The organism is Pseudomonas sp. 3JA (assembly GCF_036961705.1).
In the GTDB taxonomy this organism is placed as follows: domain Bacteria; phylum Pseudomonadota; class Gammaproteobacteria; order Pseudomonadales; family Pseudomonadaceae; genus Aquipseudomonas; species Aquipseudomonas fluorescens_Q.
In genome coordinates this window covers 1-55,951 of the sequence record NZ_JBAMDJ010000025.1, presented here as the reverse complement: position 1 = coordinate 55,951, position 55,951 = coordinate 1, and the positions used below count along the sequence as shown (strand labels likewise).

The 55,951-nt window shown below is 61.8% G+C and carries 53 protein-coding genes and 1 other RNA gene (1 of these 54 cut by a window edge); 31 read left to right on the top strand and 23 right to left on the bottom strand.

Translation table 11 applies throughout. The features are described from left to right. The 4 genes from V7773_RS19505 to V7773_RS19490 form a co-directional block, all read left to right on the top strand. Positions 1-1,113 carry the 3' portion of a uroporphyrinogen-III C-methyltransferase gene (locus V7773_RS19505; RefSeq protein ID WP_336074633.1) on the top strand. It extends 21 nt beyond the left edge of the window, so the window shows 1,113 of its 1,134 coding nt (coding positions 22-1,134); the start codon falls outside the window, past its left edge; its stop codon occupies positions 1,111-1,113. After that, entirely contained in the window at positions 1,110-2,357 is a 1,248-nt protein-coding gene (locus V7773_RS19500; RefSeq protein ID WP_072343040.1) for a heme biosynthesis protein HemY, read from the top strand. The genes V7773_RS19505 and V7773_RS19500 overlap by 4 nt, the downstream gene beginning before the upstream one ends. Positions 2,358-2,753: 396 nt before the next feature. Next, positions 2,754-3,296, top strand: coding sequence for a disulfide bond formation protein B (locus tag V7773_RS19495; protein ID WP_092148226.1), 543 nt, complete (start codon positions 2,754-2,756; stop codon positions 3,294-3,296). Positions 3,297-3,470: 174 nt separating this feature from the next. Then, on the top strand, positions 3,471-3,929 hold the full coding sequence (locus tag V7773_RS19490; protein WP_003206770.1) for an Rsd/AlgQ family anti-sigma factor: 459 nt from the start codon (positions 3,471-3,473) through the stop codon (positions 3,927-3,929). Between the two features lie 59 nt (positions 3,930-3,988). Here the strand turns inward: V7773_RS19490 and V7773_RS19485 are convergent, their stop codons facing one another. Continuing rightward, positions 3,989-4,654 carry an FKBP-type peptidyl-prolyl cis-trans isomerase gene (locus V7773_RS19485; protein WP_092148223.1) on the bottom strand — a complete coding sequence of 222 codons (666 nt, stop codon included), beginning with the start codon at positions 4,652-4,654 and terminating at the stop codon, positions 3,989-3,991. Positions 4,655-4,845: 191 nt separating this feature from the next. Here V7773_RS19485 and V7773_RS19480 point away from each other — a divergent pair, with 191 nt between their 5' ends. Then, a complete protein-coding gene (locus V7773_RS19480; protein ID WP_336074605.1) occupies positions 4,846-6,045 on the top strand; it encodes an AlgP family protein in 1,200 nt (399 codons plus the stop codon). Here V7773_RS19480 and V7773_RS19475 read toward each other — a convergent pair. Further along, the gene (locus V7773_RS19475; RefSeq protein WP_336074603.1) at positions 6,042-6,506 is read right to left on the bottom strand and encodes a TIGR02444 family protein; all 465 of its coding nucleotides are present in this window, start codon (positions 6,504-6,506) and stop codon (positions 6,042-6,044) included. The genes V7773_RS19480 and V7773_RS19475 overlap by 4 nt on opposite strands. Positions 6,507-6,556: 50 nt before the next feature. Here V7773_RS19475 and V7773_RS19470 point away from each other — a divergent pair, with 50 nt between their 5' ends. The 3 genes from V7773_RS19470 to rhtB all read left to right on the top strand — a co-directional run bounded on the left by V7773_RS19470 (position 6,557) and on the right by rhtB (position 9,783). Next, the gene (locus V7773_RS19470; RefSeq protein ID WP_057449456.1) at positions 6,557-8,467 is read left to right on the top strand and encodes an ATP-binding cassette domain-containing protein; all 1,911 of its coding nucleotides are present in this window, start codon (positions 6,557-6,559) and stop codon (positions 8,465-8,467) included. Continuing rightward, positions 8,467-9,048 (top strand): mechanosensitive ion channel family protein, encoded by a 582-nt coding sequence (locus tag V7773_RS19465; protein ID WP_092148214.1) that lies wholly within the window; start codon positions 8,467-8,469, stop codon positions 9,046-9,048. Before V7773_RS19470 ends, V7773_RS19465 begins: the two co-directional genes overlap by 1 nt. A gap of 102 nt (positions 9,049-9,150) precedes the next feature. Continuing rightward, a complete protein-coding gene (gene rhtB / locus V7773_RS19460) occupies positions 9,151-9,783 on the top strand; it encodes a homoserine/homoserine lactone efflux protein (RefSeq protein WP_092148211.1) in 633 nt (210 codons plus the stop codon). Positions 9,784-9,925: 142 nt separating this feature from the next. Here rhtB and V7773_RS19455 read toward each other — a convergent pair whose 3' ends face one another. The 4 genes from V7773_RS19455 to V7773_RS19440 all read right to left on the bottom strand — a co-directional run bounded on the left by V7773_RS19455 (position 9,926) and on the right by V7773_RS19440 (position 13,251). Then, on the bottom strand, positions 9,926-10,669 hold the full coding sequence (locus V7773_RS19455) for a penicillin-binding protein activator LpoB (protein ID WP_336074602.1): 744 nt from the start codon (positions 10,667-10,669) through the stop codon (positions 9,926-9,928). 3 nt (positions 10,670-10,672) lie between these two features. Beyond that, complete coding sequence (gene lpoB / locus V7773_RS19450; protein WP_072343012.1) at positions 10,673-11,260, bottom strand: penicillin-binding protein activator LpoB; 588 nt, start codon at positions 11,258-11,260, stop codon at positions 10,673-10,675. Positions 11,261-11,466: 206 nt separating this feature from the next. Next, positions 11,467-11,838 carry a YcfL family protein gene (locus V7773_RS19445; protein ID WP_336074600.1) on the bottom strand — a complete coding sequence of 124 codons (372 nt, stop codon included), beginning with the start codon at positions 11,836-11,838 and terminating at the stop codon, positions 11,467-11,469. A gap of 18 nt (positions 11,839-11,856) precedes the next feature. Continuing rightward, a complete protein-coding gene (locus tag V7773_RS19440) occupies positions 11,857-13,251 on the bottom strand; it encodes a COG3014 family protein (protein WP_336074599.1) in 1,395 nt (464 codons plus the stop codon). A 315-nt stretch (positions 13,252-13,566) separates the two neighbouring features. Between V7773_RS19440 and V7773_RS19435 the strand changes: the two genes are divergently transcribed. Together V7773_RS19435 and V7773_RS19430 are read left to right on the top strand one after the other, a co-directional pair. Continuing rightward, a complete protein-coding gene (locus V7773_RS19435) occupies positions 13,567-15,465 on the top strand; it encodes a cytochrome c/FTR1 family iron permease (protein WP_336074598.1) in 1,899 nt (632 codons plus the stop codon). Positions 15,466-15,574: 109 nt separating this feature from the next. Then, the gene (locus V7773_RS19430) at positions 15,575-16,030 is read left to right on the top strand and encodes a YaiI/YqxD family protein (protein ID WP_063323852.1); all 456 of its coding nucleotides are present in this window, start codon (positions 15,575-15,577) and stop codon (positions 16,028-16,030) included. 54 nt (positions 16,031-16,084) lie between these two features. Here the strand turns inward: V7773_RS19430 and elbB are convergent, their stop codons facing one another. Next, positions 16,085-16,753, bottom strand: a complete 669-nt coding sequence (gene elbB, locus V7773_RS19425; protein WP_063323853.1) for an isoprenoid biosynthesis glyoxalase ElbB — start codon at positions 16,751-16,753, stop codon at positions 16,085-16,087. 123 nt (positions 16,754-16,876) lie between these two features. Between elbB and V7773_RS19420 the strand changes: the two genes are divergently transcribed. Then, positions 16,877-18,112, top strand: coding sequence for a sterol desaturase family protein (locus V7773_RS19420; protein ID WP_336074596.1), 1,236 nt, complete (start codon positions 16,877-16,879; stop codon positions 18,110-18,112). On the opposite strand, the gene V7773_RS19415 is transcribed toward V7773_RS19420, so the two are convergent. Next, positions 18,093-18,716, bottom strand: coding sequence for a DedA family protein (locus V7773_RS19415; protein WP_003206742.1), 624 nt, complete (start codon positions 18,714-18,716; stop codon positions 18,093-18,095). The two genes, V7773_RS19420 and V7773_RS19415, sit on opposite strands and share 20 nt — an antisense overlap. A 205-nt stretch (positions 18,717-18,921) precedes the next feature. Between V7773_RS19415 and hemB the strand changes: the two genes are divergently transcribed. Next, complete coding sequence (gene hemB, locus V7773_RS19410; RefSeq protein ID WP_336074594.1) at positions 18,922-19,935, top strand: porphobilinogen synthase; 1,014 nt, start codon at positions 18,922-18,924, stop codon at positions 19,933-19,935. A gap of 17 nt (positions 19,936-19,952) precedes the next feature. Further along, on the top strand, positions 19,953-22,169 hold the full coding sequence (ppk1, locus tag V7773_RS19405; RefSeq protein ID WP_063323856.1) for a polyphosphate kinase 1: 2,217 nt from the start codon (positions 19,953-19,955) through the stop codon (positions 22,167-22,169). 147 nt (positions 22,170-22,316) lie between these two features. Here ppk1 and ppx read toward each other — a convergent pair whose 3' ends face one another. From ppx to V7773_RS19380, 5 genes are all read right to left on the bottom strand, one after another. Then, positions 22,317-23,819 (bottom strand): exopolyphosphatase, encoded by a 1,503-nt coding sequence (gene ppx / locus V7773_RS19400; protein ID WP_336074592.1) that lies wholly within the window; start codon positions 23,817-23,819, stop codon positions 22,317-22,319. Positions 23,820-24,068: 249 nt separating this feature from the next. Beyond that, positions 24,069-24,803 (bottom strand): amino acid ABC transporter ATP-binding protein, encoded by a 735-nt coding sequence (locus tag V7773_RS19395; protein ID WP_253470315.1) that lies wholly within the window; start codon positions 24,801-24,803, stop codon positions 24,069-24,071. Beyond that, the gene (locus tag V7773_RS19390) at positions 24,790-25,440 is read right to left on the bottom strand and encodes an amino acid ABC transporter permease (RefSeq protein ID WP_003206735.1); all 651 of its coding nucleotides are present in this window, start codon (positions 25,438-25,440) and stop codon (positions 24,790-24,792) included. The genes V7773_RS19395 and V7773_RS19390 overlap by 14 nt, the downstream gene beginning before the upstream one ends. Further along, positions 25,437-26,117: an amino acid ABC transporter permease gene (locus V7773_RS19385; RefSeq protein ID WP_336074588.1), complete on the bottom strand. Its 681-nt coding sequence runs from the start codon at positions 26,115-26,117 to the stop codon at positions 25,437-25,439. The genes V7773_RS19390 and V7773_RS19385 overlap by 4 nt, the downstream gene beginning before the upstream one ends. A gap of 21 nt (positions 26,118-26,138) precedes the next feature. Further along, positions 26,139-26,924: a transporter substrate-binding domain-containing protein gene (locus V7773_RS19380; RefSeq protein WP_014340791.1), complete on the bottom strand. Its 786-nt coding sequence runs from the start codon at positions 26,922-26,924 to the stop codon at positions 26,139-26,141. A 254-nt stretch (positions 26,925-27,178) separates the two neighbouring features. Here V7773_RS19380 and V7773_RS19375 point away from each other — a divergent pair, with 254 nt between their 5' ends. The 7 genes from V7773_RS19375 (at position 27,179) to V7773_RS19345 (ending at position 35,404) form a co-directional block, all read left to right on the top strand. Continuing rightward, positions 27,179-27,886 carry a FadR/GntR family transcriptional regulator gene (locus V7773_RS19375; RefSeq protein WP_092149182.1) on the top strand — a complete coding sequence of 236 codons (708 nt, stop codon included), beginning with the start codon at positions 27,179-27,181 and terminating at the stop codon, positions 27,884-27,886. A gap of 121 nt (positions 27,887-28,007) precedes the next feature. After that, positions 28,008-28,337: a thioredoxin TrxA gene (gene trxA / locus V7773_RS19370; RefSeq protein WP_092221303.1), complete on the top strand. Its 330-nt coding sequence runs from the start codon at positions 28,008-28,010 to the stop codon at positions 28,335-28,337. A gap of 241 nt (positions 28,338-28,578) precedes the next feature. Continuing rightward, the gene (gene rho, locus V7773_RS19365) at positions 28,579-29,838 is read left to right on the top strand and encodes a transcription termination factor Rho (protein ID WP_003206716.1); all 1,260 of its coding nucleotides are present in this window, start codon (positions 28,579-28,581) and stop codon (positions 29,836-29,838) included. A gap of 136 nt (positions 29,839-29,974) precedes the next feature. Beyond that, positions 29,975-31,930: an acyltransferase family protein gene (locus tag V7773_RS19360; protein ID WP_336074582.1), complete on the top strand. Its 1,956-nt coding sequence runs from the start codon at positions 29,975-29,977 to the stop codon at positions 31,928-31,930. Positions 31,931-32,009: 79 nt separating this feature from the next. Then, positions 32,010-33,476, top strand: coding sequence for a 4-hydroxy-3-polyprenylbenzoate decarboxylase (gene ubiD, locus V7773_RS19355; RefSeq protein ID WP_336074580.1), 1,467 nt, complete (start codon positions 32,010-32,012; stop codon positions 33,474-33,476). Continuing rightward, positions 33,476-34,444, top strand: a complete 969-nt coding sequence (locus tag V7773_RS19350; RefSeq protein ID WP_092149175.1) for a CDP-6-deoxy-delta-3,4-glucoseen reductase — start codon at positions 33,476-33,478, stop codon at positions 34,442-34,444. Before ubiD ends, V7773_RS19350 begins: the two co-directional genes overlap by 1 nt. 291 nt (positions 34,445-34,735) lie before the next feature. After that, positions 34,736-35,404, top strand: a complete 669-nt coding sequence (locus V7773_RS19345) for a gamma-glutamylcyclotransferase (protein WP_063323863.1) — start codon at positions 34,736-34,738, stop codon at positions 35,402-35,404. On the opposite strand, the gene glpT is transcribed toward V7773_RS19345, so the two are convergent. After that, the gene (gene glpT / locus V7773_RS19340; RefSeq protein ID WP_336074576.1) at positions 35,380-36,729 is read right to left on the bottom strand and encodes a glycerol-3-phosphate transporter; all 1,350 of its coding nucleotides are present in this window, start codon (positions 36,727-36,729) and stop codon (positions 35,380-35,382) included. The genes V7773_RS19345 and glpT overlap by 25 nt on opposite strands. 340 nt (positions 36,730-37,069) lie before the next feature. On the opposite strand from glpT, the gene V7773_RS19335 reads away from it, so the two are divergent. Next, positions 37,070-37,657: an energy transducer TonB gene (locus V7773_RS19335; RefSeq protein ID WP_336074631.1), complete on the top strand. Its 588-nt coding sequence runs from the start codon at positions 37,070-37,072 to the stop codon at positions 37,655-37,657. Positions 37,658-37,707: 50 nt separating this feature from the next. On the opposite strand, the gene V7773_RS19330 is transcribed toward V7773_RS19335, so the two are convergent. Continuing rightward, the gene (locus V7773_RS19330; protein ID WP_336074575.1) at positions 37,708-38,685 is read right to left on the bottom strand and encodes an NADPH:quinone oxidoreductase family protein; all 978 of its coding nucleotides are present in this window, start codon (positions 38,683-38,685) and stop codon (positions 37,708-37,710) included. A 150-nt stretch (positions 38,686-38,835) separates the two neighbouring features. On the opposite strand from V7773_RS19330, the gene V7773_RS19325 reads away from it, so the two are divergent. Then, positions 38,836-39,252, top strand: a complete 417-nt coding sequence (locus V7773_RS19325) for a flagellar basal body-associated protein FliL (RefSeq protein ID WP_063325204.1) — start codon at positions 38,836-38,838, stop codon at positions 39,250-39,252. 67 nt (positions 39,253-39,319) lie between these two features. Here the strand turns inward: V7773_RS19325 and V7773_RS19320 are convergent, their stop codons facing one another. The 4 genes from V7773_RS19320 to V7773_RS19305 form a co-directional block, all read right to left on the bottom strand. Continuing rightward, a complete protein-coding gene (locus tag V7773_RS19320; protein ID WP_063323867.1) occupies positions 39,320-40,438 on the bottom strand; it encodes an ABC transporter permease in 1,119 nt (372 codons plus the stop codon). Then, a complete protein-coding gene (rbbA, locus tag V7773_RS19315; RefSeq protein ID WP_336074571.1) occupies positions 40,438-43,161 on the bottom strand; it encodes a ribosome-associated ATPase/putative transporter RbbA in 2,724 nt (907 codons plus the stop codon). Before rbbA ends, V7773_RS19320 begins: the two co-directional genes overlap by 1 nt. Beyond that, positions 43,158-44,123, bottom strand: coding sequence for an HlyD family secretion protein (locus V7773_RS19310; protein WP_063323869.1), 966 nt, complete (start codon positions 44,121-44,123; stop codon positions 43,158-43,160). Before V7773_RS19310 ends, rbbA begins: the two co-directional genes overlap by 4 nt. 81 nt (positions 44,124-44,204) lie before the next feature. Then, the gene (locus V7773_RS19305; protein ID WP_063323870.1) at positions 44,205-44,654 is read right to left on the bottom strand and encodes an EVE domain-containing protein; all 450 of its coding nucleotides are present in this window, start codon (positions 44,652-44,654) and stop codon (positions 44,205-44,207) included. A 194-nt stretch (positions 44,655-44,848) separates the two neighbouring features. Here V7773_RS19305 and V7773_RS19300 point away from each other — a divergent pair, with 194 nt between their 5' ends. Next, on the top strand, positions 44,849-44,995 hold the full coding sequence (locus V7773_RS19300; protein ID WP_336074566.1) for a hypothetical protein: 147 nt from the start codon (positions 44,849-44,851) through the stop codon (positions 44,993-44,995). Between the two features lie 35 nt (positions 44,996-45,030). On the opposite strand, the gene V7773_RS19295 is transcribed toward V7773_RS19300, so the two are convergent. The 4 genes from V7773_RS19295 to V7773_RS19280 all read right to left on the bottom strand — a co-directional run bounded on the left by V7773_RS19295 (position 45,031) and on the right by V7773_RS19280 (position 46,484). Then, complete coding sequence (locus V7773_RS19295; protein WP_336074564.1) at positions 45,031-45,636, bottom strand: 5-formyltetrahydrofolate cyclo-ligase; 606 nt, start codon at positions 45,634-45,636, stop codon at positions 45,031-45,033. Between the two features lie 114 nt (positions 45,637-45,750). Continuing rightward, positions 45,751-45,930, bottom strand: a non-coding RNA gene (gene ssrS, locus V7773_RS19290) — 6S RNA. Positions 45,931-45,960: 30 nt separating this feature from the next. Beyond that, positions 45,961-46,278, bottom strand: a complete 318-nt coding sequence (locus tag V7773_RS19285) for a cell division protein ZapA (RefSeq protein ID WP_003177364.1) — start codon at positions 46,276-46,278, stop codon at positions 45,961-45,963. Beyond that, complete coding sequence (locus V7773_RS19280; protein WP_003177365.1) at positions 46,275-46,484, bottom strand: TIGR02449 family protein; 210 nt, start codon at positions 46,482-46,484, stop codon at positions 46,275-46,277. The genes V7773_RS19285 and V7773_RS19280 overlap by 4 nt, the downstream gene beginning before the upstream one ends. Before the next feature lie 129 nt (positions 46,485-46,613). Between V7773_RS19280 and V7773_RS19275 the strand changes: the two genes are divergently transcribed. The 8 genes from V7773_RS19275 (at position 46,614) to gcvH (ending at position 55,744) form a co-directional block, all read left to right on the top strand. Beyond that, the gene (locus V7773_RS19275; protein ID WP_072342955.1) at positions 46,614-47,168 is read left to right on the top strand and encodes a YecA/YgfB family protein; all 555 of its coding nucleotides are present in this window, start codon (positions 46,614-46,616) and stop codon (positions 47,166-47,168) included. Between the two features lie 25 nt (positions 47,169-47,193). Next, positions 47,194-48,528, top strand: coding sequence for a Xaa-Pro aminopeptidase (pepP, locus tag V7773_RS19270; RefSeq protein ID WP_336074563.1), 1,335 nt, complete (start codon positions 47,194-47,196; stop codon positions 48,526-48,528). Further along, positions 48,525-49,712, top strand: a complete 1,188-nt coding sequence (gene ubiH, locus V7773_RS19265) for a 2-octaprenyl-6-methoxyphenyl hydroxylase (RefSeq protein WP_336074562.1) — start codon at positions 48,525-48,527, stop codon at positions 49,710-49,712. Before pepP ends, ubiH begins: the two co-directional genes overlap by 4 nt. Before the next feature lie 67 nt (positions 49,713-49,779). Next, entirely contained in the window at positions 49,780-50,997 is a 1,218-nt protein-coding gene (locus tag V7773_RS19260; RefSeq protein WP_172898772.1) for a 2-octaprenyl-3-methyl-6-methoxy-1,4-benzoquinol hydroxylase, read from the top strand. Positions 50,998-51,223: 226 nt separating this feature from the next. Further along, entirely contained in the window at positions 51,224-52,228 is a 1,005-nt protein-coding gene (locus tag V7773_RS19255) for an extracellular solute-binding protein (RefSeq protein ID WP_336074559.1), read from the top strand. A gap of 224 nt (positions 52,229-52,452) precedes the next feature. Beyond that, entirely contained in the window at positions 52,453-54,069 is a 1,617-nt protein-coding gene (locus tag V7773_RS19250; RefSeq protein WP_063323877.1) for an ABC transporter permease, read from the top strand. Between the two features lie 155 nt (positions 54,070-54,224). Then, positions 54,225-55,307 carry a glycine cleavage system aminomethyltransferase GcvT gene (gcvT, locus tag V7773_RS19245; RefSeq protein ID WP_063323878.1) on the top strand — a complete coding sequence of 361 codons (1,083 nt, stop codon included), beginning with the start codon at positions 54,225-54,227 and terminating at the stop codon, positions 55,305-55,307. A gap of 53 nt (positions 55,308-55,360) precedes the next feature. Further along, a complete protein-coding gene (gene gcvH / locus V7773_RS19240; RefSeq protein WP_336074556.1) occupies positions 55,361-55,744 on the top strand; it encodes a glycine cleavage system protein GcvH in 384 nt (127 codons plus the stop codon). Positions 55,745-55,951: the final 207 nt, after the last annotated feature.

Here is a 55,951-nt window from a genome sequence, read left to right as displayed (position 1 = left end):
AAAGAAGATCTAGACCAGCCAGCGATCGATGCGCCGGTTGAAACTCCGCCCCCGGTGGCGCCGCGTCGCGGCAACGGGTTGGCCATAGTTGCATTGCTGCTCGGGGCCGCTGGCGTGGCCGTGGGCGGTTGGGGCGTGTGGCAGGTGCGTCACCTGCAAACCAATAACCAGCAGCAGTCTGCCCAGGTCCAGGCGCTGAATGACCAGGCCCAGAGCCTCAAGCTCAACGAGCAACGCCTGAGCGAGCGCCTGGCGCAATTGCCTCCGGCCGAAGAGCTGGAGGGGCGGCGGCGCCTGGTGGCCCAGTTGCAAAGTGACCAGCAGCACCTGAACCAGCGCCTGGAAACCGTGCTCGGTGCCAGCCGCAAGGATTGGCGCCTGGCGGAGGCCGAGCACTTGTTGCGCCTGGCCAGCCTGCGTCTTTCCGCCCTGCAGGACATCAACAGTGCCCAGGCGCTGGTCCAGGGGGCTGACGAAATCCTGTGCGAGCAGAACGACCCCGGTTCGTTCGCCGCCCGCGAGCAACTGGCCAAGACCCTCGCCGCGTTGCGCAGCACCGAGCAACCGGATCGCACCGGGCTGTTCCTGCAACTGGGCGCCTTGCGTGACCAGGTCCTGGAGCTGACCGAATTGGCGCCCGAGTACAAGGACCGCGGTGAATCCCTGCTGGGCCTGACCGCCGACGGCGATGGTGCCAGTCGTTGGGCGCAGTGGTGGGACCAGATCTCGCGCTATATCCGTATCGACTTCAACGCCGATGAAAATGTTCGTCCGCTGCTGGCCGGGCAAAGCCTCGTGCAAGTGCGCCTGGCCTTGAGCCTGGCGCTGGAGCAGGCGCAATGGGCCGCCCTCAATGGTCAGGCGCCGGTCTACACCCAGGCGCTGACCGAGGCTCGGGACGTGTTGAAGAACAACTTCAACCAGGACAACCCGCAAAGCAAGATCATGCTCGAGCGCGTGGTCGAGCTGTCCAAGCAGCCGGTGACGGTGGTCACCCCGGACCTGACGGGCACGCTGAGCAGCGTCCAGGCTTACCTTGAGCGCCGCAACCTCAATGCCCAGGAATCGGTCAAGCCGCTGCCCGCGCCTGGCGCGCAGGAGGCCACGCCATGAAGCGTCTCTACGTGATTCTGTTCGTGGTCATCGCTGCCGCTGCCTTGCTGGGCGTGGCGATTGCCGAGCATTCGGGTTACGTGCTGGTGGCGTACAAGAACTTCCGTTATGAAGCTGGCCTTTGGGTCACCCTGGCGCTGGTGGCGGTGCTCTGGCTGGTGTGGCGAGGCCTGAGGGCACTGATCGGGCTGGTGACTACGTCGAGCGGCGTGGTCAACCCGTGGTCGCGGCGCAACCGCAGCCGGCGGGTGCAAGTGGCGATCGAGCACGGCCAGTTGGACCTGGCCGAAGGTCGCTGGGCCAGTGCCCAACGACATCTGCATCGTGCTGCCGAAGCCGAGCGCCAGCCGCTGCTGTATTACCTCGGCGCCGCCCGTGCGGCCAACGAACAAGGCCTCTACGAACAGAGCGACAGTTTGCTCGAGCGCGCCCTGGAGCGTCAGCCCCAGGCGGAACTGGCCATTGCCCTTACGCACGCGCAACTGCAGACGGACCGAGGCGACACCGACGGCGCGTTGACCACGCTCCAGGCCATGCATGAGCGGCATCCCCATAACGTCCAGGTCCTGCGCCAACTGCAACGACTGCATCAGCAGCGCGGCGACTGGTCGGCATTGATCCGGCTGTTGCCGGAGCTGCGCAAGGACAAGGTCCTGCCACCCGCTGAACTGGCGGAACTGGAACGTCGTGCCTGGGGTGAAAACCTCACCCTGGCAGCCCACCGTGAGGAGGACGGCAGCGTCGGTTTGCAGTCGCTCAATCGCGCCTGGCAACAACTGACCTCCGCGCAGCGCCAGGAGTCGGCGCTGGTGCTGGCCTATGCCGAGCAGTTGCGTCAGTTGGGAGCCCAGGTCGAGGCCGAAGAGGTACTGCGAAGTGCGCTCAAGCGTCACTATGACAGCCATCTGGCGCGCCTGTACGGGTTGGTTCGAGGCAATGATCCGATCCGCCAGTTGCAAACGGCCGAAGGCTGGCTCAAGGATCATCCGGCGGATCCAAGCCTGCTGCTGACCCTGGGGCGCCTATGCCTGCAGAACAGTTTGTGGGGCAAGGCGCGGGACTATCTGGAAAGCAGCTTGCGCGTCCAACGCAACCCCGAAGCCTGTGCTGAACTGGCGCGATTGCTGGCGCAACTGGGCGATGCCGAGCGCAGCAACCAGTTGTTCCAGGAGGGATTGGGGCTGCTGGACGAGCGCCTGCTGGCCGCACCGTTGCCGGTTCCGGCTCAGGTGTTGTCCACTTGAGAGGGGCATGACTCATTCTTGAAAATGGTATGAACCCTTGTGGCGAGGGGATTTATCCCCGTTGGGCTGCGAAGCGGCCCTTTGAAGCTTGGGCTCGATGAAAATCTGATACAGCACGCACGGCGCCAGGCTTTAGGGCTGCCTCGCAGCCCAGCGGGGATAAATCCCCTCGCCACAGGTTCAGTGTCGGCCGTGAGCGAAGGGTTGCGAATACCGCCCTGGTTTTGGGGCTTTGCTCATGCCGTCAGTAAAGTCCTACAGCCCATCGCGCTGTATCCTCTTTGGCCTGTCGGGAATTCCCTACATCCCTGGTGAAGTGTCTGCGCGGGCCTGCCTTGAAAGGCCCGAGGGCTTTCCTCTACCGTAACTGCTTGTCTCTTCTGTTACGGATCCGCCATGTCTTTGGCCAGCTCACGCTTCTTGTTTTTCATGGCTTCCATCGCCGCAGCCCTGGCTTTGGGCATTGCCACTTATCTGGAGTATTCGGTCGGCCTGACGCCTTGCAGCCTGTGTGTCTTGCAGCGGTTGTGCCTGACGCTGTTCCTGGTGAACAGCCTTGTGGCATGCGTACACGGTCCAGGCCAAAGAGGCAGTCTCTTCTATGGTGCGGCAGGGTTGGTTTTTGCGACGGGGGGAATGACCCTGGCATGGCGTCAGGTCTTGATGCAAAGCCATTCGTTCGAGCCGTTTCCTGATTGTGTTGCCCAGCCCAAGCTGATGGATTCGTGGTGGTGCGCGTTGCATCGCGTCCTCGACGGCGCGGTCGATTGCGCGAATATCACCTGGACGCTGTTCGACCTGAGTATCCCCGAATGGAGCCTGTTGTTTTTTCTCGCGGTGTCCAGCGCGATGGCCTATCTACTGCTGCGCCTTGCCTGGAGTGCTCTGGTACGACCGCTCAGCGGCGATACGTCGCAGATGCTCCGGGCCGTGGATTAAACACTTGTATGAACTTTATCTCCTGCGTACCTTGAAGCCATTGTCGTGCGGGCATAATCTGGCCCGCACGTGTTATTGGAATTGTGCCGCTCGATCATGTTGTGTCTGGCTTGTCCCTGATCATCAGGCGTGCACAGGCTGCGAGTGGCATGACTCACAAGGGAAGAAATCACCATGCTCGAAAGTTGTCAGAATGCTCAGGAACGCTGGGGTGGGGTGCATCTGCTGATCGATCGCTGGTTGCAGGAGCGTCACGAACTGGTTCGGGCCTACGATGCCCTCGGCGATAAGCCTGAAGCGCTGAGCGAAAGCCGCAAACCCTTGCAGGAGTTCTGCGGTGTGCTGGTCGACTATGTGTCTGCCGGTCATTTCGAGATATACGAACAACTGACGGGCGAGGCCAAGGCCTTCAACGACAAGCGCGGCCTGGAACTGGCCGAGCAGATCTACCCGCGTATCGACGTCATCACCGAAAAGCTGCTGGCGTTCAACGACCTGTGCGATGAAGGCAAGTGCGTAGCGGAAAAATTCAAGGAGCTGGGCGGCTTGCTGCACGAACGTTTCGAACTGGAAGACTGCCTGATCGAAGTGCTGCACAACGCTCACAAGGAAGAAGCCGCGGTCCAGGCCTGAGGGTTTCGCGGTCATGAAAAAACGGTGCGCATTGCGCACCGTTTTTTATTGAGTCGGCGTCAGGTCGTCGCGCCCAGCAATTCGATTTCAAACACCAGTGGCGTGAATGGCGGGATCACATCTCCCGCCCCTTCGGCGCCATAGGCCAGGGTCGACGGAATCACCAACCGCCATTTTGCGCCTACCGGCATTTGCGGCAATGCACTGCGCCAGCCGTCAATCACGCTGTCGAGGTTGAACCATTGTGCCTGGTGGTTGGAATCGAATACGGTGCCGTCCGGCAATCGACCGGTATACAGCACCTGGACCTTGCCGTGAGGGCCGGCCTTCGCGCCGTGGCCTGGCTTGATCTCGGTCAGCAGGATGCCGTCTGCGAGTTGCTGGACGCCTGGACGGTTCTTTTCTTCATTGAGAAATTTCTGCTCCGTTTTCAACGCGGCTTCGATCTGTGGCGTTGTCGATTGCGAATTCAGTCGTGCCTGGTGCTCGGCCAGGATCTGTTCGATGCGTTCATCCTTGAGGGCCAGCGGCTTGCCCAGGTAGGCCTGTTGCAAGCCTTCGACCAAGGCTTTGATCTGCAGGTCCGGCACGTCCTGGCGCAGGCGTTCGCCGAGGCTTGCGCCCAGGCTATAAGCCAAATCGTGGGCATCGTTTGCGCTGGTTTTTTCAACGGCCTGGACCGTGGAGCAAACCATGCACAGGAATAAAAACAGGTGACGCGACATGTGTGCTCTCCGGCCTCGAATCGAGGAATTATGCCAGTGCCGACATCTATAGAGGTGGATTGCCAAGGCACTGGCGCAGAAGATTTTTCGTCCCTTGCAACGCAACGTCTTGTGTACTGTCAACATGCCCTAGCGGCGGTTGAAGCAGAGGTCTAGTATGAGCCGCACTCACGTCAGTCAGGAGGTAAACCATGTCGGCCACCAAGAAGCCTGTAAACACTCCGTTGCACTTGCTCCAACAACTCTCGGGCAGCCTGCTCGAACATCTGGAAAATGCCTGCTCCCAAGCCCTGGCTGATGCTGAAAAACTGCTCGCCAAACTTGAGAAACAACGCGGCAAAGCGCAGGAAAAACTGCACAAGTCGCGCACCAAGTTGCAAGACGCAGCCACCGCTGGCAAGGCCAAGGCGCAAGCCAAGGCCAAAGATGTCGTGAAAGAACTCGAAGACCTGCTCGATGCCTTGAAGGATCGTCAGTCCGAGACCCGCACCTACATTCTGCAACTCAAGCGTGATGCCCAGGAAAGCCTGAAATTGGCCCAGGGTGTCGGTCGCGTGCAGGAAGCCGCAGGCAAGGCGCTGACGCTTCGTGCTGCCAAGCCTGCCGCTGTATCGGCCAAGAAGCCGGCGGCTAAACCCGTCGCGGCAAAAGCTCCGGCCAAAGTCGCTGCCAAGCCTGCCGCCAAAGCACCGGCCAAGGCGGCCAGCAAGCCGGCTGCCAAACCCGTCGCTGCCAGCGCTGCAAAACCTGCGGCAAAAAAACCAGTCGCCAAGGCTGCTGCTGCCAAGCCTGCCGCAAAAACGGCGGCCGCTAAACCTGCCGCTGCCAAGCCTGCTGTAAAAGCCGCTGCTAAGCCTGCCGCTAAGCCTGCAACAAAAGTTGTAGCCAAGCCTGCCGCTAAAACCGCCGCCGCAAAACCTGCCGCGACGAAAACCGCTGCTGCTAAACCGGCTGCCAAAGCGGCGGTAAAAGCCACTGCCAAACCTGCTGCCGCCAAACCTGCTGCCAAGCCTGCGGCAACCAAAACGGCCGCGGCCAAGCCTGTTGCGAAAACGGCTGCCAAGCCCGTCGCTGCCAAAGCGCCTACCAAAGTGGCGGCTAAACCCGCTGCCAAACCAGCCGCTGCCAAGCCTGCTGCCGCGAAGCCTGCTGCAGCGAAGCCAACGGCTGCCAAACCCGCCGCTACGGCCAAGCCAGCTGCCGCCAAGCCCGCCGCTAAACCGGCCGTGAAAAAGCCAGCCGCTGCAAAACCTGCGACTGCGCCAGCCGCCAAGCCAGCGACACCGGCTCCGACCGCGACGCCTGCGCCTACCGCCAGCACTCCGGCCTCGGCGACCAGCCCAGCCGCCGTTGCGCCGACCACTAGCAGCACCCCAACCAGCGCTTCCTAAGTGCCGGACACCGCGACGCGTAGCTGATGCAGCGCGTCGCGGTTCGCTGGGTCGGCACTCGCCACCAGCCCTTGCAGCCATAGCGCTGAATCATTCCATTGTTCCTCAGGCCAATCCTCGGCCGCCGCCTGCAATCGTTCCAGCAATCGTCGTTCGGCTTCCAATTCCAGTCGCTTGACCTGTTCGCGCAGGCTATCGAGTGCCGTGTCTTGCCGGGCACCGGTCTTCCACTGGCTGCGAAGTACGCGCAAGGGCCTTACCACCTCTGCCTCCCAAGGCTCGGTCAATTGTCGAAGCTGTTGCAGCCGTTGTTCATTGCAGGCCACGCCGCGTCGTTCCAGCCACAGTCCACAAAGCAGCAGGCAGACATTGACACCGGCGCTCTGCAGCGTCAGGCACGCAGGCTCTACGCCAGGCTTGGCATAGAGGTCGAGGGAAAAGCTCCACAGGTCTGGGGACATCGTGCTACTCGCGCCAGTTGCGAGCGAAGCTGGTAGACTCCGCCGCCATTATGATCCGACTTCAGAACCTGACTTTACAGCGTGGCCCGCAACGTCTGCTAGAAGACGCCGAGCTGACCCTGCACGCCGGCCACAAAGCCGGCCTCATCGGTGCCAACGGCGCCGGCAAATCGAGCCTGTTCGCCTTGCTGCGAGGCGAGCTGCACCCGGACTCGGGTGATTGCCTGTTGCCGGCTGATTGGCGCATCGCCCACATGCGCCAGGAGGTCGACACCCTCGAGCGTCTGGCGGTGGACTACGTGCTCGATGGCGACCTGCGCCTACGCCAGGTGCAACGCGACCTGGCTGCGGCCGAAGCGGCCCACGACGGTGCCGCACAGGCCCGTCTGCACGCGGAACTCGACAGTGCCGACGGCTACACCGCCGATGCCCGTGCGCGCAAATTGCTCGCCGGCCTGGGCTTTACCAATGAGCAGATGGATCGTCAGGTCGGGGACTTCTCCGGTGGCTGGCGGATGCGCCTGAACTTGGCCCAGGCCTTGATGTGTCCTTCGGACCTGCTGTTGCTCGATGAGCCGACCAACCACTTGGACCTCGACGCCATCATCTGGCTCGAAGACTGGCTCAAGAGTTACCCGGGCACGCTGCTGCTGATTTCTCACGACCGTGATTTCCTCGACGCGGTGGTGGATCACGTGGCCCATGTCGATCAGCGCAAGCTCACCTTGTACCGTGGCGGTTACAGCGCCTTCGAACGCGCGCGTGCCGAACGCCTGGCCCAGCAACAGCAGGCCTACGAGAAGCAGCAGGCGCAACGTGCGCACATGGAAAGCTACATCGCCCGCTTCAAGGCCCAGGCCACCAAGGCCCGCCAGGCCCAGAGCCGGATCAAGGCATTGGAGCGGATGGAAGAGCTGTCGGCGGCCCACGTCGATTCACCGTTCGATTTTGTCTTCCGCGAATCGACCAAGATTTCCAGCCCGTTGATCGACCTGTCCGACGCGCGCCTGGGGTATGGCGACAAGACCGTGCTGGAGAAGGTCAAGCTGCAACTGACCCCGGGTGCGCGGATTGGTCTGCTGGGCCCCAACGGTGCCGGTAAGTCGACCCTGATCAAGAACCTTTCCGGTGAACTCGAGCCTCTGGCCGGGCGCCTGACCCGGGGCGAGAACACGGTGGTCGGCTACTTCGCCCAGCATCAGCTCGATTCCCTGGACTCCAAGGCCAGCCCGCTGTTGCACCTGCAACGCCTGGCACCGACCGAGCGCGAGCAGACCCTGCGGGATTTCCTCGGCGGTTTCGATTTCCGCGGGGCGCGCATCGACGAGCCGGTGCTGAATTTCTCCGGTGGCGAAAAGGCACGCCTGGCGTTGGCACTGATCGCCTGGGGGCGGCCGAACCTGTTGCTGCTCGACGAACCGACCAACCACCTGGACCTGGAAATGCGCCTGGCCCTGACCATGGCCTTGCAGGAATTCAGTGGCGCGGTGCTGGTGGTGTCCCACGATCGGCATTTGCTCAAGAGCACCACGGATAATTTCTTCCTGGTGGCCGACGGCAAAGTCGAGGAGTTCGATGGCGACCTGGAAGACTACGCCCGTTGGCTGGTGGAATACCGCCAGCGCAACGCGCCGGTCAGCAGCACGCCGGTCAACCCGGACAAGACCGACAAGAAAGCCCAGCGCCAGGCCGCCGCCGCATTGCGCCAGCAACTGGCACCGCACAAGCGTGAGGCCGACAAACTCGAAGCCGAGTTGGGCAAGCTGCATGAAAAACTGCAAAAGATCGAAACCAGCCTTGGCGACAGTGGTCTCTACGAGGCGGCGCGCAAAGATGAGTTGCGCGACCTGCTGGCCGAGCAGGCCAAGCTGAAAGTTCGGGAAGCGGAACTCGAGGAGGCTTGGATGCAAGCGCTGGAACTGCTGGAAAACCTGCAAGCGGAGCTGGAGGCGTTGTCCTGATGGAAGCGTTGGCGTTGCCTATACCCGTCATGTGGATCGAGCCGATCTGGCTGGGTGTGCAAATCCTGCTGATCCTGTTGGTGGGATATGTCGCCCAACGGTTCGTTGCGCGTGCGCTCACGGGCCTCGGCGAGCGCTACCCACTGCCGACGCAATTGGTGATCATCCTGCGCGGTGTGCTGCGCTGGCTGATCATGGGCAGCGCCGTACTGGTGGCGCTGGAGCGCCTGGGTGTCTCGGCCACGGTACTCTGGACGGCAATCTCGGGTTTCGTGGCGGTGGCGGCGGTGGCGTTCTTCGCCATCTGGAGCGTGCTGTCCAACCTGTTCTGCGCCGTGTTGATCTACACCGTCGGACCGTTTCGCCTGGGCGATGTGGTCGAGCTGGTGGACACCACCGATAAGCCCGGCATCAAGGGACGTGTGGTGGCGATCAATCTGCTGTACACCACGCTGATCGAACCCGAGGAACTCGGCACCGGCAGTGCCATGGTGCAAGTACCCAACAGCCTGTTCTTCCAGCGTTCGGTACGGCGCTGGCGTGGCAGCGAAGCGTTTCCGGTGGGTGGGTTCGTCGAATAATCCGGCCTCGCCGATTGGCTTTTTTTTGCAAAAAAGCGATGGTCAATCCTTCAGCGGCGCATTAGCTTAGTCGTTTTCGACGAATCCGAGCCGAGGTGTGCAATGGTGCTGGAAACATGGCTGGCGTTTTTCGCCGCCTGTTGGGTGATCAGTCTTTCCCCGGGCGCCGGTGCCATTGCATCGATGTCCAGTGGCTTGCGCTACGGGTTTTGGCGCGGTTACTGGAATGCCCTGGGCCTGCAACTGGGCCTGGCGCTGCAAATCGTGATCGTCGCCGCCGGTGTTGGCGCTATCCTCACGGCCTCGGCCACCGCGTTCTATGCGATCAAGTGGTTCGGCGTGGCCTATCTGGTTTACTTGGGTATCAAACAGTGGCGAGCCATCCCTGGCGATATCAGCGATGACTCCGTCGTGCGGCCTATCGGTAACCCTTTGGCGCTGGTGTTTCGTGGCTTCCTGGTCAACATCAGCAACCCCAAGGCGCTGGTGTTCATGCTGGCGGTGTTGCCACAGTTCATCAATCCCCATGCACCATTGATCCAGCAATACCTGATCCTGGGCGTCACCATGATCGTCGTCGATCTCATCGTCATGGCCGGGTACACCGGGTTGGCGTCCAAAGTCCTGCGCCTGTTGCGTACACCGAAGCAGCAACGGCGCATGAACCGCACGTTTGCTGGCCTGTTCATCGGGGCGGCGGGCTTGCTCGCGACGATTCGCAAGGCTGCGGTGTAACCGGCTTATACACAACACCTGTGGCGAGGGAGCTTGCTCCCGCTGGGCTGCGAAGCAGCCCTGGTTTTTGGCGGTTGCTGCGCAACCGAGCGGGAGCAAGCTCCCTCGCCACAAAAAGCACCTACCATCCCTGCGGCGTGGCTCAGCGCAAGATCACCGGCGCGGTATCCCGGGGCAGATTATTGCGCTGCATCGGCTCGCCGGGCTGTTGATAGCTCGGGCCGCCGAGCTGTTCGCTCAGTTGCCGCGCCACGTCTTCCCCCAGGGCCTTGGACACATCGCGCACCACCCGCGGCCGGTTGAGGCTGATGCGCACGTCCCGGTGGTTCAACAACTTGGTGTCCTGGCCTTCGCCCATGGCCGTAAAGGCCGAGGTGATTTCGTAGGTCTTGGTGTTGATCAGGCTGAAGTCTGCCACCAAGGTCAGCGCCAGTACGGCCGAATAGCTGTCGGTATTGGCCAGCTCGTTGATGTCGCGGGTGAAGTCGATGTCCGACACCGTGCCGAACAGCACGTAGTCGGCACCCTTGAAGTTCCCGGCCTTGATGCGCTTGATCACGTCATAGACGTCGCCCTTGGACGCCGCCGTGTAGGGCGTGCCCTGGGTCAGCTGGAACATCCCGCTGCGCAGGATCTCGCCCTTGATGTCACCCGTGAACTTGCGCAGTTCGCCCTGCTCGATATAGCTGCTGGTGGCTTCCATCTCGTCGTAGCTCGAGGAAGCGCTGGCGCTGTAAGGGTTCGCCTGGAAGTTGCTCTGCGCTGAGACGGTGTGGATGTATTCCTCCACCCGCTCCTGGTATGCAAGGTCGGTCACTGCGACTTTCGGGGCCGCCTGCGCGCCAAATGCGCAGGCCAGGGCCATGATACCTATCCATGTGCGCATGGCTTAACGCTCCGTGGTCTTGCGGATTTCTTTTTCGTCCATCCACTCGGCCAGACCGCTTTCGACGTCGATCAATTGCAGGCTGAATTTGTAGAAGACGTCCTTGTAGTCGCTGCTGCGCTTGACGATCGAGCTGATGGAGCCTTCGAGGCGGTACTTGGCAGCGATCATGTTGCCGGTCTTGGCCACGGTGCTTTTCTTGTACAGGCCGCTCTGGTTCTGCAGCTTGAGCTGATCGACCTGGCTGTCCATGGCGGTGTTGTCGCTGGCGAAGCGAGCAGCGCCGGTCTTCATCAGCTGGGTCTTGATGCTGGTGGTGATTTCACGGGTGTCGATGTATTCGCTGGTCTTGTTCTTCACGTCATAGACCTGGACCACCGGGCGACCCTGCAGGATGCCGGACTGGGCCAGGGAGCGGGTCATGGACTCGGCGATCATTTGCAGGTCGGTGGAACCGAACTCGTTGGTCACGGTTTCCACGGCCTTGGTGTCGCCGTAGCTGATGTTCTTGTTGCCCAGGACCGGCGAGTTGTTGGCGCAACCGCTGACCAGCAGGGCGGCGAGGGCGATGGAGGAAATGCGTACGAACATGTGGGTGCTCTCGAAAACTGAATGAAATGGGGCTAAGGCTTGATGCCGATCAGTAAAGGAACTTGTGCCGGCGATCCCCGTGGCGAGGGAGCTTGCTCCCGCTGGGTCGCGAAGCGGCCCCAAGATCTTGCGGTCGCTGCGCAACCGAGCGGGAGCAAGCTCCCTCGCCACAGGTCTGGTGTTGGCTTGACCGACCGGGATCAGGCTCAAGGAGTATTGATTTCCAAACGGAAATCCACCGCCTTGGGGGTCGGTGCGATGGCTGGCAGGAAACCGGTCTGTTCGCCATACAGCGTCAGGCTTTTCCAGGTTTCTTCCTCGGCGATCGGAAAGCCTTCCGGTCCGAGCCAGGCAAAGCGGTAATACATCGTCTTGTTGTTGTAGCTGGTATTGCTCAACTGGACATTGACGGTCATGTAGCCGTTTTCCCGGGCCACGCGCATGGCGCCGACCACGATGTTCTTGGTCTTGCCCATCGCCACGACCTTGCTGGCGGCGCTGCCCGGTTCCGGAGGCGGCGGGGTGGCGCAACCGGCCAGCAGGGCCAGGGCGCCAACGGCGATCAGTTTTAAACGCATGTGAACAAGACTCCGTTCTTAAGGTTGCTTGAGGGCAATGGCGGTCGGGTTGGCGCTTGGCATCACCTGGGCCGCCAGGCCACCGGCGAACACCTGATTACCCACCGCACGCAGGCTGATGACCTGGTAGCGCTGGTCGACGGTGACCTTGACCACCGAGCCGCCCACCGCGCTTGGCAAGGTGACCTGGTGCTCGCCTTTCTTCAGGCGCAGGCGCACCACCTGGGTGTAGTCGGGCAGGGTGCGCCAGGTTCGGGTATCGGCACCTTCGAGTACGGCCGACGTGAGGCCGACGGCCAGGCCGGCCAGGGGATTGGTGTCGTTGATCTGCTTTTGCGCCACGCCACGGGTGACGGCGCGCACGGTGGTGCGCAGGATGATGCCCGGCATGTCGTCGCGCAGGGCCCGACGGGACATGGCGGTGGTGCTGTTGAGTTGGGTCAGGTCCAGCTGGCGGCCGTCGACACCGATCTGGCCGAAGGTGGCCGTGGAAGTGTCGGGCTTGATCAGTGGGAACGACAACGGCGTGATGACCAGGTTGCCGCTGATTGGCAAAGGCAAGGGAATGCGGATCGAGTCCCTGGACGGCGCCAGGCCACTCTGCACCACGATCAGGATGTCGCTGTCGTCGCTCTTGGCGGCGGGCTTGTCGAGGTCACGCAGGGCCTGCTCCAGCAGCGGTGTGTTGGGGCGCAGTTCGGCGGCCTTGCGATAACCCGGTGCGGCCAGGTCCTTTTCACCCAGGGCTTCGTAGACGAAACCGGCCAGGTAATGGCTGAACGCGCTCTGGTAACTGTTCTTGAGGCTGACCACTTCCGGGGCGTCGAGGCTGGCCACCGGGTAACCCTGAAGGTCCTTGTATTCGGTCTTGACCCCTTGTTTCTCGGCTTCTTCCTCGCGCTTGAGGTATTCCTTGTCCCGCAGGTCGGCGATCACCGCTTCGCGTTCGTGGGTCTTCTTGATCTGGGTCCGTGCGCCGTCGAAGTCATTCACCGCCAGCAGGTTCAGGGCCATCTGCGTGGTCAGCATGACCTTTTCGTAATCGTAGCCTTCGTAGCGGCGGACTTTATCGTTGACCAGGAAGCTGCCGAACTGGGCCAGGTACTTGGCCGTGTCGAGCTTGACCGCATCTTCCCATTGGCCAACCTGTTGGTCGGCGCTGGTCCAGGCCGTCTGGCTGCCGGACAGGTCGCCCTTGGCGCGCAGCAGCTCACCTTTCTCGAAGTAATACAGCAGGTCCTTGTCCTGGCTGGTGTTGTTCTTTTCCAGCAGCGTCAATGCGGCGTCGACGTTGCCGGAAGCCAGTTGCTGGTTGGTCTGGGCCAATTCGCTGTCGTAGTTGCGAAAGGCCGAACAGCCGGACAACAAGGTGATCGCACCGAGGGCGATCGAAAAAACGGCACGGGATGCCATGAACATTTCTTCCCTGAGAAACAGCCGGGGTGTGCGGGTCGGGCTGGGGCGATCCCACGGACAAGCGTTGGTACGCTGTCGGTTCCTCATAAAAAGAGGAGCTTTTATGCCATCGAATGATAAGAAGGCGGCGGGATTATAAACATGGCGCTTGGCTATGTAATGGCTTTTCAATGTCTAAATGCGGTTTTTGTGACATCACCTCCAAAGCATGAAAATCCGATGAAAATCGGCTCCCAAGTCACATCCGCCCTTGAGCCGAAGCCATTGGAAGTGAACAATGTGTTACTTCTTATTACCAACTGAGAGTCATTCATGACTGTGCCGTTCCGTTTCCTGGCCTGGCTTGTACTGCCATTGCTTGCTTTGTGCAGCACTGCGCTGCAGGCCGAGCCCCTCGAGAGTGCCCCCCAGGCGCTGCATTTGTTGGATTACATCGGGGCGGATTACCCGGCGACGGTCGAGGCGGGCAAGGTCATCGACGAGGCGGAGTACCGCGAGCAGCTGGAATTTACCCAAGCGCTGGAAGGGTTGGTTGCCGGGTGGCCGGCCAAGCCAGAAAAGACTGAGCTGGTCCAAGGCATCGGCACCCTGCGCACGGCGATCACCCAGCGCCAGGACGGCGGTGATGTTGCGCGCCTGGCGCGGCAACTGGGGGCCAAGCTGGCGGTGGCATATGAAGTCAGCCAGGCACCGGTCATCACGCCCGACCCCACCCGCGGCGCGCCGCTGTATGCGCAAAATTGCTCGGTGTGCCACGGAGCCAACGGTGCCGGCGACGGTCCTGCCGGTGTCGGCTTGGAACCGCCGCCCGCCAACATGCGGGACGCCCAGCGCCTGGATCGCCTGAGTCTCTATGGGATCTACAACACCGTCGGCATGGGCATCGAAGGCACGGATATGCCGGCCTTCGCCGATCAGCTCGACGACCGTCAGCGCTGGGACCTGGCGACCTACATCGCCAGCTTCAGCGCGGACCCGGCCGCCGCTAAAAGCGAACAGGTCTTCAACCTCGCTGACTTGGCGCGCCAGACCCCGGCCGAGGTCCTCGCCGCACAAGGCCCGGCAGCGGCGGCGACGTTCCGTGCCCAGCGTGCCCAGCCGCCGCAAGTGCAACGTGGCCCGGCGCAGTTGCTCGACTACACGGCGGCCACCCTGGATAAAAGCATCGCGGCGTACCGTGCCGGTGATCACGACCAGGCCTATGACTTGTCGGTAGCGGCTTACCTGGAAGGTTTCGAGCTGGTGGAAAGCTCGCTGGACAACGTCGATGCCAACGTGCGCAAGGACACCGAAAAGTCCCTGATGGCCTACCGTCAGTCGTTGCAGGACGGTTTGCCGGTGGAGCAGGCCGTACAGCGTCTGGACGCGGCCAAGGCCAAGTTGAAGGAGTCCGCCGGCCTGCTGGGTGGCGATGGCTTGAGCTGGTCGCTGAGCTTTATCTCCGGGTTGCTGATCCTGCTGCGTGAGGGGTTGGAAGCGATCCTGGTGCTGGCGGCGATCCTGGCGTTCCTGCGCAACACCGGCCAGCAGTCGGCGGTGCGTAGCGTCAACGTCGGTTGGGGGCTGGCGCTGGTGGCCGGCCTGGCGACCTGGGGCCTGGCGGCGTATGTGATTGACGTCAGCGGTGCCCAGCGTGAGCTGCTTGAAGGCGCGACGGCGTTGTTCGCCAGTGTGATGGTGCTGTGGCTGGGTGTGTGGATGCATGACCGTCGCCATGCAGCGGCCTGGCAGGACTACATCAAGAGCAGCCTGGTGGGCGGCGGGGGGCGGTTTGGTTTTGCGATCCTGGCGTTCTTCTCGGTCTATCGCGAACTGTTCGAAGTGATCCTGTTCTACGAAACCCTGTGGTTGCAAGCGGGCCCCGCCGGACACAACGCGGTGCTGGCCGGCGGCGCGACGGCGCTGGTGTTGTTGGTGGGGTTGGCCTGGGTGATCCTGCGCGGCTCGGCGAAACTGCCCCTGGCGCTGTTTTTCAGTATCAACGCCGGGTTGTTGTGCGCGCTGTCGGTGGTATTCGCCGGTCACGGCGTGAAGGCGTTGCAGGAAGCCGGGATCTTCGGCACTCATCCGGTGCCGTTCTTCGACTTCGACTGGTTGGGCATTCATGCCGATGCCTATTCGCTGGCCGCTCAAGTGGTGGCGATTCTGGCGATCATGGTGCTGTATGGGCGCAGTTGGGTGGTGGAGAAGCGTCGGGTCCAGGTTTCCTGAAAAGCACTCGCTGCGCTCATTATCGCGAGCAAGCTCGCTCCCACAGGATGTAGGCTGTCCTTGTGGGAGCGAGCTTGCTCGCGATGCATTTTAAAGAGGAGCAACCCCAATGCGCGTATGGATCGACGCCGATGCCTGTCCCAAGGCGGCGAAAGAACTGGTGGTCAAGTTCGCCCTGAAGCGCCGGTTCGAGGTGGTGCTGGTGGCCGGTCAGCCGCAGATCAAGCCGGCCCTGGCTTGTGTGAAGCTGATCGTGGTACCCAGTGGCCCTGATGCGGCGGACGATTACCTGGTGGAGCACGCCGAGCCGGGTGAACTGGTGATCTGCAGCGACGTGCCCTTGGCCGACCGGTTGGTGAAGAAGGGCGTCGCGGCCCTGGACCCGCGCGGCAAGGAGTTCGATGCCCAGAACATGGGCGAGCGGCTGGCGGTGCGCAACCTGTTCACTGATCTGCGTGAACAGGGCCACATGGGCGGCGGCCCGGCGGCCTACAGCGAGCGGGACAAGCAGGGGTTTGCCAATGCCCTGGATCGGATCCTGACGCGCCTGACCCGATTGCCTTGAATCATGCCCAAACCTCTGTGGGAGCGAGCTCCCACAGGGTTAGTGGTGGTGGGGTCAGGCGTCGTTCTCGTGCGTCAATTCCAACACCCGATCCACCAGTTTGTTGATGCCGGAAGCCGCCTCGCTGATGTTCTGCGCCAGCATGTAGGCCGGGGTGCTGACCAGTTTGCGCGCTCGGTCTTCAACGATGTCGGTGACGGTGCACGCTTCGTGAGTACCCCCCATTTTGGTCACAGCGGCGGCAGTGTCGACGTCGTTGCCGATGGTGCAGACCACGCCCGGGCCGTAGATTTTCGCCGCCAGGGCCGGGGAGATGCAGATCAGCCCGACCGGTTTGCCGGCCTCGGCAAAGGCCTCGGTCAGCGCGAGGACCTCTGGCTGGACCGTGCAAGCCGCGCCTTCGACGGCAAAGTTGGAGAGGTTTTTCGCCGAGCCAAAACCACCGGGTACGATCAGGGCGTCGAAATCCTCGGCCCTGGCTTCACGCAAGTCCTTCACGTTGCCCCGGGCGATCCGCGCCGATTCCACCAACACGTTGCGGCTCTCGGGCATTTCCTCGCCGGTCAGGTGATTGATCACATGCAGTTGGGCAATGTTGGGGGCGAAGCACTGGACGTGAGCCCCACGCTGATCGAGACGCAGCAAGGTGATCACGCTTTCGTGGATCTCGGCGCCGTCATAGACGCCACAGCCGGAAAGGATCACTGCAATTTTTTTGCTCATGGGCTTTTCTCCAGATTCATGGCGTTAAATGTCTACTAATTTGTCACTCGTTGCCATAGGGGGATCGGGCAGCTACACCTAATCTGCCGACTATCTCCCTGCCTTGCATGTCCGGGTTGCGTCATGAACTTCATCCTGTATGCCGTGCCGTTCTTCTTCGTGCTGATCGCCGTCGAGTTGCTGGCCGATCGCTGGCGGGGCGTGAGCCACTACCGAGTGGCCGACGCGATCAACAGCTTGAGCACCGGCGTGCTGTCGACCACAACGGGCCTTTTGACCAAAGGCGTGGGGCTGGTGACCTATGCCTTTGCGTTGAAACACCTGGCTGTCATCGAGCTGCCTGCCGACCGGGTCTGGACCTGGGTGGTTGCCTTTGTGCTCTACGACTTCTGCTACTACTGGCTGCACCGCATGGGCCATGAACGCAACATCCTCTGGGCCGCTCATTCGGTGCACCACCAGAGCGAGGACTACAATCTTTCCACGGCGTTGCGCCAGACCAGTACCGGGTTCCTGTTGAGCTGGATCTTCTACGTCCCGCTCGCCGTATTGGGTGTGCCACTGGTGGTCTTCGTCAGCGTTGCGGCGTTGAATCTGCTGTACCAGTTTTGGGTCCACACCCAGCACATTCCCAAGCTCGGCTGGCTGGAGTGGTGCTTCGTGACGCCGTCCAATCATCGTGCCCACCATGCACAGAACCCTCTCTACATGGATCGCAACTACGGCGGGGTGTTCATTATTTGGGACCGTCTGTTTGGCACCTTCCAGGAAGAAGACGTCAACGAACCAGTGATTTTCGGCGTGACCACGCCGCTGGAGAGCTGGAATCCGTTGTGGGCCAACCTGCAGTTTTATGCGCAGCTGTGGGCCGATGCCAGGCGGGCCGGGCGTTGGTGGGACAAGCTGCGGATCTGGTTCATGCCCACCGGTTGGCGTCCGGCGGACGTCGCGGCCAGGTACCCGCTGAACAAGTCGGACTTGAGCCAGTTCCGCAAATTCGACGTGCCGTTGGATGTTCGCCAGCAGTGGTACGTGGGGCTGCAGTTCTGCGCCTACATCGCCTTGGGCAGTTATCTGATGAACCTTGAAGCCAGCCTGCCGGTCGTCGCCCTGATGCTGGGTTGGGGCGCGGTGGCGTTCGGTCTGTTCGTGTTGGGCGTGGCCCTGGAGAATCGCCCGTGGGCGTTGCGGCTGGAGCTGTTGCGGCTGGCCTCGAACCTGCCGCTGGTATGGCTGGCGCCACTGGCCGGGTTGTGGCCGGCCAACCCTGTGGCCTGGGCCGGGCTGCTCAGCTACAGCCTGCTCAGCGGCATCGGGCTATATTGCTGCCGTACCCGGTTTACTCGGTTGGCGTCGTAGGTTCGCCGGACCTGGCTTGCTCCAGGCGCTCGGCTTCGAGGACTTTCCTGGCCAGGCGCGCATTCTTGATGCGTCGGCGCAGCCACAAGACCAGGCCCAGCACCAGCAGTGCGCCGAGTACCCACAATTCATACTTCTTGATGCTGCCCAGCATGCCTTCGAGCACTGCGCCAAAGTGGTACGCGGCCGCAGCCAACGCCGTGGCCCAGATCGCCGCACCGATGCCGTTGAGCAGCAGGTAGCGACCCGGCGGATAGCCTGACAGACCGATCGCCACCGGCATCACCGTGCGCAGGCCATAGACGAAACGGAAGCTCAGGACCCAGATGTCCGGATGCCGGCGGATGTGCTCCAGCGCCCGATCCCCCATCAACTGCCAGCGTGGCTTGCGGGCCAGCAGCTTGCGCCCGTGCTTGCGTCCCAGGAAATACCACAGCTGATCGCCCGCGTAGCTGCCGCAGAACGCTACGACGACCACCAGGTTGATGTCCATGTAGCCACGGAACGCCAGGAAACCTGCGAGCACGAGGATAGTTTCGCCTTCGAAGAACGTGCCGATAAACAGGGCCAAGTAGCCGAAGTCATGCAGAAATTGTTGGAGCATTGTCTGGGTGCTGGCGAAATGAACGCGCAGCCTAACCCTTCAGGCACATTCAGGAAAGTATCGAAATGTGTCTCGACGTGAACAATTCCTACAATGACAATAACTGCGACGACAGGACGCAGGTGCACATAACTGTAATGTCTTCGTCATAATGGGCGCTTATAACTGTCACGCTCGCCCGTCAGCACGGGCTCAGGAGTCTGCCGTGAGCTTTACCCCCGCCAATCGTCTGTTCCCTGCTACCCGCCTGCGTCGCAACCGTCGTGATGAGTTCTCTCGTCGGCTGGTACGTGAAAACGTGCTGACCACCAATGACCTGATCCTGCCGGTATTCGTGCTGGACGGTGAGAACCGTCGCGAAGCGGTGGCGTCGATGCCCGGGGTGGAACGCCTGACCATCGACCTGCTGCTCGAAGAGGCCGCCCACTGGGTCGAACTGGGCATTCCGGCGCTGGCGCTGTTCCCGGTCACGCCGCCGACACTCAAGTCCCTGGACGCCGCCGAAGCCTGGAACCCGGAAGGCATCGCCCAGCGCGCGACCCGCGCCTTGCGCGCGCGCTTCCCGGAGCTGGGGGTGATCACCGACGTGGCGCTGGACCCGTTCACCACCCACGGGCAGGACGGTATCCTCGATGAAGAAGGCTACGTGCAGAACGACATTACCGTCGATGCACTGGTCAGGCAGGCCCTGTCCCACGCCGAGGCCGGCGCCCAGGTCGTGGCGCCGTCGGACATGATGGACGGGCGCATCCAGGCGATCCGCGAAGCCCTCGAGGTAGCCGGTCACGTCAACGTGCGGATCATGGCCTACTCGGCCAAGTACGCCAGCGCCTATTACGGTCCGTTCCGCGACGCGGTCGGCTCGGCCCTGAACCTGGGCAAGGCCAACAAGGCCTCTTATCAGATGGACCCGGCCAACAGTCAGGAAGCCTTGCACGAAGTGGCGGCTGACTTGTCAGAAGGGGCAGACATGGTCATGGTCAAGCCTGGCATGCCCTACCTCGACATTCTTTGCCGGGTCAAAGACGAATTCAAAGTGCCGACCTTTGTTTATCAGGTCAGCGGCGAGTACGCGATGCACATGGCCGCGATCCAGAACGGCTGGTTGAGCGAAGGGGTGATCCTGGAGTCCTTGACCGCTTTCAAGCGCGCAGGGGCTGATGGCATCCTGACTTACTTTGCCGTGCGCGCCGCCCAATTGTTACGAGAGCAGAAATAGCCTCCCAGGAACTTGCGATGAATACCGAAGGACTCTCCGAAGTTGCCGTAAAAGACGCTCAACCCGTGGTCGAGCAGATTGCCGAGACACCGCCGACGCTGGAGCCTGCTGCCCCAGCTGTCGTCGAGCCCGCACCGGCCCCGGCGATTGTGATTCCCAACCTGGATGACAGCAGCCTGTACATCCATCGGGAGCTGTCGCAACTGCAGTTCAACATCCGCGTGCTGGAGCAGGCGCTGGACGAGTCCTACCCGCTGCTGGAGCGGTTGAAGTTCCTGCTGATCTTTTCCAGCAACCTGGATGAGTTTTTCGAAATCCGCGTCGCCGGGCTGAAGAAGCAGATCACCTTCGCCCGTGAACAGGCCGGTGCCGACGGCCTGCAACCGCACCAGGCCCTGGCGCGCATCAGCGAGCTGGTCCACGGCCATGTGGACCGGCAATACGCGATTCTCAACGATATCCTGTTGCCGGAGCTGGAAAAGCACCAGGTGCGCTTCATCCGCCGGCGCTACTGGAACACCAAGATCAAGACCTGGGTGCGCCGCTATTTCCGCGACGAGATCGCACCGATCATCACGCCGATCGGTCTCGATCCGACGCACCCGTTCCCGCTGCTGGTCAACAAGAGCCTGAACTTCATCGTCGAACTGGAGGGCATCGACGCCTTCGGTCGCGATTCCGGCCTGGCGATCATTCCGGCGCCACGTCTGCTGCCGCGGATCATCCGCGTGCCGGAAGACGTCGGTGGCCCTGGCGACAATTATGTGTTCCTGTCGTCGATGATCCACGCCCATGCCGATGACTTGTTCCAGGGCATGAAGGTGAAAGGTTGCTACCAGTTCCGCTTGACGCGCAACGCCGACCTGTCGGTGGACACCGAGGACGTCGAAGACCTGGCCCGCGCCCTGCGCGGCGAGCTGTTCTCCCGTCGCTACGGTGATGCGGTGCGCCTGGAGGTGGCCGATACCTGCCCGAAACACCTGTCCGACTACCTGCTCAAGCAGTTCAACCTGCATGAGACCGAGTTGTACCAGGTCAACGGCCCGGTCAACCTGACCCGACTGTTCAGCATCACCGGCCTGGACAGCCATCCGGAGCTGCAATATCTGCCGTTCACGCCGCAGATCCCGAAACTGCTGCAAAACAGCGAGAACATTTTCAGCGTGATCAGCAAGCAGGACATCCTGCTGCTGCACCCGTTCGAGTCGTTCACACCGGTGGTCGACCTGCTGCGCCAGGCCGCCAAGGATCCCCACGTCCTGGCGGTGCGCCAGACCCTGTACCGCAGCGGCGCCAACTCGGAAATCGTCGATGCCCTGGTGGACGCGGCGCGAAACGGCAAGGAAGTCACGGCAGTGATCGAGTTGCGCGCGCGCTTCGACGAGGAATCCAACCTGCAACTGGCCAGCCGCCTGCAGGCGGCGGGTGCGGTGGTGATCTATGGCGTAGTCGGCTTCAAGACCCACGCCAAGATGATGCTCATCCTGCGCCGTGAAGCCGGTGAGATCGTGCGCTACGCCCACTTGGGCACCGGCAACTACCACGCTGCCAACGCCCGCCTGTACACCGACTACAGCCTGCTGACCTCTGACGATGCCTTGTGCGAAGACGTCGGTAAGCTGTTCAGCCAGTTGATCGGCATGGGCAAGACCCTGCGCATGAAGAAACTGCTGCATGCGCCGTTCACCCTGAAAAAGGGCATGCTCGACATGATCGCCCGGGAAACGCAGTTCGCCTTGGACGGCAAACCGGCCCATATCATTGCCAAGTTCAACTCGCTAACCGACCCGAAGATCATTCGTGCGTTGTACAAGGCCAGCCAGTCGGGCGTGCGCATCGACCTGGTGGTGCGTGGCATGTGCTGCCTGCGGCCGGGCATTGCGGGGGTGTCCCACAACATCCATGTACGCTCGATCATCGGGCGCTTCCTGGAGCATACGCGGGTGTTCTACTTCCTCAACGGCGGTGAGGAGCAGATGTTCCTGTCCAGTGCCGACTGGATGGAGCGCAACCTCGACAAGCGGGTCGAGACCTGCTTCCCGGTGGAAGGCAAGAAGCTGATCCTGCGGGTCAAGAAGGAGCTGGAAAGCTACCTCACCGACAACACCCACAGCTGGAGCCTGCAGTCGGATGGTCGCTACATCCGCAACACCCCGACCGGCAACCAGAACCCACGCAGTGCCCAGGCGACGTTGCTGGAGCGCTTGAGCAGCCCGGTGTTGGCGGTTCGTTAAAAAATCGGTGGAGGGGGGCAGGCTCGGCTTTTTGTGGCGAGGGAGCTTGCTCCCGCTGGAGGGCGAAGCCCTCCCAAGACTTGGGGCCGCTTCGCAGCCCAGCGGGAGCAAGCTCCCTCGCCACAGGGATCTGGGTTGTGGCGGGGCTTAGTGAATGTTCAGCACAATCCCGACCCGGGTGAGCCATTCGGCCTCCTGGGCGAAGTCGGCCTGGGTCAGCTGGTTTTCTTCCAGCCAGCCCTCGGGGAACATCACATCCAGTTGATCGCCGTCGGCATGCAGGGCCACCTGGGGCATTTCCTGGGTGCCACGGATGTGATGGAACAGGATCGCGAAGCGCAGCAGCACGCACAGGCGAATCAGCTTGATGCCGTCATCGCCGAACTCGGCAAACTTATCCTTGGGAATATTGCGTCGGTGGCCGCGCACCAATAGCGCGAGCATTTGCTGGTCTTCCCGGGAAAACCCCGCCAGGTCCGAATGCTCGATCAGGTAGGCGCCATGCTTGTGGTAGTGATAGTGGGCGATGTCCAGGCCCACTTCATGGACCTTGGCGGCCCAGCCCAGCAATTCGCGCCAGACCCCGTCGTTCAAGTCCCAGTCATCGGCCACCTGGTCGAAGGCATGCAGCGCCTTGCGTTCGACCCGTGCGGCCTGCTCCAGGTCGACGTGATAACGCTCCATGAGCGAGCCCAGGGTGCGCTCGCGCACGTCTTCGTGATGATGACGCCCCAGTAGGTCATACAACACGCCTTCGCGCAGGGCGCCTTCACAGTGGTCCATGCGGTGCAGTTCGAGGGCGTCGAAAATCGCCTCGAGGATCGCCAGACCCGCGGGGAAAATCGCCCGGCGGTCGGGCTTGATGCCTTCGAAGTCGATCTTGTCGGCATCGCCGAGCTTGAACACCCGGCGCTTGAGCCAGGCCAGGCCCTCGGCATTGACCTCGCCGGTGCCATGCCCGCCGGCCTTGAGGGCCAGGCCAATGGCGCGAATGGTGCCCGAGGAGCCAATGGCTTCATCCCACGTCAGGCGGTGCAGGGCGTGCTCGATGCTCATGATCTCCAGGCGCGCCGCCGTATAGGCCTGGGCATAGCGGGCCGGGGTGATCTTGCCGTCGCGGAAATAACGCTGGGTGTAGCTCACGCAGCCCATCTGCAGGCTTTCGCGCAGCAGCGGTTCGAAGCGCTGGCCGATGATGAATTCGGTACTGCCGCCACCGATGTCCGCCACCAGGCGCTTGCCTGGGGTGTCGGCCAAGGTATGGGAAACGCCCAGATAGATCAGGCGAGCCTCTTCACGGCCGGAAATGACTTCTACCGGATGCCCGAGGATTTCTTCAGCACGGCGGATGAACTCGCCACGGTTGCGCGCCTCGCGCAGGGCGTTGGTGCCCACGATCCGCACCGCGCCCAAGGGCATACCGTTGATCAGTTGGGCAAACCGCTTGAGGCAGTCAAGCCCGCGCTGGATGGATTCTTCGCTCAGATGGCGTTCTTCGTCGATGCCGGCGGCCAGTTGGACCTTCTCGCCGAGCCGCTCAAGAATGCGGATTTCCCCGTTCTGGGCCTTGGCGACGACCATGTGGAAACTGTTGGAGCCCAGGTCTATGGCGGCGATCAGGGACAGATTCTTGGCTTGGGATGGCGGCATGGTCAAAAAGTCTCGGTCGATAACCTTGCCATCCTGCCACGATCGACCGCCTACGCCAACGCACCTGAACCAAACCCTTGAGCCAGAGCAGTTCCCGTGGCGAGGGAGCTTGCTCCCGCTGGGCTGCGAAGCGGCCCCAAAGCCATTCAACGCGGTCCATCAGGAAAACTCGGCTGGCCGGTTTCACGACTGCTGCGCAGCCGAGCGGGAGCAAGCTCCCTCGCCACAAGAGCTCTTCGGCTGAGAAAATCAGGCTGGCTCGACGGTCCCGATAAAGTTCGCCAGCTCCGCCGTCTGCGGATTGGCAAACAACACCTTGGGATCGCCCACTTCATGCACCTTGCCCTGGTGCATGAACACCAGTTTGTCGCCGACCTCCCGGGCAAAACGCATTTCGTGGGTGACCATGATCAGCGTCATGCCTTCCTTGGCCAACTGCCGCACCACGCTGAGCACTTCATTGACCAGCTCCGGGTCCAGGGCCGAGGTGATTTCGTCGCACAGCAGCACTTTCGGCGACATCGCCAGCGCCCGGGCGATCGCCACCCGCTGTTGCTGACCACCGGACAAGCGGTCCGGGAAGGCATCGAATTTCTCCCCAAGCCCGACCCGTTCCAGCATCTGCCGCGCCAGCACGGCCGCCTTGGCCTTGGGCACTTTTTGAACAACTTGCGGCGCGAGCATCACGTTCTCGCCGACCGTCAGGTGCGGGAACAGGTTGAACTGCTGGAACACCATCCCGACTTTCTGCCGCAGGCTGCGCAGGTCGGCGCGGGCCGCATCGAGGTATTCGCCGTCGACTTCGATCACGCCATCATTGATCGATTCCAGGCCATTGAGAGTGCGCAGCAAGGTGGATTTGCCCGAGCCGCTGCGGCCGATGATCGCCACCACCTGGCCTTCCTCGACACTCAGGTCGATGCCTTTGAGCACGTGATGATCGCCGTAGTATTTATGCAGGGCGGTAATTCTAAGCAGAGGCATGCAGTCTCCTTTCCAGGTAGCGCGCACTGAGGGACAAGGGGTAGCAGAGCAGGAAATAACCGAGGGCGACCAGGCCATAGACCATGAACGGCTCGAACGTGGCATTGGCGAGCATGCCGCCGGTCTTGGTCAGTTCGGTAAAGCCAATGATCGACGTCACGGCCGTGCCCTTGACCACTTGCACCGAAAAGCCCACGGTCGGCGCCACGGCGATGCGCAGGGCCTGGGGCAGGATGACGTAGCGCAACTGCTCCAGCGGGTTGAGGGCCAGGCTCGCCGAGGCTTCCCACTGGCCGTGGGAAATCGAGTCGACACAACCGCGCCAGATCTCTGCCAGGTAGGCGCTGGTAAACAGCGTCAAGGCAATCGCCGCCGCCATCCAGGGGGAAATCTCCACCCCGGCCAGGGCCACGCCGAAGAACACCAGGAACAGCTGCATCAACAGCGGTGTGCCTTGGAACAGCTCAATGTAGGTCCGGGCGATGTTGCGGGGCAGGGCGCTCTTGGAGATGCGCAACACCATGATCAGCAAACCGATCACGCCGCCACCGATAAACGCCACCAGCGACAGCGCCAGGGTCCATTGCAGGCCGGTGAGCAGGTTGCGCACCACGTCCCAGAAAGTGAAATCGCTCATGGGCGGCTCCCGTTGCTGCTCTTGTACAGGCAGCGGCGGCCCACCCAGTTGAGGAACTGGCGGATCAACAGCGCCATGCACAAGTAAATGAGCGTGGTCAGCGCATAGGTTTCGAAGGCGCGGAAGTTACGTGACTGGATGAAGTTGGCGGCAAAGCTCAACTCTTCGGTGGCGATTTGCGAACACACCGCCGAGCCGAGCATCACGATGATGATCTGGCTGCTCAACGCCGGCCAGACCTTGCCCAGCGCCGGCAGCAGCACCACATGACGGAAGGCCTCGAAGCGGCTCATCGCCAGGGCCGCGGCGGCTTCCAGTTGCCCTCGTGGGATGGCCTGGATGCCGGCGCGGATGATCTCGGTGGAATAGGCGCCGAGGTTGATCACCATCGCTAGCACCGCCGCCTGCCATTCGGAAATCTGCAGGCCCAGGGACGGCAAACCGAAGAAGATGAAAAACAGCTGCACCAGGAACGGCGTGTTGCGGATCAACTCCACGTACACTCCGAAGATCGCCGCGAACGGGCGAATGTTCCAGGCCCGCACCACGGCCCCGACGATGCCTAGGCTGACCCCGAGCAACGTACCGATGGCCGTCAGTTCCAGGGTGAACAGCGCGCCGCGCAACAGCAGCTCGGTGTTTTGCACCACCGGCAGAAAATCGAACTGATAAGCCATGCTCAGCCTCTCAAGCGACGGTCAGAGATCGGCCGGCAGCGGCTGCTTGAGCCAGGTCTGGGAATTTTTTTCCAGGCTGCCATCGGTCTTGGCGGTGGCGAGGATCTGGTTGACCTTGTCCAGCAGCGCCGGCTCGTTCTTGTTCACGCCCACGTACACCGGCGAGTCCTTGAGTTTCACCTTCAGGGCCGGAACACGCTTGGGGTTGCGTTCGCTGATGGCGACCATCACGACGTTGCCACTGGCGATCAGGTCCACCTGACCGGCCAGGTAGGCGGCGATGGTCGAGTTGTTGTCTTCGAAGCGCTTGATAGTGGTGCCTTCGGGGGCGACCTTGGTCAGTTCGATGTCTTCGATGGCGCCACGGGTGACGCTGATGGTCTTGCCCTTGAGGTCGTCCAGGTTGTTGATGGCGGCGTCAGGCGGACCGAACACGGCCAGGTAGAACGGCGCGTAGGCGCTGGAGAAGTCGATGACCTTTTCCCGCTCCGGATTCTTGCCCAGGCTGGAAATCACCAGGTCGACCTTGCCGGTGGTCAGGAAGGGGATGCGGTTGGTGCTGTTGACCGGCGTCAGTTCAAGTTTGACCTTGAGCTGGTCGGCGAGCAGTTTTGCGGTGTCGATGTCCAGGCCGCGGGGTTTCATGTCCGGGCCTACCGAACCGAATGGCGGGAAGTCCTGGGGCACGGCGACCTTGAGGGTGCCACGCTTGACCACGTCTTCCAGGCCATCGGCGTGGGCGGGTAGCTGACAGAGCATCAGGCTGGCAAACAGAGCTGTGAGCAGGGCGCTGCAACGCTGAATCATGGCGAATCTCCGCAATCGGTGATGTGATTTCTGCGTTCGGACAGAGCACAGGCCATGCCAAGGCGACTTTTCAGCGGCCCAACCCACGGTTTTGCTGGCGGGGAGCGGTCTTACTGGTCTGAACAGTCGCGGCGTTTTTCGCACCGTTATCGGGCGTCGGCATTTGTCGCCGAACCCTGCTGGGGCACGACTTGCCGGGCGCGGCGAATAGCTTTACAACTAGCCGCTCACTGGCCCGGTTCGTCTAAAAAATCATGAATTCCATCGCTCGCGCCGTTCCTGAAGTGGCCCTGCAAGCCATCCGCAAACTGATCGTCGATGAAGGCTTCGGCCCGGGCGATGCGCTGCCGTCGCAACGGGACCTGGCGCTGCAATTGGGGGTGAGTCGGGCGTCGCTGCGCGAAGCGCTGTCATCCCTCAGTGCCCTGGGCATGATCAGCGTGCAGCCGGGCAAAGGGGTCTTCGTGCAGGCACCGGTAGAGGCTCCACGCAGCGAATCGGCGCCGGGCTGGCCGTTCGCGGCCCAGGCCTCGCCAGTGGATATCTTCCAGTTGCGCTACGCCCTGGAGGGTTTCGCGGCGGGGTTGGCGGCGGTGACGCTCAGCGCCGATGAGCTGGACATGCTGCAAGACAATGTCGAAGCCATGCGACGGGAATTGAAGATCGGCGACTTCGACGCCGCCGCGCGGCTGGATTTCGAATTTCATCGGCGCATCCTGCTGGCCAGCGGTAATCAGGCGATGCTGAGCATTCTCACCGCCAGCGCCGAGATCTTCCTGGAAAGCCAGAAACTACCGTTCATCAGGGCGGAGCGGGCGATGGAAACGTGGCAGGAGCATCGCAAGATCCTCCGCGCCTTGGCTCGCCGCGCTTCGGGCGCTGCGCAAAAAGCCATGCAGGAACATGTACGTAACGCGGCGTTGCGTACCGGGATTGCCTTCGTCGCCCCCGTCGCTTCGTGAGTTGAGCCATACCCAAATACGTCTTTCGTCATAGCGAGACTCAATCAACTGCGGCTTCCTGAACCCCGGAAGGGCCGCTATCATGGGCCACGTTTTTTTGCTGACAACCCCGGAGATTTCCATGAGCAGCGATCTGATCAAACACGTTACCGACGATAACTTCGACGAAGAAGTACTCAAGGCCGAAGGCCCGGTACTGGTCGACTATTGGGCAGAGTGGTGCGGTCCGTGCAAAATGATCGCCCCGGTCCTGGACGAAATCGCTACCACTTATGAAGGCAAGCTGACCGTTGCCAAGCTGAACATCGACGAAAACCAGGAGACTCCGGCCAAGCACGGCGTGCGTGGTATCCCGACCCTGATGCTGTTCAAGAACGGCAACGTCGAAGCCACCAAAGTGGGTGCGCTGTCGAAGTCGCAACTGGCTGCTTTCCTCGACGCCAACATCTAAGCGCCGAATGCCACTGAAAAAGCCCCGCAAATCGCGGGGCTTTTTCGTTATTCGGGGCTAGACGCTTGCAAACCCAGGTGGTACATTCGGCCCCGCACTGGTTTCTCCATTGCCCCCTGCAAGCCGTCGCCGACGCTCTCCTTTCGAATAAGTACGCGATCCTGTCGCCTTCTCCGCGGCGCGGCCTCATTAAGCCAAAAGCTTAATTTCCCCCCTCCATAAATGATTACGTCATTCCTATATGAATCTGACTGAACTCAAGCAAAAGCCGATTACCGAACTGCTCGAATTGGCCGAACAGATGGGCATAGAAAATATGGCCCGTTCGCGCAAGCAGGACGTGATTTTCTCCCTGCTCAAGAAGCACGCGAAAAGCGGCGAGGAAATCTCCGGTGATGGCGTGCTGGAGATTCTCCAGGACGGCTTCGGCTTCCTTCGCTCCGCAGACGCTTCCTATCTCGCCGGCCCGGACGATATCTACGTCTCGCCGAGCCAGATCCGTCGCTTCAACTTGCGCACCGGTGACACCATCGTTGGCAAGATCCGCCCTCCGAAGGAAGGCGAGCGTTACTTCGCGCTGCTCAAGGTCGACACGATCAACTTCGACCGTCCGGAAAACGCGAAGAACAAGATTCTCTTCGAGAACCTGACCCCGCTATTCCCGACCGTGCGCATGAAGATGGAAGCCGGCAACGGTTCCACCGAAGACCTCACCGGTCGAGTCATCGACCTGTGCGCACCCATCGGCAAAGGCCAGCGTGGCTTGATCGTGGCGCCGCCGAAAGCGGGCAAGACGATCATGCTGCAGAACATCGCGGCCAACATCGCCCGTAACAACCCTGAAGTTCATCTGATCGTGCTGCTGATCGACGAGCGTCCGGAAGAAGTGACCGAGATGCAGCGCACCGTGCGCGGCGAAGTGGTCGCCTCGACGTTCGACGAGCCGCCGACCCGCCACGTGCAGGTTGCCGAAATGGTGATCGAGAAGGCCAAGCGCCTGGTCGAACACAAGAAGGACGTGGTGATCCTGCTGGACTCCATCACTCGTCTGGCCCGTGCCTACAACACCGTCATCCCGAGCTCTGGCAAGGTGCTGACCGGTGGTGTCGATGCCCACGCGCTGGAAAAACCGAAGCGTTTCTTCGGTGCCGCGCGAAACATCGAGGAAGGCGGTTCGCTGACCATCATCGCCACCGCGCTGGTTGAAACCGGCTCGAAGATGGACGAAGTGATCTACGAGGAATTCAAGGGCACCGGCAACATGGAGCTGCCTCTGGATCGTCGTATCGCCGAGAAACGTGTCTTCCCGGCCATCAACATCAACCGTTCCGGCACGCGCCGCGAAGAGTTGCTGACCGCCGATGACGAATTGCAGCGCATGTGGATCCTGCGCAAGCTGCTGCATCCGATGGATGAAGTCGCCGCCATCGAGTTCCTGGTCGACAAGCTGAAGACGACCAAGACCAACGACGAGTTCTTCCTGTCGATGAAACGCAAGTAACACCCAGCACGTTTCAAAAAAGGACGCCCCGAACAGGGGCGCCCTTTTTTTTTCGTGGCTTTGTATCAAAAAAGACAACTTTCCCAAGCCGGTAATGTCCGTGCTTGCATCATCTTGTAAAACGACAAGGATCGTTATGCATACGTTCGGCAGCCGCCGTGACATCGACGGTTTGAGGGCCCTGGCCGTTATTCCTGTGGTGCTGTTTCACTTCGGCTTCAGCACATTCAGTGGTGGCTTTGTCGGTGTTGACGTTTTTTTCGTCATTTCCGGTTACTTGATAACCAGCATCCTGTTTCGCGAGATCAGTGCGCAGCGTTTCAGCTTCGTCGATTTTTGGGCGCGCCGTGCCCGGCGCATCATTCCGGCCTTGAGCGTGGTGCTGGTGGCAACGCTGGTCCTGGGCTGGTTGCTGCTGACGGCCAAGGATTTTTCGGAGCTGGGTAGGGCGGTTCGTTATCAGGCGCTGTTCATTTCCAATATCTTGTTCATGCGTGAGGACGGTTACTTCGAGCCCGCGTCGGACCTCAAGCCTTTGCTCCACACCTGGTCCCTGGCGGTTGAAGAGCAGTACTACATCTTCTTTCCGCTGCTGATGGTGTTGTTGATGCGCCACGTTCGCCATTGGCGCTGGATGCTGTTTGCCGTGCTGCTGGTTTCTTTAGGACTGAATGTCGCCTCTATCGACCGCAAGCCTGACTTCGTCTTCTTTTCGCTGCCGACACGGGCCTGGGAATTGTTATGCGGCGCAATGCTCGCGGTGTGGCCTGCATCGAAACAGCCGGTGAGGCCATGGCTCTGTCAGCTCGCGGGTGCGGCCGGGCTGGCTGCTGTCCTGGTGGCGGTTTTCACTTTTGACAAGGCCACTCGATTTCCGGGTTGGGCCGCCTTGCTGCCGGTGCTTGGCACCACTGCGCTGATCTGGTCCGGTGCCCAGGGATCGACTTGGGTGGCTCAGGCACTCAGTGCCAGGGTACTCGTCTGGGTTGGCCTGCTGTCCTATTCCTTTTATCTGTGGCATTGGCCGGTCTACGTCTATGCCAATGCCATTTCGATCGACGGTATCCAGGCTTGGGAGGCGGCGGGCTGGATTCTGCTGGCGCTGGGCCTGGCCTGGTTGAGCTGGCGTTTCGTCGAGCTTCCGTTTCGTGAAAAGCGTGTGCTGGCCGCACGCAAGCCGATGCTTGCCGCCGGTTTGCTGGCGATGGTTGCCCTGGCGGTGACGGGGTTAGTGGTGCGCTCGGCCGATGGTTTTCCCCAGCGCCTTACGGGCAAGGCCCTGGAATATGCTCAGGCGCGAGAGTGGCGGGCCGGGCAAATGAAATGCATGTTAGCGAATTCGGACAAGAACCTGGACAAGGCGTGCTTGATCGGCAGGAACAAAGAGGCGTCGGCGACTCAACTGTTTTGGGGCGACAGTCATGCCGCCGCATTGTTGCCGGCGATTGAAACCGGTGCTGCCCCCGAAGGGCGCCCGGTATGGCTCTACAGCTTGAGCGGTTGCCCGCCGATCCTGAGCGACGCCCCCCGACAGCGATGCAAGGACTTTAACGAACGGACCATGGATCAGGTTCGTCGCCTGCAGATCAGCGACGTGGTGCTCGCGTCCAACTGGAGTCTTTATGTCTACGGTCGTGAGAACGGTGATAAAGAGTTGTTGCTCAACCCTCGCGACAATACCGCCGAGGCCGAAACACGTCTGGCCGCGGCGCTCAAGGCGCGAGTGGCAGCGATAAGGGCAGCAGGCGCGCAAGTCTGGTTGTTCAAGGAGGTACCGTTGCAGCACAAGGGCCTTGTCAGCCGGTTGGTGAGCCTGGCCCGGGTCGGGCGTTCGACCGAGGGCTTGGGGCGCCCGCTTCAGGAGCACTTGTCCCGCCAGCGTTTCCTGAGTGGGTTGTTCGACTCGATGAGCGCCGCCGACCCCGGCGTGCATGTCATCGACCCTACCCCGCTGATGTGTGCGGGCCAAGTCTGCAGCATCGTGGTTGGTGGGTATATGCAATACAAGGACGAGGATCATCTGTCTGACATCGGCAGTGCCCGGCTGAGCCCATTGTTTGCGCCGGTGCTGGTGGGTACAACCGACAATTGATCGCTGCTGCGCACGCACGGGCTGCTGTTTGGGCGTTAGAGCAGGTAGGATGTACGCCTATTTTCGGGGTGGCATCTCAATGAAATTCAAGGATCTTCGGGATTTCGTGCAGCAACTGGAGCAGCGCGGCGAGTTGAAACGCATCCAGATTCCCATCTCTCCAGTGCTGGAGATGACGGAGGTCTGCGACCGCACGCTTCGGGCCAAAGGCCCGGCGTTGTTGTTCGAAAACCCCACGGGCTACGACATTCCGGTGCTGGGCAACCTGTTCGGCACGCCGGAGCGCGTGGCGCTGGGCATGGGCGCCGAAGCGGTCAGCGAACTGCGCGAAATCGGCAAGCTGCTGGCGTTCCTCAAGGAACCCGAGCCGCCGAAAGGCCTGAAGGACGCTTGGTCCAAGCTGCCGATTTTCCGCAAGATCATTTCCATGGCGCCGAAAGTCGTCAAGGACGCTATCTGTCAGGAAGTGGTGATCGAGGGCGAGGATGTCGACCTGGCCATGCTCCCTGTGCAGACCTGCTGGCCGGGCGACGTAGGGCCACTGATCACCTGGGGCCTGACCGTCACCAAGGGCCCGAACAAGGATCGCCAGAACCTGGGCATCTATCGTCAGCAGGTAATTGGTCGCAACAAGGTCATCATGCGCTGGCTGAGCCATCGGGGCGGAGCACTGGACTACCGTGAGTGGTGTGAAAAACACCCCGGCCAGCCATTCCCGGTGTCGGTGGCCCTGGGCGCGGACCCGGCGACCATCCTCGGCGCGGTCACGCCCGTGCCCGACAGCCTTTCCGAATATGCGTTCGCCGGCCTGTTGCGCGGCAACCGCACCGAGCTGGTGAAGTGCCGCGGCAACGACCTGCAAGTGCCGGCCACCGCCGAGATCATCCTTGAAGGGGTGATCCATCCTGGCGAAATGGCCGATGAAGGGCCGTACGGCGACCACACCGGTTACTACAACGAAGTCGACAGCTTTCCGGTGTTCACCGTCGAGCGCATCACCCATCGGATCAAGCCGATTTACCACAGCACCTATACCGGCCGTCCGCCCGATGAGCCGGCCATTCTCGGCGTGGCGCTGAACGAAGTGTTCGTGCCTATCCTGCAAAAGCAGTTTCCGGAAATCACCGATTTCTATTTGCCCCCGGAAGGCTGTTCGTATCGCATGGCCGTGGTGACCATGAAGAAGTCGTATCCGGGGCACGCCAAGCGGGTCATGCTGGGGGTCTGGTCGTTTTTGCGACAGTTCATGTACACCAAGTTCGTTATCGTCACCGACGACGATATCAACGCACGGGACTGGAACGACGTGATCTGGGCTATTACCACGCGCATGGACCCCAAGCGCGACACGGTGATGATCGAGAATACGCCGATCGACTACCTCGACTTCGCCTCGCCAGTGTCCGGCCTGGGGTCGAAGATGGGGCTCGATGCCACGCACAAATGGCCCGGTGAAACCACTCGTGAGTGGGGCCGGGTTATCGTCAAGGATGAAGCCGTTACCCAACGGATCGATGCCATCTGGAATCAGTTAGGAATAGATTGATGCGTGTAACCTTGCAGCCTTCCGGGGCGGTGCTGGAGATCCGGCCCGCCGAGCGGATTCTCGATGGCGCGCGGCGCCTGGGCTATGAATGCCCGCAAAGTTGCCGTAACGGCAACTGCCACGTCTGCGGCGCGTTGTTGGTGGAGGGCCGTGTGGAACAGGCGGGCGAGGTGCGCGATCACGGTGAGATCTTCACCTGCATCGCCGAGCCGCTGGAGGACTGCGTGGTGTTGTGGGATGGCGTGCTGTCGCCGGGTGAGCTACCGGTACGCAACCTGGCGTGCCAGGTGGTCGAGTGCGCCGACGTGGGGGGCGATGTCTGGCGAGTGCGCCTGCGTGCGCCGGCCGGCAAGCCGCCGCGCTATCACGCCGGGCAGTACCTGATGATCGAACGGGAAAACGGCGAAAAATCGGCCTTCTCCCTGGCCTCGGCGCCGCATTCGGGGCGCGAGCTGCAATTGCACGTGTTGGTGCGCGAAAGCAGTGCGCAAGCCCTGCTGGAGCAGCTGCGGCGCAACCCCAGCGTGCGCATCGAGATGCCTTTTGGCGACACGCATTTGTCCGAACTGCCCGATGGCCCGTTGGTACTGATCGCCGCCGGAACCGGCATGGCGCAGATGCACAGCCTGATCGAGCATTGCCGGGCGGCGGGTTTCAAGCACCCGGTGCACCTGTATTGGGGCGTGCGGCGGCCGGAAGATTTCTATGAAATCGAGCACTGGGACGAATGGAAAAAACTGCCGAACCTGTTCCTGCACAAAGTCGTCAGCGACTTGTGCGGCTGGGAAGGGCGCTGCGGCATGCTCCATGAAGCTGTATGCGAGGACATCAGCGATCTATCCGGCGTGCACGTCTACGCCAGCGGCTCGCCGGCCATGATCTACGCCACGCTCGATGCACTGGTCGAAGCCGGAATGGACGCCCATCAAATGCGCGCGGATGTCTTCGCCTATGCGCCACGTACTTAAAAACTCACCCGAATCCCGTGGCGAGGGAGCTTGCTCCCGCTCGGTTGCGCAGCGACCGCAAGTTTTTTAGGGCTGCTTCGCAGCCCAGCGGGAGCAAGCTCCCTCGCCACGGGTCATATATCGCCCGATATACCTATTCGATATTTAACCCATAAGCCAGATGCCGCTATGGTATATGCCAGCGCCCCGAGCATTCATGGCATCTAATTTGCCTTGGTTCTGCCAAGCGTCAGTGTCATGACGGCGCACCATCCAGCTTCATGAATTGCGAGGAGCCCTACGCTACCGGCCATGACCGCTATCGAATCCGCCATTACCTGTGCCTTGTACCCGCCAAGGCTCGACCTGGGCCCGCAACTGACCCGTGAGCAATTGCTCGCCTCGATGCAATTGACCATGAGTCTCCACCAGGGCGGTCCGGTCTGGCTGTTCGCATACGGTTCATTGATCTGGCGGCCCGAATGCACGGCGGTGGAGCGGATGCGCGGCCGGGTCCATGGTTACCATCGCGGTTTGTACCTGTGGTCCCACGAGCATCGCGGTACACCGGAGTTGCCGGGGCTGGTGTTCGGGCTGGATCGCGGCGGCTCGTGCAGCGGTTTCGCCTACCGATTGCCGGAGGAGAATCTCGAAGATTCGCTGTTTGCCCTGTGGCAGCGCGAGATGCCGGTCCCGTCCTATCGCCCGCATTGGCTCAGCTGCCGTCTCGAGGATGGCAGCCGGGTGCAAGCCTTGGGGTTTGTACTGGAGCGACACCTGCCCAGCTATGCCGGCAACCTGCCGGACCATGTGCTGAGCCAGGTATTTGAAAGCGCCTGTGGGCGTTATGGCACCACTCGCGATTATGTCGAGCAGACCATCCACGCCCTGCGCAGCCACGCCATGCCAGACCGGAACCTGGAGGCGCGGCTCAAGCGCTGTAAATCAGCGCTGGATCAGGCGACCGCTTCGCGGCTCTGACTGGCGATTTGCTTGTGCCACAGGGTTGGCGCGAGGAAGGCCATCGCCAGCAGGCAAGCACCGATCAACAACACAAAACCGCCGTCCCAGCCAAAATGGTCCACGGTGTAACCCATGGCGGCACTGGCCGCGACCGAGCCACCCAGGTAACCAAACAAGCCGGTGAAGCCTGCGGCGGTACCGGCGGCCTTCTTCGGTGCCAGTTCCAGTGCCTGCAAACCGATCAGCATCACCGGGCCGTAGATCAGGAAACCGATGGAAACCAGGGCGATCATGTCGACGGTCGGGTTGCCGGCCGGGTTCAGCCAGTACACCAGCGTCGCTACGGTCACCAGGGCCATGAACACCATGCCGGTCAGGCCACGGTTGCCGCGGAAGATCTTGTCCGACATCCAGCCGCACAGCAGCGTGCCGGGAATGCCCGCCCACTCGTAGAAAAAATAGGCCCAGGAGCTCTTGTCCACCGTGAAGCCCTTGGCTTCCTTGAGGTAGGTCGGCGCCCAGTCCAGCACGCCGTAGCGCAGCAGGTAGACAAACACGTTGGCCATGGCGATGTACCAGAGCATTTTGTTGCGCAGCACGTATTTGACGAAGATTTCCTTGGCGCTGAATTCGTTCTCGTGACTGGCGTCGTAGCCTTCCGGGTAGTCGTTCTTGTATTTCTCGATCGGCGGCAGGCCCACCGATTGTGGGGTATCGCGCATGGTCACGAAGGCGAACACGGCGACAGCAAGCGCTACAGCAGCCGGCACATAGAACGCCGCGTGCCAGTCATTGAACCAGCCCATCCCTAGCAGGAACAACGGGCCGATCAGGCCGCCGCCGACGTTGTGCGCCACGTTCCACACTGACACCACGCCGCCGCGTTCTTTCTGCGACCACCAATGCACCATGGTCCGTCCGCTGGGTGGCCAGCCCATGCCTTGGGCCCAGCCGTTGATGAACAGCAGGATGAACATCATGGTCACGCTTGACGTTGCCCAAGGCGCGAAACCGAACACGAACATCACCCCCGCCGAGACCAGCAAGCCGAAGGGCAGGAAGTAACGCGGGTTGGACCGGTCGGACACCAGGCCCATCAGGAACTTCGACAGCCCATAGGCGATGGCGATGGCCGACATGGCCAGGCCCAACTGACCACGGGTGTAACCTTCGTCGATCAGGTACGGCATGGCCAGGGAGAAGTTCTTGCGCAACAGGTAATAGCCGGCGTAGCCAATGAAGATGCCGGCGAAGATCTGCCAGCGCAGGCGTCGGTAGGTGCTGTCTATTTTTTCTTCAGGCAGGGACGCCTGATGGGCGGCAGGGCGAAAGAAGGCAAACATTCAAGGGCTCCAGGTTCTTGTTATGACTGCGGATGCGAATGTTACAGTTTCGTTACCGAAAATAGCATTGGTTCTTATCGTTTAAACAGCGAAATTTTTCTGATCGAATGTTCTTAAACGAACATGTCGCTCAGGTATTGGCGAAAGCTGTTGTAGGAAATGTCGCCACAGGCTTTTTTCACGCGGTGCATCGGTGGCAAGGGGGCAGGACAGTGGGAAAGGTCCTTCACCCAAATGGGAAGTCTCGCTATTCAGCCCCAAGGCCGCGGCCTCTACCCTCTATGTCTTTGCCAAGTCTGGCATTCAGGTGAGGGGTGAGGGCATGAGGTGGTGTGTCGTGATGCTGTTGTTGTGCTTGTCCGCTACGAGCGGGGCGACGGATGTGTTGTTGGTGCCCGAGCACAATCCCAAGCCGGACTACCCGACGGCCCTGCACCGGAAGGGCGTCGTGGGTGTGGTCCGGGTCGGCTTCACGGTGCATGCCGATGGTCGTGTCGATGAAGTCGCGATCCTGCGCAGCGATCATCCGGATTTCGCCGAGGCCGCACGGAAGGCCGTGAGGCAATGGCGCTTCAGGCCGTGGACGGTGGACCACGAGCATCCGGCGCAGACGCACGTCGTAGCGCCCTTCGAGTTCCGCCTGGATGGCTTGCCACTGGATGCCAACAAGTGGATCAAGACCTGGAAATGCTCGGTCATCAATTCGCATGCCAGGGGACAGCTGTGGGTAGAGGATTTGCTCCCGTTCCGTTACACCCGCAGTTACTTGTCCAATGTGTTTTTTGTGAAGCAGATGTCGGATGTGGAGCGTTTGGCCTTGATCGCCCGTTTCAACAGGCTCCTGCCTACGATCGTGCAGCGTTGCGGGAGTTTTCCTGCGGCACGGTATGTGCGGATGCTGCCGCAGGAGATTCGCGAGTTGCTTTAGTGCGGCTCAATAGCGGTCCGGCGCTTGAGGTCCTGACCGCTTTGACGCATTCAACGCACCTGCACAACCACCTTCCCCACCGCCTTGCGCTGCCCCAGGTCATTGATCGCCTGCGCCGCATTGCTCAGCGGGTACACCTGCGACACCAGCGGCTTGAGCTTGCCTTCGGCGAACCAACCGAACAATTGCTGGAAGTTGGCGGCGTTGTCCTGGGGCTGGCGCTGGGCGAAGGAACCCCAGAACACGCCCAACACGGCGGCGCCCTTGAGCAGGGCCAGGTTCACCGGTAACTCGGGGATGCGTCCGCTGGCAAAGCCCACCACCAGCAACCGGCCGTTCCAGGCGATGGCGCGGATGGCCTGGTCGAACAGGTCGCCACCCACCGGATCGTAGATCACATCGGCACCCTGGCCGTCGGTGAGGCGCTTGATTTCATCCTTCAGGCTGGTTTCGTTGTAGTTGATCAATTCGTCGGCGCCGGCCGCCTTCGCCACGGCGAGTTTTTCGGCGCTGCTGGCAGCGGCGATCACCCGGGCGCCCATGGCCTTGCCGATCTCCACCGCCGCCAGACCGACACCACCGGATGCGCCGAGCACCAGCAGGGTTTCGCCGGCTTGCAGGTTGGCCCGTTGCTTGAGGGCATGCATCGAGGTGCCATACGTCATGCTGAAGGCGGCGGCGGTGTTGAAGTCCATGGACGCAGGGATCGGCAACACGTTGTAGCCAGGTACCGCCACCTGTTCGGCAAAGCTGCCCCAGCCAGTCAGCGCCATCACCCGGTCGCCGACCTTCAAGTGGCTGACTTTCTCTCCCACGTCGCTGACGACGCCCGCCGCTTCGCCGCCGGGGGAGAACGGGAAGGGTGGCTTGAATTGGTATTTGCCCTCGATGATCAGCGTGTCAGGGAAGTTCACCCCGGCGGCATGCACGTCCAGCAGCACTTCGTTCTTCTTGGCGATGGGGCTGGCGACGTCTTCCAGCACCAGCGATTCGGCGGGGCCGAATTCTTTGCACAGCACGGCTTTCATCAGGGCTATTCCTTTGGGAGTGATGGCCGATAAGTGTAGGTGTGAGAGAGAACGGGTCAACGAGCATGCCCTGCCCTGATAGCCGGCTATAAGCTTGTGCTTGAACGGCGGGGCGGTATGCTGGGCCGCAAACCGGATGAGGAATCAATTGTGAAAGCGTGGATCATGTTGATGCTGGCCCTGTCGTTGCCTGTGGCAGCTATGGCCGAAGAGGGCAAGGAAGCGAAGGAGGGTGAGGCGCCGAAGGTCAGCTACATCACCCTCAGCCCGCCCTTTGTCGGCAACTATGGGCTCGACGGTTCGGCGAAGTTGAGGGTCTACAAGGCCGATGTGGCCCTGCGCGTGACAGGAGATGCCGCAGCAGCGGCGGTCAAGGCCAATGAGCCGTTGATTCGCAACCAGTTGGTGGCGCTGTTCGCCCAGCAGACCACCGAGACGATGAACAACCTTGAGGCCAAGGAAAAGCTGCGTCAGGAAGCGTTGAAGCAGACCCAGCAGGTGATGAACGACGAAACCGGCAAGCCGATGGTCGATGACCTGTTGTTCAACAACCTGATCATTCAGTAAACCGGCTCGATCGCAGCCTTTGGCAGTGCCCGGATCTCCTGGCGCTGCCCAAGGCTGCTTTTTTTCGTCAAGACGCCAGGCTCTTCCGAAACCGGGCCAGGGCGATTGCAAAGAACAAAAGTCCGATGGCCGCCAGTGCCAGCAGGTCCGGCCAGATCACCCCAGGGCCGGCATCTCGGAACAGGATCGCCGCGCTGAGGCTGACGTAATGCGTCGAGGGCGAGCCTTGCATCACCCATTGCAACCATTGCGGCATGCTGTCCAGCGGTGTACTGCCGCCCGACAACAGCAGCATCGGAATGATAACCGGGATCGCCAGCAGGCCGAATTGCGGCGTCGAACGGGCGAGGGTGGCGAGGAAGATGCCCAGTGAGGTGCTGGCGAACAGGTAGAGTGCGGTCACCAGCAGGAAGAGCACCATGGAGCCGGCGAGTGGAACCCCCAAGGCGAACTTGACGATGATTTCCAGCGATGCCCAGGTGCACAGCACCACCACCAGCAGGTTGCTCCAGATTTTCGCCAGCATGATTTCCAATGCCGTCAGCGGCAGCACCAGCAAGTGGTCGAGGGTGCCGTGCTCGCGCTCGCGCAGCAGCGCGGTCCCCGTCAGGATGATGGCCAGGATCGTGATGTTGTTGACGATCTGGATCACCGCCAGGAACCAGCCACCTTCCAGATTGGTATTGAACAGCGAACGCGTGGTCAGCCTCACGGGCGTTGCTTCGCTCGTTTGTGCCTGGCCGGCGTAGGTGGTCAGTTCCTGTTGGAAAATCCGTCCGATGTAGCCGGCGCCCATGAACGCCTGGCTCATGGCCGTGGCGTCGACGTTGAGTTGCAGCGTCGGTTCGCGCCCAGCGAGCAGGTCGGCCTGGAAGTTGGCGGGCACGTTGATGACAAAGGTGTAGCGGCCACTGTCCATGACCTTGTCCAGTTCAGCATAGGGCAAGGCCACCGGGTTCTGGAACTCCGGCGGTTGCAGGAGCTGGGCCAATTGGCGCGAAAGATGGCTCTGGTCTTCGTCCACTATTGCAACACTGGCGTTGTGGACGCCGATTACCGAACCTGCGGCCGGCATATAGATCGCCACGGTGAAGGCGTAGCCCAAAAACAGCAGCAGGACGGAGTCGTATCGCAGGCTGGTCAGTTCCTTGAGCCCCAGACGCCAGATATGTGAAAGCGTGTGCATCAGGCCTCCTGCTTTTTCAGCATGATCAGGCTGAGCCCGGTGAAGCCCAGGAAAAAACCGCCCAGCGCCAGGCATTGCGGCCATAGCTGGCGCAGGTCCAGGGCCTTGGTGAAGGTGCCGACGGCGATATCCAGGAAGTAACCGGCGGGAAACAACTGGCCCATCACCGCAGCGGCACCTTCCAGGGACGAACGCGGCACGATCAACCCCGAAAACTGGATGGTCGGCAGGCTGGTGATGATCATGGTGCCGAGGATCGCCGCGATCTGGGTGCGGGTGAACGCCGAGATCAGCAGCCCCATGCTGGTGGTCGCCAGTACATAGAGCAGGCCGCCGATCGCCAGCGTCAGGCCGCTGCCCTTGAACGGCACACCGAACAGCCAGCGGTTCATCGCTGCCAGCAGGGCGAGGTTGATCAGGCTGACCGCCAGGTAGGGCACTTGTTTGCCCAGCAGGAACTCCAGTCGGGTCAGTGGCGTGGCGTAGAAGTTGGTGATCGAGCCCAGCTCCTTCTCCCGCACGATGCCCAGCGCCGTCAACATGGCCGGAATGAACGCCAGGATCAGCGCCATGACCCCAGGCCCGATGGCGTTGACGCTGACCACGTCCTGGTTGTAACGAAAGCGCGTTTCCAGCGTTGCGCCGGGTTGCCGGTTGGGCGCGCGGCTGCTGAGTTCAGCCAGTTGCTCAAGGTTGGCCTGGTGCACGGCCTGGACGTAGTTGCGACTGGTCTCGGCTCGAAACGGTATGCCGCCGTCCAGCCAGGCGCCCACCGTCGGTTGACGGCCGGCGTAAAGGTCACGCCCGAAACCGGGGGGGATTTCCAGGGCCAGCTTGATCTCCGAGCGCTGCAAGCGTCGATGCAGCTCCTTCGCGTCGCTGATGATCGGTTGCTCCTCGAAGTAGCGCGAGCTACGGAACGCTTCCAGGTAGGCACGGCTTTGCGGGCTCTGATCCTGGTCAAACACGGCGAAGGCCAGTTTCTCCACATCGAGGGAAATACCGAAGCCGAAGACCACCATCATGAACAAGGCGCCCAGCAAGGCAAATGCCATCCGCACCTTGTCGCGCAGCAGCTCCTTGCCTTCCCGGCTGGCGACGGCCCACAGGCGACCGAGGCTCAGGCCGCGCCGGTCCCGGGGGGCGTCGGCACTGTCGAGGGGCACGGGGGCGGCGTCTTGCTGCGTCTCGCCCTGGGCTTTCTCCAGGCAGGTGACGAACGCGGCTTCCAGCGTCTGGCCGTTGAACTGCGCCTGCAAGGCTGCCGGCGTGTCACAAGCCAGGACCTTGCCGGCGTGCATCAGCGAAATACGATCGCAGCGCTGGGCCTCGTTCATGAAGTGCGTGGAAAGAAAAATCGTCACGCCCTGTTCGCGAGACAGCTCAATCAGCAGCCGCCAGAAATCATCCCGCGCAGCCGGGTCGACACCCGAGGTCGGTTCATCGAGGATCAGCACTTCCGGGCGATGCAACACCGCCACCGCCAGGGACAAACGCTGGCGCAGGCCCAGTGGCAGGGCGCCGGAAGGCTGGTCCGCCAGCGCTTGGAGATTGAAGCGCTGGATCAGTTCGTCGATGCGCTGGCGACTGTCCGTCGTGGGCAGGTCGAAGAGCTTGGCGTGCAGTTCCAGGTTCTGGCGCGCACTCAGTTCGCCGTACAGCGAAAAGCTCTGGGACATGAAACCCACCCGCTTGCGGGTGGCGAGGTCCTTGGCGTTGACCGGGTTGCCCAGTAGCCGGGCACTGCCTTCGCTGGCGGGGATCAGCCCGGTCAGCACCTTCATGGTGGTGGTCTTGCCGCAGCCGTTGGAACCCAGGAACCCGAAGATCTCACCGCGACCAATCGCGAAACTGACCTTGTCGACGGCGGTGAAATCACCGAAGCGCAAGGTGAGGTCGTGGGCTTCGATGGCAATGTCGGCGGTGTTGGCGCTCCTGGGGGGGATCACCAGCGGCTCGACATCGCGGCCGCTGTCGCCCTGGAAATGGGTGAAGGCCGAGTCGAGCTTGCCGTCTGGCGTGACTGTAGCCAGCTCGGCACTCAAACCCTTGGCGATCAAGCGACCGTTGTCGAGCATCAGGCAATGCTCGAATTGTTCGGCCTCTTCCATGTACGCGGTGGCGACCAGGAGGGTCAGTTGCGGGCGTTGCCGACGCACGTCTTCTATCAGTTCCCAGAAGCGACGCCGGGACAGCGGGTCCACGCCGGTGGTGGGCTCGTCGAGAATCAGCAGGTCCGGTTCATGGATCAGTGCGCAACACAGGCCGAGCTTCTGTTTCATGCCGCCGGACAGTTTGCCCGCCGGGCGATCGGCAAAACGCTGCAGATCGGTGGCCAGCAGCAATGTGCCCATGCGCTGTTCGCAGTCTGCCCGGGATAACCCGAACAGCGTGCCGAAGAAGCGAATGTTCTCGCGTATCGACAGGTCCGGGTAAAGGTTGCCCCCCAACCCTTGGGGCATGAAGGCAATGCGTCGGTAGAGGGTGTTGCGATGGCGTCGGTCGTCAATCGAGGCGCCGAGTACGTCCAGTTGGCCGTGCTGGAGTTTCTTCACTCCGGCAATCAGCCCCAGCAGGCTCGATTTGCCGGCACCGTCCGGACCGATCAGACCGCAGCGAGTGCCGGCGGGCAGGCTGAAGGCGATATCGCTCAGCGCCACCTGCTGGCCGTAGCGGTGTTCCAGGCCCGAGGCGCGCAATGCCTCGCCGGCGGGGGCGCTCATTGCAAGTTGGCCGGCCAGTCGATGGGGGCGGTGCGTACATAGCCGGCACCTGGCATGCCGGGTTTGGCCTGGGGCACTTCGCCGGGGCGGGTCAGGCGTACTTTGACGCGGAACACCAGTTTCTGGCGCTCATCACGGGTTTCGACTTCTTTCGGGGTGAACTGGGACTTGGCCGCGACGAAACTGACCTTAGCGGGCAGAGGTCGCTCGGGCAGAGCGTCGAGCAACAGTCGCGCTTCATCGCCTACCGCCAGTTTCCCCGCCACCGACGCCGGCAGGTAGAGGTTCATGTATTGGTCGTTCGGATCGATCATCAGCAACACTCGACCGCCGGCGCCCAGCACTTCACCTGGCTCGGCCAGGCGCAACTGGATCACGCCGTCGAGCGGTGCCCGCAACGTGCTGTCATCTATTTCACTGGTGAGTTGGGCCACTTGGGCCAGGGTCGCGCCGATGGCCGCATTCGCCGCCGATACCTGGGCCCGGGCGGCGTTGACCGCGGCATTGGCGGTGTCGACGCGGGCTTGTTGCTGGTCGATGACCTGGCCGCTGGCGTAACCGCGCTTGAACAGTTCCTGGGTCCGCTTGAGCTCCTGGTGAGCGAGCAATTGTTCGCTCTGGCGCAACTGCACGTTGGCTTCGGTGGCAGCAAGGTTCTGCCGGGCCCGCACGACTTCGGCCTCGGCCTGGTTGCGCTGAGCCTCCAGGGTGCGGGTGTCCATGCGCGCCAGCACCTGGCCCTTGATGACGTTGTCGCCTTCGTCGACCTGAACTTCGGCCAGGCGTCCGGGGGTTTTGCTGGCAATCTGGACCTCGGTGGCCTCAAGGCGACCGTTGCCCATGCTCAAGCCTTCCGGCAGGCGATCGTGGCGCGATTTCCAATAGCCGAAACCGCCGGCGGCCAGCAAAACAGTCATCAAGGCGAGGGCAAAAAAGCGAGAAGTACGATGGTTTGTCGACATGTCCGGCATCCTGCGGCTATAGCATCGAAGTCTGCCAGATCAGCGAACGACCCCGTTTGATATCCATCAACTCATTGGCGATCAGCGCAGCGCCATGACCGCTGCCCATTGTTCGGGTGTAACGGGCATCACCGACAGTCGCGAGCCTTTTTGCACCAGTGGCATTTCAGCCAGGGCGGTCTGTTGCTTGAGGTAATCGAGCTTCAGCACGTGGGGAAACGTTTCGACATGGGCCACGTCGATCGCGGTCCAGGGGTTTTTGTCCAGGCAGGCCTTGGGGTCGAAGTAATGGCTGTCGGGTTCCAGCGCCGTTGGGTCAGGGTAGGCCGCACGGACAATCCGGCCGATCCCGGCAATGCCTGGCTCGGGGCAACTGGAGTGATAGAAAAAGAACATGTCGCCCACCGCCATGGTTCGCAGAAAGTTACGCGCCTGGTAGTTGCGAACCCCGTCCCAGCGTGCCTGGCCGAGCTTTTCCAAGCCTTGGATGGATAATTCGTCGGGCTCGGATTTCATCAGCCAATAGGCCATGATTGCTACTCCTTGGCGGTGTTGAAAAAATAGTTCAGCGATTTTATGACAAACCGACAGTCGGTTGACGCCAGAGTTTGCGTGTCGGGGCCGGTTGCCGCAAAATGCCGGCCTTCCAAGCTTGACGCTGCTGCACGGCCAATAAGAAAACCGCTGCTGTCATCGTGTGTGATATGCCTTGAGGGGGGCAATCGATGAAACGCAAACCGGATTTGTTGTGGATCCTGGTCATTCTGTTCGGTCTGGGTGTCGTGACCACGGGTTACGCCCAAAGCCTGTGGGCCAACAAGACCGGCGCGCCGGTGGAAATCACCCAACCCGCGGCATCGTTCAAACGCTGAACCCGCTTTCCTGGCGCCGCTGATGATCGCGGCGTCTACCCCGCGATATACCAATGCCTGTCGCTGACCGTTCCCTGCAGCGGTACGTCCCAGCTTGCCTGCACCAATCGTTCGACTTTCTGGCATTCATGGGCCAGCCCCAGCAGCGTTGGCTTGCGCCACTGCTTGCGTCGCGCCAGATACGCCAGGCTGCGGTCATAAAAGCCGCCGCCCATGCCCAGTCGACCACCCGCATCGTCAAACCCCACCAATGGCAACAACACCAGGTCCAGCGTCCAGACCTTGCGTTGCCGGGCGATGTTCTTGCGCGGCTCAGGAATACGAAACCGGTTGGGTTGCATTTTTTCGCCGGGGTGGATGCGCTGGAACACCATCTTGGTCTGCGGCCATGGGCTGAGCACAGGCAGGTAAGTGGCCTTGCCCCGGCGTTGGGCTTCGCGCAGCAGCAGGCGCGGATCGATCTCGCCGTCGTTGGGCAGGTAGAGGGCGATGTGCTGCGCACGGCGAAACAGCGGATGCTGGGCCAGTTGCTTGAACAGCCCGTGGGCGGCTTGCCGTTGCTGGGCGGGCGTCAGGGCGCGACGGGCCTGGCGCAGCAGGCGTCGAAGTTGCGGGCGGGGCAGCAGCGCAGGTTCGGTCATATCAATGCTTCACGCAGTGGCGATGCCACAGCGTAACCGCAAAACAGGCTGCTCAGAAATGCCTGCGCCAGAAACGACAATGCCAGTCCATATGGACTGGCATTGCCTGGAGTCAGGCTCCCCGGATGAACCGCTGTCGGCTTAGCCCTTGAACCCGAAAGTTCAAGGTGGAAGTTGCAGGGGGCGTTAAGGCTTTCCGTCAAGCGGACATGCACACCGGCCCCAACGTGCAACCCCCGTGGTTGTGCGTATCGGCTCAGGGACATCACCAACTGGCAAGCACCCCAGGGAGTGAGGCGAGTATACCCCAGGCAGCCTCGCGAATCAGCCCTTGCTGACGTCTGGATCGGTGGCGAGCACCAGATCCACCCGGTCGAGCAGGTCGCGCACCTGTTCACGGGTTGAGCCGCTGACCTGCAGGTCCGGCGTATCCTGGCGATGCAGCAGGTCGTGGGTGATGTTCAAGGCGGCCATTACGGCGATGCGGTCGGCGCCGATGACTTTGCCGCTGCTGCGGATCTCGCGCATCTTGCCATCCAGGTAACGGGCGGCGCTCACCAGGTTGCTACGCTCTTCCTGGGGGCAGATGATCGAATATTCTTTGTCGAGTATCTGCACGGTAACGCTATTGCTTGAACTCATGAGTCTTGCTCCAGGGCCTTGAGGCGCGAAATCATCGATTCGACCTTACGCCGGGCGATTTCGTTTTTTTCAATGAGGTGCGCGCGTTCCTCGCGCCAGGTTTTTTCCTGAGCTAATAGGAGTCCGTTTTGGCTCTTAAGTTGCTCGACCCGGTCAATTAGCAGTTCGAGTCTGGCCATCAGCGCTTGCAGGTCGGTGTCTTCCATTGTGTCCACTGAAGATTGTGTCTGATGGAGGGTATGAGTCGCACAGCCTCTGATAGTCTTGGCGAGTCTGTCGATGTAGGATACAAGGCCTCCATTCTAGACATAGCGCCGTCTGGCGCCTAGCTGCCCATGCCCATTCAGAATTCCCCGTATCAAGCATTCGCCACCCTGCTGAGCACCAGTGGCCATCCTGTCTCGCCTGCCGAACTGCATGGCCTGTTGCTCGGCCGCAGTTGCGCCGGCGCCGGGTTCGATGCCGACGGCTGGTTGGCTGACGCCGCAGAACTGCTGGAAGGCGAGCCGGCGGACAACGTCCGCAACGCGCTGATCGGCCTGCAGGAAATGGTCAAGGGCGAGCTGACCAGTGACGACATGACCGTCGTCCTGCTGCTGCCCACTGACGACGCCCCCTTGGCTGAACGCGCCGCTGCTCTGGGCCAGTGGTGCCAGGGCTTCCTCGCCGGCTTCGGCCTGACCCGCCGCGAATACGCCTTGAGCGAAGAGGCCAAGGAGGTGTTGCAGGACTTGGCCGCGATCTCCCAGGTCCAGGATGCCCTGGAAGAATCCGATGACGGCGAAAGCGACTACATGGAAGTGATGGAGTACCTGCGGGTCGCGCCATTGCTGCTGTTCACCGAGACCAAGAAAACCGATGCAGCGGCCGCCAAGCCGTCCTTGCATTAATTTTTAGAGGGAACACCGTCTGCCCATGATTCATATCCCGAAATCGGAATACAGCCGTCGCCGCAAGGCCCTGATGGCGCAGATGGAACCCAACAGCATCGCAATCCTGCCCGCCGCCGCTATTGCGATCCGCAACCGCGACGTCGAGCACGTCTACCGCCAGGACAGCGACTTCCAGTACCTCAGCGGCTTTCCCGAGCCGCAAGCGGTGCTGGTGCTGATGCCGGGCCGCGCCCATGGCGAATACATCCTCTTTTGCCGCGAGCGCAACGCCGAACGTGAGTTGTGGGATGGCCTGCGCGCCGGCCAGGAAGGGGCGATCCGTGACTACGGTGCCGACGACGCGTTTCCCATCACCGATATCGACGACATCCTGCCGGGCCTGATCGAAGGGCGCGACCGGGTGTATTCGGCCATGGGCAGCAACCCGGAATTCGACCGGCACCTGATGGAGTGGATCAACGTGATTCGCTCCAAGGCCCACCTCGGCGCCCAGCCGCCGAACGAATTCGTTGCCCTGGATCACTTGCTGCATGACATGCGCCTGTATAAATCGGCGGCAGAAGTGAAAGTGATGCGCGAAGCGGCGCGGATTTCCGCCCAGGCGCACATTCGGGCGATGCAGGCGGCGCGTCCGGGGCTGCATGAGTTCAGCCTGGAAGCCGAGCTGGACTATGAGTTTCGCAAGGGTGGGGCAAAAATGCCGGCCTATGGCTCGATCGTCGCGGCGGGGCGCAACAGCTGCATCCTGCACTACCAGCAGAACGACGCGCTGCTCAAGGACGGCGACTTGGTGCTGATCGACGCCGGCTGTGAAATCGACTGCTACGCCAGCGATATCACCCGTACCTGGCCGGTCAGTGGCAAGTTTTCACCCGAGCAGAAGGCGATCTACGAAGTGGTGCTGGCTGCCCAGGAAGCCGCGTTTGCCCAGATCGCGCCGGACAAACACTGGAACCAGGCCCACGAAGCGACGGTGCGGGTGATTACAGAGGGGCTGGTGCGCCTTGGGCTGCTGGAGGGTGAGGTGGATGCGTTGATCGCCAGCGAAGCCTACCGGGCGTTCTACATGCATCGCGCTGGCCACTGGCTGGGCATGGACGTGCATGACGTGGGTGAATACCGCGTTGGTGGCGAGTGGCGGGTGCTTGAGGTCGGCATGACGCTGACGGTGGAGCCGGGCATCTACATCAGCCCGAACAACCGCAGCGTAGCGAAAAAATGGCGCGGCATTGGCGTGCGCATCGAGGATGACGTGGTAGTGACCAGAACCGGTTGTGAAATCCTGAGCCACGGCGTGCCGAAGACGGTCGCCGACATCGAGGCCCTGATGGCCGCTGCCCGGACGCAAGCGGCATGAGCCGGGTCAATCTGGCGATCGTTGGCGGCGGCCTGGTCGGCGCGAGCCTGGCGCTGGCCCTGCAGGCCGGTGCCAAGGCCCGGGGCTGGAAGATCATGCTGATCGAGCCCTTCGCTCCCGGCAACGCCTGGCAGCCGAGCTACGACGCCCGGTCCTCGGCATTGTCCTACGGTGCCCGGCAGATTTATCAACGCTTGGGTGTCTGGCAGGAGATTTCCCGCCGCGCCGAACCGATCAAACAGATCCATGTATCCGACCGCGGGCGGTTTTCCACGGCGCGTCTGTCGGCTATGGAGGAGGGCGTGCCGGCGCTGGGCTACGTGGTGGAAAACGCCTGGCTCGGCCAGTGCCTGTGGCAAGGCCTGGACCCTGAGGTGGTCAGTTGGCGCTGCCCGGCGCAGGTCACCCGCATGGAGCCGCTGGTCGGCGGTTATCGCCTGACCCTCGACGACGAAACCACCCTGGAATGCGACCTTGCCGTACTGGCCGATGGCGGCCGCTCCGGCCTGCGTGAGCAGTTGGGTATCGGCGTGCGCAGTCGACCCTACGACCAGAGTGCCTTGATCGCCAACATCACCCCCAGCGAAGCCCACAATGGCATGGCTTTCGAACGTTTCACCGATGACGGCCCGATGGCCTTGTTGCCGCTGCCGGAGAATCGTTGCGCGCTGGTCTGGACCCGCCAGGGCATGGACGCACAACGGCTGGCGGCCCTCGACGAGCGCAGTTTCCTCAGCGAGTTGCAGGGCGTGTTCGGTTATCGCCTGGGCACCCTGAAACAGGTGGGCGTGCGACATCTGTACCCGCTGGCGCTGGTGGAGGCCGAAGAACAGGTCCGTCCGCACCTGGCGATCCTGGGCAACGCCGCCCACAGCCTGCACCCGATTGCCGGGCAGGGGTTCAACTTGTCCCTGCGTGATGCCCAGGCCCTTGCCGATGCCCTGCTCGACAGTGAAAGCGAGCCAGGGGATTTTGCCGTGTTGCAAGCCTATCGCGAGCGCCAGCGAATGGATCAGGTCCTGACCGTGGGCTTCTCCGACCAAGTCACGCGGCTGTTCGCCAGCAACCTGCCGTTGGTGTCCCTGGGCCGTAACCTCGGCCTGTTGGGCCTCGACTTGCTGCCGCCGGCCAAGCGTTGGTTCGCCCGTCAGGCCATGGGGCTGGGGACACGTCCCGATGCTTGAGGCCGGGGCTGTCATTTCTTTTCAAGGGCGACCGATGTCGCCAGCAAAACAGGCTTAGAGCATGGAATTGCGTGCAGATCTGCTGATTGTCGGCGCCGGTATGGTCGGCAGCGCCCTGGCGCTGGCGTTGCAGGGCAGTGGCCTGCAAGTGCTGTTGCTCGACGGCAGCCCGATGAGCGTCAAACCCTTCGATCCCCAGGCCGCGTTCGAGCCCCGAGTCAGTGCCTTGTCGACGGCCAGCCAGCGGATCCTCGATCGCTTGGGTGTCTGGGACGGCATCACCGCCCGACGCGCCAGCCCCTATACCGACATGCACGTCTGGGACGGCAGCGGCACCGGGCAGATCCATTTCTCGGCCGCCAGCCTGCACGCCGAGGCGCTTGGGCACATCGTTGAAAACCGCGTTGTGCAGGATGCCTTGCTGGACCGACTGCATGACTGCGACCTGGGCCTGCTGGCCAATGCCCGGCTGGAGCAGATGCGTCGTTCCGGTGACGACTGGCTGCTGACCTTGGCCGATGGCCGCACGTTGCGCGCGCCCCTGGTCATCGCGGCTGACGGCGCGAATTCCGCAGTGCGCCGCCTGACTGGCGTTGCCACGCGCGAATGGGATTACCTGCACCACGCCATCGTCACCAGCGTGCGCAGCGCTCGGCCGCATCGAATGACGGCCTGGCAGCGTTTCACCGACAACGGTCCGCTGGCGTTCCTGCCACTTGAGCGTGACGGTCAGCACGATTGGTGCTCGATTGTCTGGTCCACCACCCCCGGTGAAGCGCAGCGCTTGATGGCGCTCGATGAAACTGAATTCTGCAGCGAACTGGAACGAGCCTTTGAAGGCCAGCTCGGTACGGTACTGAGTGCCGACCCACGCCTGTGCGTGCCGCTGCGCCAACGACATGCCAAGCGCTATGTGGCCGAAGGGCTGGCGCTGATCGGCGACGCGGCCCATACCATTCATCCGTTGGCCGGGCAGGGCGTGAACCTGGGCTTCCTCGACGCCGCCGTGCTGGCCGAAGTGCTGTTGCAGGCGGCCGGGCGTGGCGAACGACTGGCGGACGTGAAGGTGCTGAGCCGCTACGAGCGGCGACGCATGCCCCATAACCTGGCGTTGATGGCGGCGATGGAAGGTTTCGAGCGGTTGTTCCAGGCCGATCCATTACCCGTGCGCTGGTTGCGTAACACCGGGCTGAAACTGGTAGACCGCATGCCTGAGGCCAAGGCGTTGTTCGTGCGCGAGGCGCTGGGGTTGATTGGGGATTTGCCGGATCTGGCCAAGGCCTGAGATGTGGGTTGGGGCTTATGGCCCTGTCGCGGGCAAGCCTTGCTCCCACAGGTGTGCAACTTGGGACGAGCTTTGTGGGAGCAAGGCTTGCCCGCGATGACGGACGCAAAACACTGCGCATCTCAAAGTTGCAACATTTGGAAATGTGTCCACCCACTGTTCGATTGAGTTGCCAAATGTGAGTCCTTATCATTTGCGCTTCGTTCACAATCCAGAGACCGCTACCATGTTGGCAACCAAGCGCCTGCTGTCCGCCCTCGCCTTGACCCTGATCGGCTCCACTGCCGTACAGGCCGCCGATGAGGTGGTGGTCTACTCTTCGCGCATCGACGAACTGATCAAGCCGGTCTTCGATGCCTACACCAAGAAGACCGGTGTGTCGGTGAAGTTCATCACCGACAAGGAAGCGCCGCTGATGCAGCGGATCAAGGCCGAAGGCGAGAACGCCACCGCCGACCTGCTGCTCACCGTCGACGCCGGCAACCTCTGGCAGGCCGAGCAAATGGGCATTCTCCAGCCGTTCACGTCGCCGGTGATCGACGCCAACATCCCGTCCCAATATCGCGCCTCTTCCCACGCCTGGACCGGCTTGAGCCTGCGGGCGCGAACCATTGTCTACTCCACCGAGCGGGTCAAACCCAGCGAATTGACCACCTACGAAGCGCTGGCTGGCAAAGAGTGGGAAGGCCGCCTGTGCCTGCGGACCTCGAAGAAGGTCTACAACCAGTCGCTGACCGCCACGCTGATCGAAACCCACGGTGCGGAAAAAACCGAGGAGATCCTCAAGGGCTGGGTCCGGAACCTGTCCACCGACGTCTTCTCCGATGACACCGCGCTGCTTGAGGCAATCAACGCCGGGCAATGCGACGTCGGCATCGTCAATACCTATTACTATGGCCGCCTGCACCAGCAGAAGCCGGACCTGAAGGTGAAGCTGTTCTGGCCGAACCAGGCCGACCGTGGGGTGCACATCAACCTCTCGGGGATTGGCTTGACCAAGCATGCACCGCATCCGGACGCCGCGAAGAAGCTGGTGGAGTGGATGACCACGCCGCAAGCGCAGAGTATCTTCGCCGACGTGAACCAGGAATTCCCGGCCAACCCGAAAGTCGAGCCGTCCAAGGAAGTAGCGGCTTGGGGCAAGTTCAAGGCCGATACCCTGCCAGTGGAAGTCGCGGGTAAACGCCAGGCCGAAGCCATCCGCATGATGGATCGCGCTGGCTGGAATTAAGACGAGCTTGTGCTCCTGATGGGATGTGGCGAGGGAGCTTGCTCCCGCTGGAGGGCGAAGCCCTCCCAGAAGATCTGCTGGGATCTATCTCAAGGGCCATGATCCAGGGCCTGGGGCTACTTCGTAGCCCAGCGGGAGCAAGCTCCCTCGCCACAGGGGCAATTTGTCAGCGATGATATTTGGGCACACATTGCGCGGCACAATCATTTAAACGAGAGCTCCCCTTGGCCCACCCCGTCCAACGCCGCTGGTATCCCCTGGTCTTCGCCATCGCCGCGCTGGTCCTGCTGCCCCTTAGCGTCTTGCTGTTGTCCTGGCAGAGCATCGACCAACAGATATGGTCCCACCTGTGGGATACGCAAATGCCGCGCTTGTTGGGCAACACCCTCACGTTGATCCTTGGCGTGGGTGTCGGGGTGACGTTGCTGGGTGTCAGTCTCGCCTGGCTCACCAGCCTGTGTGAGTTCCCCGGGCGACGCTGGCTCGACTGGGCGTTGATGCTGCCGTTTGCGATTCCGGCCTACGTGTTGGCGTTTGTCTTCGTTGGCCTGCTGGACTTTGCCGGCCCCGTACAGACGCTCATGCGCGAATGGTTCGGCAGCGGCCTGCGCCTGCCCCGGGTCCGTTCCACCGGAGGGGTGATCCTGGTGCTGGTGCTGGTCTTTTACCCTTACGTCTATCTGCTGGCGCGCAGTGCATTCCTGGCCCAGGGCAAGGGCTTGATGGAAGCGGCGCGGGTGCTCGGGCAGTCGCCGTGGCAGGCTTTCTGGCGCGTGGCGCTGCCGATGGCCCGGCCGGCCATCGGTGCGGGCGTGGCGTTGGCGCTGATGGAAACCCTGGCGGATTTTGGCGCGGTGTCGGTGTTCAACTTCGACACCTTTACCACCGCGATCTACAAGACCTGGTATGGCTTTTTCAGTCTCTCCAGTGCTGCCCAACTGGCCAGCCTGCTGTTGCTGGCGGTGATGCTGGTGGTCTACGGCGAACGCCGGGCTCGTGGTGCCCACCGAGCCAGTAACGAACGTCCCCGAGCCAAGGCTTTGTATACGTTGCGCGGTCTGAAGGCCGCGGCAGCCAGCAGTTGGTGTTTCCTGGTGTTCGCCTGTGCCTTTGTCATTCCGGTGCTGCAATTGGTGGTGTGGTTCTGGCAACGCGGTCGTTTCGACCTGGACGAACGTTATGCCGGGCTGATCGTCCACACCCTCTACCTGGGCGGCCTGGCCGCGCTGATCACCGTTTGCGTGGCCTTGCTGCTGGCGTTCGCCCGACGGCTGGCGCCAACCCGTCCGATTCGTGCCGGCGTTGGCCTGGCGAACCTGGGCTATGCCTTGCCCGGTTCGGTGCTCGCGGTGTCGATCATGCTTGCATTCAGCTACCTGGACCGTGAGCTGGTCATCCCGCTGTCGACCTGGCTCGGAGGGGCAGGCAAACCGTTGTTGCTGGGTAGCCTGTCGGCGTTGTTGCTGGCGTATCTGGTGCGCTTTTTGGCGGTGGCCTACGGTCCGTTGGAGAGCAGTCTGGCGCGCATTCGTCCGTCTTTGCCCGAGGCTGCACGCAGCCTTGGGGTCAGTGGGCCACGACTGTTTTTCAAAGTGTATCTGCCCTTGCTGTTGCCCGGCACTTTGAGCGCGGCGTTGCTGGTGTTCGTCGACGTGCTCAAGGAAATGCCCGCGACGCTGCTGATGCGTCCGTTCGGCTGGGACACGCTGGCGGTGCGGATCTTCGAGATGACCAGCGAAGGGGAGTGGGCCCGGGCCGCGCTGCCGGCGCTGACGTTGGTACTGGTGGGGTTGTTGCCAGTCATCGGATTGATACGACGTTCGGCCCATCGAAACAGCTAGGTGCCAGTCCCATCTCATGCGGCTACAATGCGCGGCATTCGGTGCGGTCCGTCTGTCGGACCGGGCAACTGAGAACGTCAGAAAACTCCTTTTTTCAGATGTTCGCGCTATGCAGTGCCCGTCCGCACCTTCGCCAAGCCCGGAAGGAGAAACCCATGGGACAGCGTACGCCTCTGTATGACCTTCATCTCGCCCTCGGCGCGAAGATGGTCGATTTTGGCGGTTGGGATATGCCTTTGCATTACGGCTCGCAAGTCGAAGAACACCATCAGGTGCGTCGCGACTGCGGAGTGTTCGATGTATCCCACATGACCGTGATCGATGTCGACGGCCCCCAGGCCAAGGTTTGGCTGCAGCGTTTGCTGGCCAATGACGTCGATCGCTTGCAGGACACAGGCAGTGCCCTGTACAGCGCGATGCTCAATGAGCGCGGCGGCATCGTCGACGACATGATTATCTACCGTGTCGAGGACGGTTATCGATTGGTCTTCAACGCCTCGACTCGCGATCAGGATCTGGCCTGGATGCAGGCACAACTCGGTGGCTACGACGTGCAGCTGCATGAGCGCCCCGAACTGGCGATGCTGGCGATCCAAGGCCCCCAGGCCCGGCAGAAGATTGCCGAACTGGTGACGCAGCCGCGTGGGCAAATCATCCAGCAACTCAAGCCTTTCGAAGGGCGCGCCGACGGCGAATGGTTCATCGCCCGGACCGGCTACACCGGCGAGGATGGCCTGGAAATCGTCTTGCCTGCCCAGGAGGCCCCGAGTTTCTTCAACGACCTGGTAGGGGCCGGCATTTCGCCAATTGGCCTCGGCGCCCGCGATACCTTGCGCCTGGAGGCCGGCATGAACCTCTACGGCCAGGACATCAATCAAGACGTTTCGCCCCTGGCCTCGAACATGGCCTGGAGCATCGCCTGGGAACCGGCGAGCCGTCCGTTCATCGGGCGCAGTGCGCTGGAAGCCGAGCTTGCCAGCGGTGTGCAGCACAAACTGGTCGGGCTGGTGCTGGAAGAGCGGGGTGTTTTGCGCGCCCATCAGGTGGTTCGCATCGCCAATGTTGGCGAAGGGGAGATCACCAGTGGTAGTTTTTCTCCTACGCTTAGCAAGTCGATCGCCCTGGCACGTGTTCCGATGGCAACCGCCGACCGTGCCGAGGTAGAAATTCGTGGTAAGTGGTACCCGGTACGGGTGGTCAAGCCGACCTTCGTCCGCCATGGCAAAACCCTGATCTAACCTTTTTGCGGCGGGCCGCTGGCCGCTGACACTTTCTATTGAGGACACAGAATATGAGTGATATCCCTGCCGAACTGCGTTTTGCCGAAAGCCATGAGTGGGCACGCCTGGAAGCTGACGGTACCGTCACCGTGGGCATCAGCGATCATGCGCAGGAAGCCCTGGGCGATGTGGTCTTTGTCGAGCTGACTGAAGTCGGTAAGGTCTTTGGCGCAGGTGACCAGGCCGGTGTGGTTGAGTCGGTCAAAGCTGCTTCCGACATCTATTCCCCGATTGCGGGTGAAGTGATCGCGATCAACGAAGAGTTGAGCGCCTCGCCTGAGCTGCTGAACTCCGATCCGTACGGCGCCTGGATCTTCAAGCTCAAGCCAAGCGACAAGGCCGAGGTGGGAAAGTTGCTTGATGCGGCAGGCTACAAGGCTGCTATCGGCGAATAAGGACGACTGCACATGTGTGCGAGCTTGCTCGCGATAGCGGTGGATCGATCGTTCCCACGCTCCTGCGTGGGAATGTCGCCAGGGACGCTCCGCGTTCCGCTTCTGAAATGTGACGCAGAGCGTCACGGGATGCATCCCCACGCAGAGCGTGGGGACGATCAGCTTCAAGCCAATCCACGGGTTGTCTGGGCTGACGCCTTCGCGAGC

Excerpts from the sequence above, each read along its gene's own strand:
- V7773_RS19500 (WP_072343040.1), top strand. The coding sequence starts at position 1,110 with ATGAAGCGTCTCTACGTGATTCTGTTCGTGGTCATCGCTGCCGCTGCC.
- V7773_RS19495 (WP_092148226.1), top strand. The coding sequence starts at position 2,754 with ATGTCTTTGGCCAGCTCACGCTTCTTGTTTTTCATGGCTTCCATCGCC.
- V7773_RS19490 (WP_003206770.1), top strand. The coding sequence starts at position 3,471 with ATGCTCGAAAGTTGTCAGAATGCTCAGGAACGCTGGGGTGGGGTGCAT.
- V7773_RS19485 (WP_092148223.1), bottom strand. The coding sequence starts at position 4,654 with ATGTCGCGTCACCTGTTTTTATTCCTGTGCATGGTTTGCTCCACGGTC.
- V7773_RS19480 (WP_336074605.1), top strand. The coding sequence starts at position 4,846 with ATGTCGGCCACCAAGAAGCCTGTAAACACTCCGTTGCACTTGCTCCAA.
- V7773_RS19475 (WP_336074603.1), bottom strand. The coding sequence starts at position 6,506 with ATGTCCCCAGACCTGTGGAGCTTTTCCCTCGACCTCTATGCCAAGCCT.
- V7773_RS19470 (WP_057449456.1), top strand. The coding sequence starts at position 6,557 with ATGATCCGACTTCAGAACCTGACTTTACAGCGTGGCCCGCAACGTCTG.
- V7773_RS19465 (WP_092148214.1), top strand. The coding sequence starts at position 8,467 with ATGGAAGCGTTGGCGTTGCCTATACCCGTCATGTGGATCGAGCCGATC.
- rhtB (WP_092148211.1), top strand. The coding sequence starts at position 9,151 with ATGGTGCTGGAAACATGGCTGGCGTTTTTCGCCGCCTGTTGGGTGATC.
- V7773_RS19455 (WP_336074602.1), bottom strand. The coding sequence starts at position 10,669 with ATGCGCACATGGATAGGTATCATGGCCCTGGCCTGCGCATTTGGCGCG.
- lpoB (WP_072343012.1), bottom strand. The coding sequence starts at position 11,260 with ATGTTCGTACGCATTTCCTCCATCGCCCTCGCCGCCCTGCTGGTCAGC.
- V7773_RS19445 (WP_336074600.1), bottom strand. The coding sequence starts at position 11,838 with ATGCGTTTAAAACTGATCGCCGTTGGCGCCCTGGCCCTGCTGGCCGGT.
- V7773_RS19440 (WP_336074599.1), bottom strand. The coding sequence starts at position 13,251 with ATGGCATCCCGTGCCGTTTTTTCGATCGCCCTCGGTGCGATCACCTTG.
- V7773_RS19435 (WP_336074598.1), top strand. The coding sequence starts at position 13,567 with ATGACTGTGCCGTTCCGTTTCCTGGCCTGGCTTGTACTGCCATTGCTT.
- V7773_RS19430 (WP_063323852.1), top strand. The coding sequence starts at position 15,575 with ATGCGCGTATGGATCGACGCCGATGCCTGTCCCAAGGCGGCGAAAGAA.
- elbB (WP_063323853.1), bottom strand. The coding sequence starts at position 16,753 with ATGAGCAAAAAAATTGCAGTGATCCTTTCCGGCTGTGGCGTCTATGAC.
- V7773_RS19420 (WP_336074596.1), top strand. The coding sequence starts at position 16,877 with ATGAACTTCATCCTGTATGCCGTGCCGTTCTTCTTCGTGCTGATCGCC.
- V7773_RS19415 (WP_003206742.1), bottom strand. The coding sequence starts at position 18,716 with ATGCTCCAACAATTTCTGCATGACTTCGGCTACTTGGCCCTGTTTATC.
- ppk1 (WP_063323856.1), top strand. The coding sequence starts at position 19,953 with ATGAATACCGAAGGACTCTCCGAAGTTGCCGTAAAAGACGCTCAACCC.
- ppx (WP_336074592.1), bottom strand. The coding sequence starts at position 23,819 with ATGCCGCCATCCCAAGCCAAGAATCTGTCCCTGATCGCCGCCATAGAC.
- V7773_RS19395 (WP_253470315.1), bottom strand. The coding sequence starts at position 24,803 with ATGCCTCTGCTTAGAATTACCGCCCTGCATAAATACTACGGCGATCAT.
- V7773_RS19390 (WP_003206735.1), bottom strand. The coding sequence starts at position 25,440 with ATGAGCGATTTCACTTTCTGGGACGTGGTGCGCAACCTGCTCACCGGC.
- V7773_RS19385 (WP_336074588.1), bottom strand. The coding sequence starts at position 26,117 with ATGGCTTATCAGTTCGATTTTCTGCCGGTGGTGCAAAACACCGAGCTG.
- V7773_RS19380 (WP_014340791.1), bottom strand. The coding sequence starts at position 26,924 with ATGATTCAGCGTTGCAGCGCCCTGCTCACAGCTCTGTTTGCCAGCCTG.
- V7773_RS19375 (WP_092149182.1), top strand. The coding sequence starts at position 27,179 with ATGAATTCCATCGCTCGCGCCGTTCCTGAAGTGGCCCTGCAAGCCATC.
- trxA (WP_092221303.1), top strand. The coding sequence starts at position 28,008 with ATGAGCAGCGATCTGATCAAACACGTTACCGACGATAACTTCGACGAA.
- rho (WP_003206716.1), top strand. The coding sequence starts at position 28,579 with ATGAATCTGACTGAACTCAAGCAAAAGCCGATTACCGAACTGCTCGAA.
- V7773_RS19360 (WP_336074582.1), top strand. The coding sequence starts at position 29,975 with ATGCATACGTTCGGCAGCCGCCGTGACATCGACGGTTTGAGGGCCCTG.
- ubiD (WP_336074580.1), top strand. The coding sequence starts at position 32,010 with ATGAAATTCAAGGATCTTCGGGATTTCGTGCAGCAACTGGAGCAGCGC.
- V7773_RS19350 (WP_092149175.1), top strand. The coding sequence starts at position 33,476 with ATGCGTGTAACCTTGCAGCCTTCCGGGGCGGTGCTGGAGATCCGGCCC.
- V7773_RS19345 (WP_063323863.1), top strand. The coding sequence starts at position 34,736 with ATGACCGCTATCGAATCCGCCATTACCTGTGCCTTGTACCCGCCAAGG.
- glpT (WP_336074576.1), bottom strand. The coding sequence starts at position 36,729 with ATGTTTGCCTTCTTTCGCCCTGCCGCCCATCAGGCGTCCCTGCCTGAA.
- V7773_RS19335 (WP_336074631.1), top strand. The coding sequence starts at position 37,070 with ATGCTGTTGTTGTGCTTGTCCGCTACGAGCGGGGCGACGGATGTGTTG.
- V7773_RS19330 (WP_336074575.1), bottom strand. The coding sequence starts at position 38,685 with ATGAAAGCCGTGCTGTGCAAAGAATTCGGCCCCGCCGAATCGCTGGTG.
- V7773_RS19320 (WP_063323867.1), bottom strand. The coding sequence starts at position 40,438 with ATGCACACGCTTTCACATATCTGGCGTCTGGGGCTCAAGGAACTGACC.
- rbbA (WP_336074571.1), bottom strand. The coding sequence starts at position 43,161 with ATGAGCGCCCCCGCCGGCGAGGCATTGCGCGCCTCGGGCCTGGAACAC.
- V7773_RS19310 (WP_063323869.1), bottom strand. The coding sequence starts at position 44,123 with ATGTCGACAAACCATCGTACTTCTCGCTTTTTTGCCCTCGCCTTGATG.
- V7773_RS19305 (WP_063323870.1), bottom strand. The coding sequence starts at position 44,654 with ATGGCCTATTGGCTGATGAAATCCGAGCCCGACGAATTATCCATCCAA.
- V7773_RS19300 (WP_336074566.1), top strand. The coding sequence starts at position 44,849 with ATGAAACGCAAACCGGATTTGTTGTGGATCCTGGTCATTCTGTTCGGT.
- V7773_RS19295 (WP_336074564.1), bottom strand. The coding sequence starts at position 45,636 with ATGACCGAACCTGCGCTGCTGCCCCGCCCGCAACTTCGACGCCTGCTG.
- V7773_RS19285 (WP_003177364.1), bottom strand. The coding sequence starts at position 46,278 with ATGAGTTCAAGCAATAGCGTTACCGTGCAGATACTCGACAAAGAATAT.
- V7773_RS19280 (WP_003177365.1), bottom strand. The coding sequence starts at position 46,484 with ATGGAAGACACCGACCTGCAAGCGCTGATGGCCAGACTCGAACTGCTA.
- V7773_RS19275 (WP_072342955.1), top strand. The coding sequence starts at position 46,614 with ATGCCCATTCAGAATTCCCCGTATCAAGCATTCGCCACCCTGCTGAGC.
- pepP (WP_336074563.1), top strand. The coding sequence starts at position 47,194 with ATGATTCATATCCCGAAATCGGAATACAGCCGTCGCCGCAAGGCCCTG.
- ubiH (WP_336074562.1), top strand. The coding sequence starts at position 48,525 with ATGAGCCGGGTCAATCTGGCGATCGTTGGCGGCGGCCTGGTCGGCGCG.
- V7773_RS19255 (WP_336074559.1), top strand. The coding sequence starts at position 51,224 with ATGTTGGCAACCAAGCGCCTGCTGTCCGCCCTCGCCTTGACCCTGATC.
- gcvT (WP_063323878.1), top strand. The coding sequence starts at position 54,225 with ATGGGACAGCGTACGCCTCTGTATGACCTTCATCTCGCCCTCGGCGCG.
- gcvH (WP_336074556.1), top strand. The coding sequence starts at position 55,361 with ATGAGTGATATCCCTGCCGAACTGCGTTTTGCCGAAAGCCATGAGTGG.